Source organism: Kitasatospora sp. NPDC049285 (genome assembly GCF_040678815.1).
In the GTDB taxonomy this organism is placed as follows: domain Bacteria; phylum Actinomycetota; class Actinomycetes; order Streptomycetales; family Streptomycetaceae; genus Kitasatospora.
Genome location: NZ_JBFAQR010000017.1, coordinates 1 through 57,671, shown reverse-complemented (window position 1 = coordinate 57,671; position 57,671 = coordinate 1). Strand labels below are relative to the sequence as shown.

Here is a 57,671-nt window from a genome sequence, read left to right as displayed (position 1 = left end):
GGTAGGCGCTCAGGTGTTGACGGCGGGTCAGCGCGCCGTCAGGCGGTGCGGTGGATCTCCTGGGCCAGCACGGGGTGCGCGAAGGGCAGTCCGGCGGCGAACCGGGCGAGCTCGTCGACGGCGGCGGCCGCCATCCGGTGCAGTTCGGTGCCCATGGAGCCGGCGACGTGCGGGGTGAGCAGCACGTTCGGCAGGTCGTAGAGCGGCGAGTCCTCGGGCAGCACCTCGGGTGAGGTGACGTCCAGGACGGCGTGCAGACGCCCGGTGACCAGTTCGTCGACTAGTGCCTCCTGGTCGATCAGCGAGCCGCGCGAGGTGTTGATCACCGTGCCGCCGTCGGGCAGCAGGGCGAGCCGGCGGCGGTCGATCATGTGCCGGGTGGCGGGCAGCTCGGGCGCGTGGACGCTCACCACGTCGCTGAGCGTGCACAGTTCGTCGAGCTCCACCAGACGGGCGCCGAGCGCGGCGGCCTCGTCGGGCGCGAGGAAGGGGTCGTGCAGCAGCAGGTCCAGGTCGAACGGCCGGAGCAGTTCGAGCACCCGGCGGCCGATCTGGGAGGCGCCGACGACGCCGACGGTGCGGCGGTAGTTGCCGATCCGCGGGTAGGCGGCCTGCCAGTCGTGCCGGGCCCGCAGCTCGCGGTAGTCGGCGGCCAGCCGCAGCAGCTGCTTGTTGGCGAACAGGACGGCGGCGACGGTGTACTCGGCGACCGGCAGGGCGTTGGCCCAGGCGGCGGAGGTGACCTGGAGGCCGCGCTGCCAGCAGGCGTCGGTGACGTGGTGCTTGACCGAGCCCGCGGCGTGGATGACGGCGCGCAGCCGGGGTGCGGCCGCCAGGACCGCCTCGTCGAGGGGCGGGCAGCCCCAGCTGGTGACGAGGACGTCGGCGTCGGCCAGCGCGGCGGCGGCCGCGGGGGTGGTGAAGTCGTCGACCACCAGCGACGGGTCGAGGTCGGCGAGGCCGGTGAGCCGGGCCATCGCCGGAGCGTCGATCAGCTGCGGGGCGAGCTGCGGGTGCATGGCCAGCACGGCCCGCGGGCGGCGCCGCTCGGGGTCCGCCGGGGCGGCGGACCGGGCGGCTGCGGTGGACTGCTGGGGCACGCGATTCTCCGAGGGGTCTGCGAAGCCGGGGGCGGGCGAGGTCACTTGACGCTTCCCGCGGTGAGGCCGGCCTTCCAGTGCCGCTGCAGGGCGACGAAGGCGATGACGAGCGGGAGCACGGCGAGCAGTGACCCGGTGACGACCAGGGGGTAGAACTGCGGCTCGGCGTGGGTCTGGCTGTTCCAGGAGTAGAGGCCCAGGCTGACCGGGAAGAGCTTGGTGTCGGAGAGCATCACCAGCGGCAGGAAGAAGTTGTTCCAGATGGCGGTGAACTGGAACAGGAAGACGGTCACGAAGCCGGGCATGACCATCTTCAGACCGATCGACCAGAAGGTGCGCAGCTCCCCGGCGCCGTCCATCCGGGCGGCCTCCAGGACCTCGCCGGGCACGTAGCCGGCGACGAAGATCCGGGACAGGTACACGCCGAACGGGAACACCAGACTGGGCAGGAAGACGGCCCAGAAGGTGTTGACGATCCCCACCTCGGAGGCGAGCAGGTACATCGGCAGGGCCAGCGCGGTGGTGGGCACCAGGACGCCGACCAGGACCAGGCCGAAGAGCTTCTCCTTGCCGCGGAAGCGGTAGACCTCGAAGGCGTAGCCCGCGCAGACGCAGATGAACGCGCAGAGCAGGGCGCCGCCCCCGGCGTACAGCAGGGAGTTGAGGTACCAGCGCCAGTAGATGCCGCCGTCCGCGGTGGCCAGGTCGTGCAGGTTCTGGCCGAGGTGGAAGTTGCCCGGCGTGAGGGTGTTGCCGCCGAGCAGGTCGGGGGTGTTCTTGGCGGAGGCGGTGAGCAGCCAGCCGAGCGGGAGCAGGGTGTAGAGGGTGACCAGGACCAGGGCGCCGTTGACGGCGGCCTTGGAGAGCGCCCAGGGGCGGTGCTGCTTGGCGTGCGTGCTCATCGGGTGGCCTCCGTCCGGCGCGCGGAGCGGCCCCGGGTGGCCCGGGTGACGACGTAGGAGAGCAGCGCCGCGGCCAGGGCGAGCAGCACGGAGGCGGCTGCGGCCAGACCGTAGTCGTTGCGCTCGAAGGCGGCGGTGTAGGCGTACATGTTCGGGGTCCAGGTACTGGTGACGCCCGGGGAGGCGCCGCGGAGGATCACCGGTTCGGTGAAGAGCTGGAGCGAGCCGATGACGGTGAACAGGCCGACCATCGCGATCGACGCCTTGATCAGCGGGACCTTGATGCTGAACGCGGTGCGCAGGGCGCCGGCGCCGTCGACCACGGCCGCCTCCAGGACCTCGCGGGGGACGGCCTGCAGGGCGGCGAAGAAGATGATCATGTTGTAGCCGGTCCACTCCCAGACCGCCATGTTGACCACGGCGGGCAGCGGGTGGCCGAGCACGTCGAGCTGGGCTCCGGCGCCGCTCAGGGCGTCCAGCACCGGGCTGATGCCGGGCGTGTACAGGTACGTCCACACCAGGGCCGCGATGATGCCGGGGACGGCGTGCGGCAGGAACAGCGCGAGCTGGAAGAAGCGCTTGGCGCGGGCCAGCACCGAGTCCAGCAGCAGGGCCACCGCCAGCGACAGGCAGACCATCACCGGGATGTACAGCAGGCAGTACTGGGCGATGGTCAGGTAGCCGTCGCGGTACGCCGGGTCGCCCAGCGCGCGGCCGTAGTTGGCGAGTCCGGTGAAGACCGTCTCGGGCGCGCCGAAGCCGAGGCCCGAGCGGCGCTCGGTGAACAGGCTCAGGTACACCGCGTAGCCGATCGGGACCAGCGTCGCCGCGGTGAACAGGACGAAGAACGGGGCCAGCAGGAGGGCGGGGGCCCCGCCCCTCCCGCGCCGCCTGACGGTGGCGGCGCGGGAGGGGCCGGTGGTGCCGGTGGTGCGGTCGGTCACTGGGCGACCTTGAGTCCGCGGTTCTTGAGCTCGGCGATGGTGCCCTGCTGGGCGGCGTCGACCGCGGACTGGATGGTGCCGCCCTGGCCGAGCTTGCCGAACACGTCCTTCATGGCGTTGTTGGTCAGGCCCATGGTGGGGCCCCAGGTCCAGCCCGGCCGGATCGACTTGGAGGAGTCGACGAAGACCGAGTAGATGTCCTGCCCGCCGTAGAAGTCGGTGTTGAAGGCGGCCTTGGCGGACGGGATCAGCTCCGGGTCGGCCGGGAAGAGCGAGGAGGTGCCGGAGGCGATGCGCGCCTTGATGCCCTCGGGCGTGGTGGTGGCCCAGGTCGCGAACTCGACGGCGGCCTTGGCCTTCTTGCTGTTCTTCGAGACCGCGAAGACCGAGCCGCCGAGCATGCCGCTGGCCGGCTTGCCGTCCCAGCTCGGGATCGGGGCGACCGCCCACTTGCCGGAGGCGTCCGGGGTGGAGGCCAGGGTGGACTTCAGCACGCCGCCGCCCCAGGCCGCGCCGAGGTACGCGGCGGTCTCGCCCTTCTGCAGCGAGGCGGTCCACTGCTGGCTGAACGACGGCTGCACGCGGACCAGGTCGTCGGCGACCATCTGCTGCCAGTAGTCGGTGACCGACTTGGTCTGGCTGCTGTTGATGTCCACGCTCCAGGTGTCCTGCTGGCCGGTGAACCAGTGCGCGCCGGCCTGCCAGGACAGCGCCTCGAAGGTGCTCGGGTCGTCCGGGAAGAAGGTGCCGATCCGGGTGTTCGGGTTGGCGGCCTTCAGCTTCTGGGCGTCCGCGCGGTACTCGTCCCAGGTCTGCGGCGCGGTGGTGATGCCGGCCTTCTCGAACAGGTCCTTGCGGTAGAAGAGCGCCTGCGGGGCGGCGTCCAGCGGCAGCGCCCACTGCGCCTTGGCCAGCGTGGTCAGCTCGACGGCCTGCGGCAGGTACTTCGCCTTGAGGTCGGTGGAGACCAGCTTGGTGATGTCCTGGACGGCGCCCTGGCTGACGAAGTCCGGCAGCGCCGCGTACTCGACGTTGAACACGTCGGGGGCGTTGCCGGCCTTGGAGGCGTCGGAGATCTTCGCGTAACCGCCGGCCACACCGGACGGGATCTGCTCGAAGTTGACCTGGACGTCCTTGTGCGAGGCGTTGAACGCGTCGACGACCTCCTTGGTGCCCTTGGCCCAGCCCCAGAAGGTGATGGTGACCGGCTGGCCGTCGCTCGCCGGGGCGGCGTCCGAGCTGCCGCCGCTGCCGCAGGCCGCGAGCAGCGTGATCGAGAGCGCGGAGGCGGTGAGCGTGGCGGTCAGGCGGAGGGCTCTGCGGCCGGAGGTGCGAGAAGCAGACATGGCACGGCTCCTGTGGAGGGGGTCGGGGATGCCCGAGAGGGGGGCCGGATCGCTGAGCGAGGAAGGGGGATCAGCCCGGCGGTGTGGCCATCTTGCGACCGCATGGGATCGGAGTCAAGAGCCGAGGATCAAGTGATCTCAATCGATACGACTTCTGCGGGCCACTTTCTGGTAACGATCCTGGCATGAGGGGCGATGGGGCGGGTTGTGCCCATCATCATCAGATCATTCGCTCAAAAAATCTGGATGGTTGATCCGATTGGTCATGCGTTCAGCACCCCTGCCCGCGCTCCCGCCCGAGGACCGCGCCCTCAGCCCCCGCACCGGCTGGACCAGGTCGCACTGGGAGGCCGCCGCCGACGCGCTGCTGGCCGCCGTCCGACCGTTCGCCGGACCGGAGCACGCGCTCATCAATCTCCCCGGCCCCCGCCCCAGCATCTCCGGCACCCGCTCCGACGGACTGGAGGGCTACGCCAGGACCTTCCTGCTGGCCGCCTTCCGGATCGCCGGCGCCGGCGGCGACGACCCGCACGGCCTGCTCGCCCGCTACGCACAGGGACTCGACGCCGGCACCCGCACCCCCACCACCGACCGCGAGCTGACCGACCACGACCAGGTCTCCTGGCTCGCCATCGGCGATCGCAACCAGCCCATGGTCGAGGCCGCCTCCATCGCCCTCGCGCTGCGCCTGACCCGGCCCTGGCTCTGGGACCGGCTCGACGCCGAGGTGCGCGAGCGGGTCCGGGCCTGGCTGGCCGACGCCCTCCACCACACGCCGGTCGACAACAACTGGTGGCTGTTCCCCTTCACCGTCGGCGGCTTGCTGGCCGAGGCCGGCCTCGACGAGGACGGCGCCGCCGAGGCCGCCGTGCAGCGCGGACTCGCCAAGATCGAACAGTGGTACCGCGGCGACGGCTGGTACACCGACGGCCGCCCCCGCGCCTTCGACCACTACAACGGCTGGGCGTTCCACCTCTACCCCGTGCTGCACGCCCACCTGAGCGGCGACCGCGCCCTGCTCGACACCTACGGCCGCCGCCTCGCCGCCCACCTCGACGGCTACGCCCGCACCTTCGGCGCCGACGGCGCCCCGATGCACCAGGGCCGCTCGCTCACCTACCGCTTCGCCGCCGCCGCCCCGCTGTGGGCCGCGGCGCTGACCGGCCACAGCCCGCTCACCCCCGGCGCCACCCGCCGCCTCGCCTCCGGCGCCCTGCGCCACTTCCTCGACCGCGGCGCGACCGACCCGGACGGCCTGCTCTCGCTCGGCTGGTACGGCCCCTACCCGCCACTGGTCCAGCCCTACTCCGGGCCGGCCTCGCCGTACTGGGCCAGCAAGGGGTTCGTCGGACTCCTCCTGCCCCCGGACCACCCGGTGTGGACCGCGCCCGAGGAGGCCGCGCCGGTCGAGCGCGCCGACGCCGTCCACCCGCTGCCGCAGCCGGGCTGGCTGATCCAGTCCACCGCCGCCGACGGCCTGGTCCGCCTGCACAACCACGGCAGCGACGACCAGCCCGCCGACCAGGTGCTGGACGACGACCCGCTGTACGCCCGGCTCGGCTACTCCACCGCCACCGGGCCGCTGCCCGCCGGACGGCCCGACAACCACTTCGGCGTGGTCGTCGACGGGGAGCTCAGCGAGCGCGGCCGGATCCGGCCGCTCGGCGCCGGGCCGGGCTGGGCCGCCTCGGCCCACCACCCGCGGATCGCCGGCGCGGAGCTGCCCGGCGTGAGCGTCACCTCGCTGGTCCTCGCCCACGGCGCCGACGAGGTCCACGCCCACCTGGTCACCGGTGCCGCACCCGGCACCGAGGTCCGGCACAGCGGCTGGGCCGTGGCGGGCACCGCGGCCGAGACCTGGACCGACGGCCCGCTCGCCGGGGCGATGACGTGGACGGACGGCCCGCTCTCCGGGGCCGAGGCCGGCCGGCTCACCTCCGTCCTGCACCAGGTCGAGGGGTACACCGCCGCGGCGACCGTCCGCGTGCCGGCCGGCACCGCGTTCGGCCCGATCGGCGCACTGCCCGTGCTCACGGGCCGCACCGGCGTCGGACCGTCGCTGTTCCTCTCCGTCGCCCGCCTCTCCCGCTCGGCCGCCCACCCCTTCGACGGCCCCTCCGTGTCCACCGAGGGAACGCTGATCCGGGTGGTCTGGCCCGACGGCAGCACGCACGAGGCCTCGCTCGACCCGGACGGTCCCACCGTCCGCCGGAAGGACTGATCGTGCGACTCGCCTTTTCCACGCTCGGACTGCCCGGCCGCCCGCTCGCCGAGGTGATCCGGCTCGCCGACGAGCACGGCTGGACCGGACTCGAACTGCGCTGCGCCCCCGGCGAACCGGTCCACCCGGAGCTCAGCACCGCCGCCCGCGAACGGGCCCGCCGGACCCTCGACCGGGCAGGCCTCACCCCGCTCGCCGTGGCCGGCTACGTCGGGGTCGCCGCCCCCGGCGAGGACGGCCCGGTGGTCGCCGCCCTGCTCGACCAGCTCCAGCTGGCCGCCGACCTCGGCGCCGGCCACGTCCGGGTGTTCCCGAAGGGCGGCGAGGGGCTGCCCGCCGACGCCGACCAGCGCGCGGCCCGCCGCCTCGCCGCCGTCGCCGACCGCGCCGCGGCGCTGGGCGTGCGCGTCCTGGTGGAGACCCACGACTCCCACCGCGGCGGGCGCGACGTCGCCCGGCTGCTCGACCTCGTCGCCCACCCGGCGGTCGGCGCGCTGTGGGACCTGCTGCACACCCGGCTGGCCGGCGAGACCCCGTCCGCGACATGGGGCGCGCTGCGGCCCCACCTCGGCTACGTCCAGGTCAAGGACGTCCTCGGCCGCTCCGACCTCACGCCGGTGCCGCTCGGCGCGGGCAGCCTCCCGATCGGCGACTGCGTCCGGCTGCTGCCGTCCGACTGCTGGGTGTCCTGGGAGTACGAGGCGCCGTGGTACCCGGACGCCGCGCCGCTCGGCGGCCTGCTCGGCCCCGGGGCCGGGTACCTGCGGGCCCTGCGGAGCTGACCGCCGCGCCTCAGCGGGCGGCGCCGCTCCCGGCGGCGCCGCCGCAGGAGGTGCGGACCTTCAGCTCCGGCAGCAGGTCGACGTGGTGGACCGGCAGCTCGGGGCCGCTGTCCAGCCGGTGCAGCAGCAGGTCCAACGCCGCCGAGCCCACCGTCCGCTTCGGCGGGGCCACCGCCGTCAGCGGCGGTGCGGCGAGCGCCGCGAACACGTCGTCGTAGGAGACCACCGCCAGGTCGTCGGGCACCCGCAGGCCGCGCCCGCGCAGCAGCGGCACCAGCTGGATGGCGTCCTGGTCGTTGTGGACCAGCACCGCCCGCGCGCCGTCGGCCACGCCCTCGGCGATCCGGGCGGCGACCTGCTCCATGTCGCCGCCGGGCTGGCGGATGTCGACCACCGGGCGCGGCTCCAGGCCCAGCAGTTCCACCGCCTCCCGGTACCCGCTCCGGACGTGGTGGGCGGTCCAGGTGTCCGCCCGCGCGGCCAGCTGCACCGCGCGGTGGCCGAGCGAGGACAGGTGCCGCAGCGCCAGCAGCACGCCGTGGTGGTGGTCGGAGCCGACCGAGTCCAGCTCGGCGAAGGGGCTGTCGGGTGCCGCCCGGCGCTCCACCAGCACGGCGGGCACCCGCAGCTCCGACAGCCACGCGCTGTTCTCCGGCCGGCCCGCGGACGTCCAGTTCGGGGTGAGCAGCAGACCGTCGACGCCCGCGTCGAGCAGTTGCTCCACCTGGGCGGGGTCGTCCGAGGACTCGTAGGCGGAGATGCCGAGCACCAGCCGGGCGCCCGCCGCCGCCGCGGCGGAGCGGGCGCCGTCGATGATCTCGTCGAAGTACGAGCCGACGGTGGGCACCAGCATGCCCACCACCCGGCCGTGTCCGGCCGCCCGGCCCGGCGCGGCCTCCGTACGCGGGAGCGACACCGCACCGTGCGTGCGGCGCAGCAGCCCGGCGTCGGCCAGGGCCGCCACGTCCCGGCGGACGGTGACGGCGGCCAGGCCGATGCGGTCGGCCAGCTCCGCGACCCGCACCGTGCCGAGCTCGCGGACCACGTCCAGGATGCGCGCCCGGCGCTGCTCGGCCGTGATGGTCATGGCGTCACTCCCGTGGCTGGACCTGCGCTCTCGATTCGGATCAATTTGTATCATTCGATCCGCCGGAAGCCCAGGGCTCCGCATCGACCCGGCGGTCCTCAGCCGGTGACCACCTCCAGCCGGGGCGGGTTCGCGGAGTTCAGGCGGGTGTTGAGGACGGCCGCCAGACCCACCGCGCCGAGCGGCTGGAAGACCGCGAGCGAGGCGGTGCCGGTGCCGCCCGCGGAGGTCTGGGCGGCCGCGACCGCGGCGGTGACGTCGAGGGCGATCCAGTCGTAGCCGGTGGAGACCGGACCGCTGCCCTGCGCCGCGCCCAGCGCGGGTGCGGTGTTCCAGGTGACGCCGGTCTCGGTCCAGCCGTCCGAGGCGGTGGCGAAGGCCTGCAGGGTGGACAGGGCCCCGCCCGAGTCCTGCACGTTGCCGTACACCCACAGCACCGCCCGGGACACCGTGCCGCTGACGCCGGAGACGTCGAACTTGAGCAGCGACCGGCGGTTGTAGCCGTTGTTCGCGGCGTTGGTGTTCTTGACCACCATGGTGGTGGCGTTGCCGAAGTTGGTGTTGCCGTACGAGCCGTCCCGGACGTAGCTGCTCGCGGTGGCGCTCAGCTGGGCGGCGGTGGTGGAGGCCGGCGCGGTGCCCGAGGAGGAGACGGTGGCGGTGCGGCTCGCGCCCTGGGTGCCGCCGGTCTCGGCGAGCAACACGACCTGCCCGGCGGTGGTGAGCACCTGGACACCCGAGGCGGCGGTGACCGACTTGTAGGTGGAACGCGCGACGGTGACCTGGACGGTGGTGGCGGCCCGGGTCGGGTCGGAGATCGCGACGGTCATCGCACCCCCCTGCTCGCGGACCAGCACCGAGCACGGGCCCGAGGCGGTGAGCGGCCCGGCGCTGCCCGCGGCGAAGAAGTTGGCCATGGTCAGGCCGAGCGAGGGCACGCTGATCGCCTGCACCGTGGCGGTGTTGGCGAGGACGGTGACGTTCGGGTTCGCGGCGCGGGCGGCCGCGGTGGCCGCGGTGGCGCCGGGCATCAGCTGGTAGCTGTAGCTCGCGCCGGTCGGGTTGGTGCCGTGGTCGAACCACATCGAGAGGTAGTTGCGGGTGATCGCGGTCGTGGCGCTGCCGGTGTTGACGTCGGACCACGCGCCGGTGCGGGCCTCGCGCTTGACGTTGACGGTCCCGCCGCCCGGGAAGACCCAGGCGCCCATGCCGCCGATCGCCATGTACCCGGGATTGGTGAAGGTCTGGCTCCAGCCGAGGGTGGCCGGCTGGACCGTGCCGTCGACGGTGAACACCTGGTTGTTGTTCGGGCCGAGGTTGCGGCTGTCGACGGTGGTGCGGACGGCGGCCGCGTCGGTGCAGGTGATGCCGGCGCCCAGGCAGTGCACGGAGTCGTCCAGCAGGAACCAGGACTTCCTCCCGGTCAGGGTGGACTGCAGCCCCCGGACGTCCTGGCCGACCACGGAGTAGGTGCCGTCGGTGGCGCCGCCCGCCCAGGCGCTGTTCGGGTGGGAGGCGCCCCAGGCGCCGCCCGCGGCATCGGCGAGCGCGAGGGTGGAGACCGTGGTGCCGGGCAGCATGTACGGGTCGACGGTGGGCCAGAAGGCGTCCGAGTACTGGCCGTTGCCGTAGGTGTCGCCGTACCAGTAGAGCATCCCGCTGTTCTGGTGCCAGCCCTTGAGGTTCTCGCCGTTGCCGGTCTCGTAGAAGGTGGTGCGCGCGGAGCAGATGCTCAACTGGGCCGCCCAGGCGGGGCGGCGGTGGACCGCGCGGTCCATGCCGAACACCCGGCTGTTCACCGGCTCCGCGGCGGCGGTGACCGAGGAGTCGTTCAACAGGGCCTGGGCGCGGGCGAGTTCGGGGATCTCCACACCGGGGTTGTTCAGCAGCGGCTCGTAGTAGTCGCGCTGCAGCCAGCCCTTGACCGTCGACTTCCAGGCGGCGGACTGCGCGGGCGAGGCGAGCCCCGAGGTGGCCAGCCGCAGGATGTCGGAGACCACGCCGTGGCCGCGGGTGTGGTCGTCCTGCTGGAGCTGCAGCGGGTCGCTCTTCGAGATGCCGCGGCTGATCGCCCGGCCGCAGACGCCGTCCATCACCAGGCTGTTGAAGACGAAGGGCGCGAAGGCGGTGGTCACCGCCGTGTAGACGTTCTGCACACCGGGGTCGGTGATCGCCCAGGAGGTCCCCGCGAACAGGGTGAACAGCTTGCTCAGGCCGTTCAGCAGCACGTCGCCGTAGGTCCCGGCGTAGGGGATGTACGTGTGCTGGAGGAAGCTGCCGTCGGCGTAGAAGCCGTCGCCGGACAGCACGTACGGGAAGACCGGGGAGAGTGCCTGCTGGGCGGTGGTGAGCGAGGCCGAGCTCCTGCCGAGCACGCCGCGCAGCGCGATCGTCCGGCACAGGTCGACGCGGTTGGCGCCGGTGCTGGTGCCGGTGTAGGCGGCGACGGCGGAGGCGGGGACGAAGTGGTCGACCGCCGAGCAGTAGTTGGTGATCTGCGCGGCGGTGAGCTGCGGGTACATCAGCAGGCAGGTGTCCAGCAGGCGCTGCGGCGCGCCGATCTGCCAGTCCCACCAGTTGTTGTAGGTGGTCGTGGTGGGCGTGTACGCGTTGGCGTGCAACCAGTCCAGGCCGGTGGTGATCGCGGTGGCGAGTGCGGCGTTGCCGGTCAGCCCGGTGTTCGGCTGGGTGTGGGCCAACGCCATGGTGCGCAGCCGGACGTAACAGCTCGTCACATTGGCGGAGACGGTGCCGATCGGGAGGTCGGGCCAGAGCGAGCCGGTGGTGGGCGCCATCGAGCTCTGGAACGAGCCCGCCTGCGAGCCGAGCGTGGTCAGCGCGGCGGCGTACGGTGCGGCCGCCGGGTCGAAGCCGGTCCCGGTGAGCAGCTGGACCCAGGTGGCGCGCATCGCGTCGAAGGCGTCGGCGGCCCGGGCGAGGGAAGGGCGGAGCAGTTGGGAGCCCGCGGCCAGCGCGGCGGCCGCGACTCCGAGCTGGAGCACACGGCGCCTGCTCGGTGCGACAGGGGTGCTCCCGAGGCCAGAGGTGGGGTGGCCGATGTCCATAGGGCGTCCTCCTTGACGAGCCCCCCCGGGCGGAATAGCCAGGAGGGTAAGCGCTTTCCAGAGAGGGCGTCAACGCTTTCGACCGGGCTTGGTAAGCGCTTGCCGTCCGGTACGGTACGCAGATGGCGAGCAGTGGAGGATCGAGGAACGTCCCGCACCGCCCCGGCCGGGCCGTCACCCTGCAGCGGGTCGCCGACCACGCGGGCGTCTCGATCGCCACGGCGTCCCGGGTGCTCCACGGCGGAGGCGGACGCGCGGTGGGGGAGGAACTGCGCGCGCGGGTGCTGGCGGCCGCCGCCGAGCTGAACTACACCCCCAACGCGCCCGCCCAGGCGCTGGCCCGGGCGCGGACCTCGGTGGTCGGCCTGATCGTGCACGACATCGGCGACCCGTACTTCGCCGCGATCGCCACCGGTGTGATGAAGGCGGCGCGGGAGCACGACCTGATGGTGATGGTGGCGGCCACCTTCCGCGATCCGCGGCTGGAGCTGGAGTACCTGCGCCGGCTGCACGACCAGCGCGCCCGGGCGGTCCTGCTCTGCGGCAGCGGCTTCGCCGACCGGGAGTTCACCGGACGACTCGCCGAGAGCCTGGCCCGGTTCACCGGCGACGGCGGGCGGGTCGCCTGCATCGGCGACCACGGCGTCGAGGCGGACACCGTCGCGCCGGACAACCGCGGCGGCGCCGAGCGGGCGATCGCGCACCTGTGGGAGCTGGGGCACCGGCGGATCGGCGTGGTGGCGGGCCCGTCCGAACTGATCACCGTGCGACAGAGGTTGGCGGGAGTGCGGCGGGCGCTGGAGCAGCGGGGCCAGGTGCCGGACGCCGACTGCACCGTCGAGGCCGACTTCACCCGGGCGGGCGGCGGGGCGGCCGCGCGCGAACTGTTCGGCCGCCGACCGGACCTGACCGCCGTCCTCGCGCTCAACGACGGCATGGCGGTCGGTGCGCTGGCCGCGCTCCGGGACGATCTCGGCCGGTCCGTACCCGAGGAGGTGTCGGTGATCGGCTTCGACGACCTGCCGTGCGCGCTCGACGTCCGTCCGGCGCTCACCACGGTGCGGGTGCCGCTGGAACGGACGGGGGCGCGCGCCATGGACCTGATCCTGGCGGACGTCGCCGACGGCACGCCGCCGCGCACCGTCGACGTCGAGGTGGACCTGGTGGTGCGGGAGAGCACGGGCCCGGTACGGGGCTGACGGCGGACCGGGGATATCGCATGTGTTCATTTCGACCAAGTGATGAGCAAATGACCAGGATGCGTTGACTCGATCGTTCGGTCGACCTAGCGTGGGGACATGTCATAGCGCCGAGGAGTCCCCATGACCAGCATTGAGCAGGCATTCTCCCCCGCCCTTCCGCCCCGGGGATGCGGGTGCCGGGCCCGGGTCCGAGTGATCGGTTGCGTCATGGCGGCGGAGGCCTCCTCGGTCCCCGTCCTTCGGCGCTTCGCCGGCCGGGTGGTCCGGCAGTGGGGTCTGGCCGAGGCGGTCGAGGAGGCGGTCCGGCTCATCGTGACCGAGCTGGCCTCGAACGCGGTGCGGCACAGCGGCAGCGCCGACCTGGTCCTGCGGATCTCCGCGGGGAGCGGCCGACTCGTGCTGAACGTCCAGGACTTCGGCTGCTGGCGCCCCCCGCGGCCCGCCGGGCCCGAGGCCGCGGCGGAGCGCTGCTCGGGCCGGGGACTGGACCTGGTGAACGCCTTCGCGGCGCACTGCGAGGTCACGGCGACCGCCGCGGGGACCCTGGTCGCCGCCGAGCTCCCGCTCCCCGACCCGGACGGGCCGTGGTGCGGCGTCTGCCGCTGGGTGGTCGGCGGAGTGGCTGCTTAATTGATCGATACTGGATCGAATGGTAGACATTGATCCGGTCTCCGTTCGTACCAGTAGGGGAGGACTCGATGGCCATACCGTCGTCGGAGCGGCACACCCTGATCCTCGGGGTGGTCCGCGAGCTCGGGACGGTACGGGTCGTCGACCTGGCCGACCGGCTCCGCATACCCGCGGTCACGGTCCGCCGGGACGTCGCCGCGCTGGCGGCGGCCGGCCGGCTGCACCGTTCGCACGGCGCGGTCACCGCCGCGGCCGCGGCCGACCCGGCCGAGACCGCCCGGCTCCCGGTGGTGGGGATGCTCGTCCCCACCGTCGGCTCGTACTTCGACGAGGTCATCGCGGGCGCCAGGGCCGCGGCCCGCGGCGCCCGACTGGTCCTCGGCATCGCCTCCTACGACGCCAGGGACGACCGTGCCCAGACCGACCACCTGCTCGCCTCCCGGGTCGACGGGCTGCTGCTCAGCCCCAACTGGCGGCCGGGAGAGCGCGAGGGCTACGAGTGGCTCGACGAGCTGCCCGTCCCCGCCGTCCTGATCGAGCGCCGTCCGGCCCCCGGCAGTCCCGGCGCGGCGCTCGACGCGGTCGGCTCCGACCACGGCCACGGCGTCCTGCTCGCGCTGCGCCACCTCGCCTCCCTCGGGCACCGCTCGGTGCTGCTCGCCGCCCGCGACGACACCTGCACCGCGCACCGGATCCGGGCCGGCTACCAGGACGCCGTCCGGTGCCTCGGCCTCGACCCGCGGCCGGTCCTCGACGTCCGGGACCCCGCCGTCCCCGAGGCCCGCACGGCCGCCCTCGAACGGCTGGCCGACCGGATCGCCGAGGCGGTCGCCGGAGGCGTCACGGCCGCCCTCGTCCACAACGACCGCGAGGCCATCCAGCTGCCGATGCTGCTGCGGGCCCGCGGTCTGCTGGTGCCCGACGACCTCGCACTGATCTCGTACGACGACGTGTTCGCCGCCCTCGCCGCCCCGCCGCTGACCGCGGTGGCCCCGCCGCGCCAGGCGGTCGGCACCACCGCGATGGACCTCCTGCTGCGCCGGATCAACGGCGCGCCCTCGCTGCCCGCGCACCGCATCGACCTCCTCCCGCGCCTCACCGTCCGCGGCTCCTGCCGCAAGCCCTGACCGCACCGCACACCGGCCGGCGCCGGACCGGGAAACGCCCGGGGCCCGTACGCGGTGGCGTGCGGGCCCCGGGTTCTCGGTCGGGGCCCGTACGCGGTGGCGTGCGGGCCCCGGGTCTCGGGCGGGTCAGCCGATCGTCAGGCTGAGGTCGTCGCAGGTGGAGGTGGCCGACGAGTACGGCAGGTAGCAGAAGACCGTGGCCGAGGTGCTGCTCGGGCCGGTGGTGAAGGTCTCGGACTGCGCGGTCCAGCCGGTGGCGGCGGTGTGGGCGGTGAGCTGGGCGCCGCCGTAGTTCTTCACCCCGAAGCTGGTGGTGTTGCCGGAGTCGGCGCGGACCCAGCCGGCGTAGGTGTAGGTGGTGTTGGGCGCCAGCCCGGTGACGGTGTACTCCATCGTCGCGTAGTCGCCCGCCCCGGACTGCAGGCGCAGGTCGTGGCCGGGGCTGTGGGCCGCGGCGTCGGTGACGACGGCGGCGTTGTGGACGCTCCACCCGGCCAGGTCGCCGGACTCGAGGTTGCCGGCCGGCAGGAGGTCGAGCACCGGGAAGGCGAGCGTCTGGGCGGCGACCGCGTGGGTGTCGCCGGAGGTTCCGGGGTTGGCCCAGTCGCGCTGCGGGGCGGTGGTGGCGCCGCCGGTGCCCGCGGTCAGGCTGAGCGCCTGGCCGCTGTAGCGGTTGACCAGGCGGTAGCTGCCGGCCGGCAGCCCGGCGTCCTTGATGCTCTGCACGAACCACTGCGCGCCGGTGCCACTGCCGGTGCCCAGGGTGAGCGGGGCGCCCCAGGCCCGCCCGGAGTCGGCGGTGTCGTTGACGCCGAGGTTCTGCCCGGAGGCGGCGTTGGCGATGGTGAAGAAGCCGTCACCGGTGGCCGTGAACTTCCAGCCCTGCGACGGGGCGGCGCCGCCGACCGTCGTGGTGAGGCCGGACCCGGACTGGGCGAGGTACTGGCCGTTGCCCGCGGCGATCCGGTACGCGGTACCCGGGCGCACCGGCGGCGTGGGCAGGTTGGTCGGGTCGGTGTCGATCGTGGTGCTGACCCACTGGGCGCCGCTGCTGGTCGGGGTGCAGCTGTACATGCAGTAGTTGCGGAAGGTCTTGCCGATCAGGTAGTTGGACGTCTTGCCGGTCGCGTCCAGCACCGAGCGGTACCAGGCGCCGCCGCTGGGGCTGGTGACCGTGCCGATGTCGGTCCACTTCTGGGTGGCGAGGTCGGTGGTCGCGTAGATGTGCAGCGGGGTCGAGGTGGTGGGGTTCTCCGGCCGCGGCATGCCGAGGTACTGGCCGAGGTACGCGTCGTAGGTGACGTTCATCCGGGCCAGCGGCGGGGCGCCGGGCAGCTGACCGGTGCTCAACTGCTGCGCGGTGGTGCCGGTGTTGAACGGGTTGTAGGCGTCGTCGAGGTAGCCGGCGCTGGTCCCGTCCGAGGGGACCAGGTCGGTCTCCTTGCCGCCGACGCCGGGCTGGGTCCAGCTGCCGCCGTACCACTTCTTCCACGAGGACGGCGCGAACTTGGCGGAGATCGGGGCGCGGGCGACGTGTCCGAGGTCGACCCGGCCGCCGCCGGCGGTGTTCAGGATCTGGGTGTCGTAGTAGAGGTAGAAGTACCCGGAGGCGGTGTCGACGAACAGCTTCGGGTCGCCGTCGCCGTAGTAGTAGGTCTGGTTCGGGAACTGGTCCCGGCCGTCCTTGGTCGGGTCGTTGCAGACGGCCAGCTTGACCGTGGCGGTGGAGTCGACGCAGCTCGCGGGCGTCCCGGCCAGGCTGAGCTGTCCCTTGGCCCCGGCGGCGGGCGTGGTGAAGCGCTGCGTCGCCGCGCCGGAGCAGGCCTGGATCGTGAAGGCGGCGCCCGGGCCGGTGCCGGCGGCGGTCAGGCACAGGGCGGAGGCGGGGTTGACCAGGGTGCCGCCGGTGACGGTCCACTTCTGGTTGGCGTTGCCGGTGCAGCCGTACCGGCCGACCGCGGTGCCGGCGGTGGTGCCGCCGCCGCTGATGTCCAGGCACTGTCCGCCGCCGGTGCGGACGCTGCCGTCGGAGGCCAGGGTGAACAGCTGGTCGTTGGCCCGCCAGGTGGTGAACGGCGAGGTGATGATGTGGTCCTTGATCGTCCAGGTGGCGCCGTGGTCGGTGGACTGCGCGTAGTCGATCGAGTCGTAGTGCAGGCCGTCGCCGAACGGGGACGGGGTGAACTCGTTGTGCACGGCCCCGTACCAGTCGCCGGTGTCCGGGTCGATCCAGGTGCCGACCAGATCGCAGTAGTTCCGCTCGGCGTACCCGGCGGTCTGGGAGCCGCGCGGGTCGTAGCTCGACATCAGGCCGGTCGGGCTGGTGTTGCAGCGCACGGTGGTGTCGGCGTTGTCCGGGGTGGAGGAGACCGGGGCCTTGGTGACGCCCGTGTCGATGTCCGTCCCGGTCCAGAACTGCCAGGCGCGGCTGTCCTTGCCCGCGTACAGGGAGTGCGAGGACTGGAAGTAGAACTTCCCGTCGCTGTCGACGAACGGCCACGCCGCGGTGTCGTCGGCGTATGCGTAGGTACCGGTCGCACCGGTGGTGACCGTGTACGTCGGCGTCGCCGCGAGAGCGGACGACGCCGCCTCGGGGCCGAGGGTGGCGACCGCGAGAGCGAGCGGCACCAGGGCCGCGAGGACGGTACGGGACCGCCGTGTGGTTCGAGATGGCATGTGCGTCCTCTTCGTGGGGGCGAGGGAGCCCGATCGGCGGGAGGCATGGGGGGCCGCTGCGCAGGGCGGCCGACGAGGGGTCCCGGTGGGTGCGTCCCTCGACGGACTGCGGGTCGGACCGACTCCAGCCGACCCGCCCGACGTGCAGAAACCTAGGATCGGCGGCGCGCCCGGACAACCAGCAGGCAGCACATGAATTGCAGATGATTGCCCGCTCCAGCCGGGAGTGGCCGATCCGGAGCTGGAGCACGGCGACGAGCCGACCCGCCCAGCCGGGTCCGGCGCCCGCCGGGTTGCCCCCGCCCCGGCCCGGCGTCCTCGCCCCACCCCGTCGTCCCGAATGGGTATCCGCATACCGGCGAACCGCCATGGTTTCGGCGGCGCCGGGCGCGCACCGTTGAGTCAGGAGCCGTCCAGCAGCCCAGGAGCCCCGGATGTTCACCGCCGACCACCACCAGACCGCCACCCTCGAACGCCCCGCGCCGAGCGCGATCCGCGGCGGGACGGCCGTCCGCGTCCTGCCCGCGGTGTCGGACTCGGTGCCCGCGCTCCGGCGGTTCGCCCGCGACGTCGTCCGGCAGTGGGCGCTTCCGGGCAGCGTCGACGAGGCGGTGGCGCTGATCGTGACCGAGCTGGCGGCCAACGCCGTCCGGCACAGCGGTAGTTCGGACGTGACCGTGCGACTCGGTGTCGACCGCCGCGGGCTGACCGTCGAGGTGCGGGACCGGGGGCAGTGGCGTTCGGCCTGCGCGGCGGCTGCGGCCGACCGGCCGGGCGGGTGGGCCGAGAGCTGCGGAGGGCGCGGCCTGAGCCTGGTGCGCGCGTACGCGTCCGCCTGCATCGTGTGGTTCGAGCGCACCGGGACGCGGGTGGTCGCGACGATCCCGCTGGCGAGCGCCGCCGCCGGTCACTGAGAGCGACGCCGCGGATTCCCCACGGGACGCGGGCCCGCTGGATCCGCCGGGCCCGCACCGGATTCATCGGCCATTCATGCGCCCCGGGCGAACGGGGTTACCGCAGCCATCCGGCACAATCCTGGCAGGAGCGGCGACCGCGGTCGGAACACGCTCCGTCAGGCGATGGACCAGGGAGTGCCCATGACCGGCTCGGCTCGCCGACCGTCGGAGGCCGCGGCCCCCGAGGTCCGAGGGCTGAAGTTCCGCACCCTGGCGGACCGCCTGCGCCGCGAGATCGGCGAGGGCCGCTGGCCGGCGGGAAGCCGGCTGCCGACCGAGCCGGAGCTCGCCCGGGCCCACCGGGCCTCGGTGAGCACCGTCCGCCGCGCCGTCGCCGAACTGGTCGCCGAGGAGCTGGTGGTCCGCCGCCAGGGCTCGGGCACCTACGTCCTCGCGCCGAGACCGGCCGGTGGCCGCGCCGCGCTGATCGGCGTCGTCGTGCCCAACACCGCCTTCTACTACCCCCGCGTCCTGCAGGGCATCGAGGAGGAGCTCGCGGCGGCGGGGGCGCGCACCGTGCTCGCCTGTTCCGGCTACGACCAGGCCCGGGAGATCGCGGCCGTCACCGAGATGGTCGCCGCGGGCGCGGACGGGCTGCTGCTCGCGCCCACCCTGACCGGTCCGCAGACCCCCGAGGCGTACCTGGCCCGGCTCGCCGCGTTCCCGGCGCCGGCCGTCCTGGTCGAGCGCCGGGGAGCGGGCCTCGGCGACCCCACCGAGAGCGTCTGCACCCACCACGAGGCCGGCGGCTACGACGCCGTCCGGCACCTGGCGGGGCTCGGCCACCGGATCATCGGGCTGGTGCTGCGCATCCCGAGCCCGACCGCGCAGCCGGTGGCCAGCGGCTTCCACCAGGCCATCCGCGAACTCGGGCTTCCCACCACCGAGTTCCAGGCCGCGCTGGAGGAGTGGAGCCCGGCCGCGGCCGACCGCTGCCTGGCCGGGCTGCGCCGCGTCGGTGCCACCGCCGCGGTCTGCTTCGGCGACCGGCAGGCGGCCCTGGTGGCCGCCGCCGCCCGGCGGGTCGGGCTGCGCGTCCCGGACGACCTCGCGCTGGTCGCCTACGACGACGAGATCGCCGACACCGCCGAGATCCCGCTGACCGCCGTGGCCCCGCCCAAGCACCTGCTCGGCCGTACCGCGGCCGCGCTGCTCCTGAACCGCCTGGCCCACCCGGGCGACTCCCCGCGGCAGGTCCTGCTGCGCCCGGCGATCACCGTCCGGGACTCCTGCGGCGCCGGCCGCCCGCAGACCGCGCCGACGCCGGACTGACGGAGCCCTCGGGACGGCCTTGCCGGGTGCCGGCGTCCGCCGGTTCGTGCGCGACATCATGTTTGCGCAACCATCGGCGAGGTGCGCCCAGTGTCACCACCGGGCGGCCGGAGGTCAAGCCCCGGCCTTGCGTCGCTGCGCGGAAGTGCCGGGTCCGAGGCGGCGCCGCAGCCGGTCGGGTGGTCGACTCCGCTGCCCAACTTCGTCCATGAGCTGCGGTGTTGTCCGCATCGGCAGCTCGCCGCGGCCGTGCCGGGCACCTTGTGCGGGCCGGGAGGCCGGCGGAAACATCCTCGTCATCTGCTCTTGACGTGGCCGGGTCCGCCCTCCAACAATCTGCCTCCTGAGGTCGTGATTGCGCCAACATGCGGAGGAGTCTCACGGCCGGCGGGGGCCCCACCCTGTTCCACTCACGCAAGGTGAACGACCATGCCCGGTAAGAAGAAGACTCTCCTGCTCACGTCCCTGCTGGCCGTCGCGACCGTCGCACTCGGAGTCGGCGACCCCGCCGTCGCGGCAGGTGTCGACGTGACGGTGGCGAACGCGAGCCAGTTCACGGACGCCTCCGGAAAGGCCGTCCAGGCCCACGGCGGCGGTGTCATCAAGGTCGGCGGGTACTACTACCTGTTCGGTGAGGACCGGAACGCCGACAACACCTTCCACTACGTCTCGGTCTACCGGTCGAAGGACCTCAAGACCTGGCAGTTCCGCCGGCACGTGCTGACCCAGGCCACCAACCCGGAGCTGGCCTCGGCCAACATCGAGCGCCCCAAGGTGATCTTCAACAGCACCACCGGCGAGTTCGTGATGTGGATGCACAAGGAGAACAGCACCGACTACGGCGAGGCCCGGGCCGCCGTCGCCACCTCCAAGACCGTCGACGGCGACTACGCGTGGCAGGGCAGCTTCCGTCCGCTCGGCGACCAGATGTCCCGCGACATCACGCTCTTCAAGGACGACGACGGCACGGCGTACATGATCTCGGCCTCCAACGAGAACCGCGACCTGCACGTCTACCGCCTGAGCGCCGACTACAAGAGCATCGACGCCCAGGTGCAGAACCTGTGGGTGGGTCAGTCCCGCGAGGCGCCCGCGATGTTCAAGCGGAACGGCGTGTACTTCCTGCTCACTTCCGGGGCCACCGGCTGGTCGCCGAACCAGCAGAAGTACGGCACCGCCACCAGCGTCACCGGCCACTGGAGCGACCTGAAGGACGTCGGCGACTCCACCACCTTCGGCTCCCAGACGGCCTACGTGCTGCCGGTGCAGGGCACCGCCTCCACCGACTACCTCTACCTGGGCGACCGTTGGGGCAACTCCTTCGGCGGCATGGTCAACGACTCCCGGTACGTGTGGCTGCCGCTGGCCTTCCCCACCGCGACCACGCTGAGCATGGAGTACTTCCCGGAGGTCGCGATCAACGCGGCCAGGGGCACCGTCTCCGGCGTGGGCGGCCCCTGGGAGACGCTGTCGGCGGGACACAGCGGCAAGTGCGTGGACCTCGCGGACTGGTCCACCGCCGACGGCGCGAAGGTGGACCAGTGGGGCTGCAACTGGGGCCTCAACCAGCAGTACTGGTTCAAGGACACGGGCGGCGGGGCGGTGCAGCTGGTCAACCGCTACAGCGGCAAGTGCGCCTCGGTGGACGGGGCGTCCACCGAGGACGGCGCGAAGGTCGTCCAGAACACCTGCGACGCCGCCTCGCTCGGACAGCTCTGGAAGCCGCAGAGCACCGGCACCGCCTTCACCCTCGTCGCGTCGGTCAGCGGCAAGTGCCTGGACGTCGCCGACAAGTCGACCGGCGACGGCGCGGCGCTGATCCAGTGGGCGTGCAACGGCGGCGCCAACCAGACCTGGACCCGCACCACCGCCTGAGAACGAACGGACCGGAGCGGGTGCCCCGCGGGGCACCCGCTCCGGCTCAAGGGGCTTGTCAGTTACCGAGGTTGAGCGCGGTGTCGTCGATCAGGAAGGTGGTCCGGGCGGCGAGGTCCTCCTTGCCGACGAACTGCAGGTTGACGTACTGCCCGGCGTACGCGGACAGGTCGACGGTCTTCTGGACGTAGCCGTTGGTCGCGTTCAGGTTGGACCAGGTGGCCAGCACGTTGCCCTGGGCCTGGACGGTGAGCTTGTCGTACGCGACGGTCGTGGTGCCCTCCTGGGTGGTGATGTTCACCCAGAAGCTGAGCGTCGCCTTGCAGCCCCAGGGGATGTAGACGGTCTGGGACAGCGTGTCGGTGTGGGTGTCGCCCCAGCCGTCGAGGAAGGCCTTCCACGAGCCGGTGCGCGGAGCGGTGTACGGGTTGGTGGAGTCGATCACCCGGGAGGTGGACCCGAACGTCCAGGCCACCTGGCCGGATTCGAAGCCGGGGTTGGCGAGCACCTGCGCCGGCGTGCACTGGCCGATGGTGTAGGTGGTCCACAGGAACGAGACCGTGTCCAGGGCGCCGGTGGTGTCCTTGGCGGTGAAGGTGACGGTGCTCAGGGCCTGGACGGTGGGGGTGCCGGTGATCTTCCCGGTGGCGGAGTTGAGCGTCAGGCCGGCGGGCAGGCCGGTGGCGGTGTAGGTCAGCGCCCCGGGGTTGCTGCTGACGGCCTTCAGCTGCAGGCTCACCGCGGTGCCGGTCCTGGTGACCTGGTCGCCGGGGTTGGTCACGGTCACGCCCTGGGTGATCCGGGCTCCGACGTTGACCGCCGCCCAGGCGTTGGCGGTGTTCTTGTAGGTCGGGCTCGACGCGCCGTACAGGTCGGCGGCGGCCTGGAGGGTCGCGGTGCGGGCGCCCGCGTAGTCGGTGGTCGAGGTCATGTAGGTGCTGAGCGCCCGGAACCAGATCCGGGAGGCGGCGTCCCGCCCGATCGGGTTGACCGGAAGGCCGTCGTAGGTGGGGGAGTTGTAGTCGACGCCGTTGACCCGCTTGGCGCCGCTGCCTTCTGACGCCAGGTAGAACCAGTGGTTGGCCACGCCCGAGGAGAAGTGGACGTCGTTGGAGCCCACGCCGGAGGACCAGTAGTCCTGGGACCAGCCGTCCTTGGAGGGCTTGTCCATGTAGCGCAGCGGCGTGCCGTCGCCGTTGATGTTGATCTTCTCGCCGATCAGGTAGTCGCCCGGATCGGTGGCGTTGTCGGCCCAGAACTCCACGGCGGTGGCCATGATGTCGGAGGTCGCCTCGTTCAGCCCGCCGGACTCGCCGCTGTAGTTCAGGTTGGCCGTGGCGGAGGTGACGCCGTGCGTCATCTCGTGGGCGGCGACGTCGATGGAGGTGAGCGGGTTGGTGTTGCCGTCCCCGTCGCCGTAGGTCATGCAGAAGCAGCCGTCCCACCAGTACGCGTTCACGTACGAGTCGCCGTAGTGCACCCGGCTGTGGGCGCCGACGCCGTCGTTCCGGATGCCGTTGCGGCCCATCACGTTCTTGTAGAAGTCCCAGGTGAGCTGGGCGCCGTACTGGGCGTCCACGCCGGCGGTCTGGGCGTTGCTCGTCTGGCTGTTGCCCCAGACGTCGTCCGCGTCGGTGAACAGCGTGCCCGGTACGTCGTCGGTCTCGACGTGCTGCAGGTCGTAGGTCTTGTGCCCGCCGCGGGAGTTGTCCGTCATGGTGTACGACCCGGCGGACCCGGCGGTGCCGATGGTGACCTGGCCCGAGTACTGGCTGTTGCCGACGCCGGTCTCGACGCCCTGGTACTCGAACAGTTCGGCGCCGGTCTTCGCGTCGGTGATCACGTGCAGCTCGGACGGGGTGCCGTCGTCCTGCAGGCCGCCGACGGTGTTCTCCCAGGCCAGCACCGGAGTGCCGGACCCGGCCCAGACGACCTTGCGGGTCGAGGGTGTCTTCGCGTCCTTCCCGCCCTTCGCCTTGGCCCGGCCCAGGGCGAAGGCCCGGGCGGAGTCGGCGGAGGTGACGGCGACGGTCGAGGGCACCGCGACGGTGGCGGAGCTCGCCCGGTCGACGCCCTTGGTGGAGCCGTCCGGCGCGGTGTGGACGACCAGGTCGCCGCCGAGCACGGGCAGTCCGGCGAAGGTGCGCTCGTAGCGGGTGTGCAGCGTTCCGTCGGCGTCCTGGGTGACGGACTTCGCGACCAACTCCTCCTGCGCGCCCAGGCCCAGGGCCCGGGCGGTGGTCGCGCGGCGGGTGTGCGCGTCGGCCAGCAGTTCCTGCTGCCGGCTCGGGCTCAGCGCGACCTGCGCCGCGCCCGCTCGGGGGGTGGGGTCGGCGGCGCGGTTCTGTGCGGGCAGCCGCAGGCTGCCGAGCTGGTCGGCGCCGGCGGCCGCGCCGGCGGGCAGGACGACGGCGACCATGGCCGCGGTGGCGGTGAGCGCGGCTGCGCTGACCGCCCTTCTGGGGACGTGACTCAACGGGACTCCTCGTGGGGACGGCCGGCGTCGGAGCCGGCCGGCGGAGTGGGGCGACAGGCTGACTGGGCCTCAACTCCGGTTGGAGCCAGGTGAGTCGGGCCAGCCGAGCCAGCCCGAAGCGTTCCATGTTTGCGCGGCCATGTCAGCTGACGGAAGGTGAGTTGTCCGAAAGGCGGCCCCGGGGGTGCCCGGCCCGAAGTCCCGCGCCCCACCGGGGCCGCGGGTGCGCCGGCCCCGACCGGTACCCGCCCGGGCCGCCCGCGCCCTGCCGGGCCGGCGGCGGCACTACCGGAGCAAGACCTGGTGGCAGGGGTTCGGTGGGTCGGTCGCGAGGGCGCCGACCGGCGGGCGGCGCCCGGCGTGGCGGCGGCGGCCTACCGGATCGTCACGTCGTTTCGAGCCGCCGCCGGGCCGGTCCGCGGGAAGGGGCGGCCCGGCGGCCGGGCGTCGCGCCCAAGTGGCCGGAATTCAGCGCATGTTCACGCGGACATCAGCCGTGCGACAGCGGAACGGACGGCCGCCCCGGTCACTTCGGCACGGCGGCGGGCCAGTTGGCCTTCACCACCGCCAGCGCGGAGGTCAGCTGCTTCTGGGTGGGGAAGGTGGTCGTGCCCTCGACCGTCGGCAGCTTCGAGGACAGCGAGGTGTCCAGCGTGCCCTCGGCGGCCATGACGTCCATCAGGACGGGACGCGCGAAGTCCACCAGCCGCAGGTTCTGGCCCTCCGGGGAGATCAGGTACTCCTCCCACAACCGGGCCGCGGCCGGGTGCGGGGCGTCCTTGTTGACGGCCTGCGCGTAGTACTGCGCGAAGCTGCCGTCGAACGGGATGGACACCTTCCAGTCCACGCCCGCCGCCCGGAGCCCGTCGACGTGCTGGAGGTTGAGGTAGTCCCACTCCACGCTGATCGGCGTCTGGCCGCTGGCGATCGCGTCCACGCTGGAGTTGGCGTGGTTGAAGTTGCCGATCCGGTTCAGCTGGGCGAAGTAGTCGATGCCGGGCTGGATGTTGTCGTACGAACCGCCGTTGGCGAGGGCGACCGCGTACACCGCCGCGAAGGCCGACCCGGCGGTGGTGGGCTCGCCGGTGAGCGCGACCATGCCCTTGTACTGCGGGTCGAGCAGCTCGGCGAACGACTCCGGGCAGGTCCTGACCCGCGCGGCGTCGCAGCCGATCGCGACGAAGCCGCCGTAGTTGTTGGACCAGCGGGCCAGGTGGTCCTTCTGGTTGGTCGGGATCCGGTCGTACCTGGCGGTGCGGTACGGGGCCAGCAGGCCCTGGTCCGCCGCGGACTGGGCGAAGGAGTCGCCGAGGTCGAGGACGTCCGGCGCCTGCGGCTGGCCGTGGAAGCGCTTCATGTCGTCGATCTCCTGCTGGCTGGAGCCCTCCGGGTTGTCGTTGACGACCTTGATCCCGTACTTCTTCGCGAACCCGTCCATCAGGCCGCCGTAGTTCGCCCAACGGGGCAGCAGGGTGGTGGTGTTGAGCTGGCCCTCCGCCTGCGCCTGCCTGATCAGCGCGTCCATCCCGCCCACCGCCTGGGCCGAGGCGGCCTGCGCCGCGGGGACGGGGCCGGTGTCCCCCTGCCCGCAGGCGCCCAGCCCGGCGGCCACGAAGCACAGACAGGCGGCCAGCACGGCTGCTCGGCCTCGGCGGGGAGTGACCATGACGCCTCCACGGCGCGATCGGCGGACCTTCGGCCGCCGCACGGTCTCCCGATCGTCACGGTGCGTAGCGGAATCCCGTGCGCGGTGACACTGCGTTCAGTGTACTCAGCGGCCTCAGAGCTCGAGGTCGTCCCAGTCGCCGAGCAGGTCCGCCCCCAGCGCCTCGTCGCCCGGGGCTCCGCTGCCGTCGAGCGCCTGCGAGGACCAGATGGTCTTGCCCCTGGCGGAGTAGCGGGTCCCCCAGTGCTGGGCGTAGCGGGCGACCAGGAAGAGGCCGCGGCCGCCCTCGTCGGTGTCCTTGGCCCGGCGGATGTGCGGAGCGGTGCTGCTCCCGTCGGAGACCTCGCAGATCAGGGTGCGGGTGTGGAGCAGCCGCACGCGGATCGGCTCCTTGCCGTAGCGGACGGCGTTGGTGATCAGCTCGCTGAGGATGAGCTCGCTGCCGAAGGAGATGTCGTCCAGGCCCCAGTCCGCCAGCTTGCGCGCACAGGCGTTGCGGACCGGGCCCACCGCCACCGGGTCGCTCGGCACCTCCCACTCGGCCACCCGTTCCTGGTCGAGCAGCCGGGTCTGCGCGACCAGCAGGGCGATGTCGTCCTCGGGCCGGTCCGGTGGCAGGCCGTCCATCACGGCGGCGCAGACGGCCTCCGGCGAGCGGCCCGGCCCGCCCACGGTCCGGCCCAGGGACTCCAGGGCGGCGTCCAGGTCGCGGTGGCGGTTGCCCAGCAGCCCGTCCGTGTAGAGCACCAGCCGGGAGCCCGCGGGCAGCGTCGTCACGGCCGTTTCCACGGGCAGGCCGGCGCCGAGGCCCAGCGGCGGGGAGACCGGCGGACGCAGGAAGGCCACCGTCCCGTCGGGGTGCACCACCGCCGGCGGGGGGTGGCCCGCGGTCGCCGCGGTGACCTGCCCGGAGACCGCGTCGTAGACCAGGTAGAGGCAGGTGGCCCCGGTGATCGCCGGGACGTCGGCGTCGGCGCCGACCGCGGAGCCGGACGGGTCCGCCGCGCCGCCGACCGGGCGGCCGGTCCGGTCCTCGGTGTCGTCGGCCGAGGGCCCGGCCTCGTCCTGGACGTCGATGCGGGCGACCAACTCGTCCAGGTGGCTGAGCAGTTCGTCCGGCGGCAGGTCCAGGGCGGAGAAGTTGTGGACGGCGACGCGCAGGCGGCCCATGGTGGACGCGGCGTGAATGCCGTGTCCCACCACGTCGCCGACCACCAGTGCGACCCGCGCCCCGGGCAGCGGGATCACGTCGAACCAGTCACCGCCGACGCCCGCCCGTGCGGGCAGGTAGCGGTGGGCCACCTCCAGCTCCTCCTGCTCGGGAAGACCCCGGGGCATCAGGCTGCGCTGCAGGCCCACCGCCATGGCGTGCTCGCGGGTGTAGCGCCGCGCGTTGTCGATGCACGACGCGGCCCGGCCGGCGACCTCCTCGGCGAAGGACACGTCGTCCCCGTCGAAGGCGGGGGAGTCTCCGGCCCGCCAGAAGTTCACCAGGCCCAGGACCGTGCCGCGGGCCTGGAGGGGCACCACCAGCAGGGAGTGCAGGCCGTACTCGAGGATCTGCGCGGCCCGCTCGGGGTCCCGGGCCCGCCAGCCGTCGGCAGCGGCGAGGTCCGGCTCCAGCACGGACTGTCCCTCGGCGATGCCGGCCGCCATCGGCGTGGTGCCCACGAAGTCGATCAGCCGGCCGACCGGGTAGAGCGGGTGGTCCTCGGTGAGCCCGGCGATGGCGGTGCGGCGCAGCCCGGCACTCCGCCCGTCGGGCTCCTCGCCGCGCAGCACCGGGTCGCGCAGTTCGACGGTGACGACGTCGGCGAAGCCCGGGACGGCCACCTGGGCGAGCTCCTCCGCGGTGCGCGCCACGTCCAGCGTCGAACCGATCCGCATCCCGGCCTCGTAGAGCAGCCGCAGCCGCTCCCGGGCCACCTCCACCCGCCCGGTCAGGGCCCGCAGTTCGGTGGTGTCGCGCAGGGTCACCACGTTGGCGCGGTGCACGCCGAAGGGGGTGGTGGACCGCTTGTTCAGGGCCAGCAGCCGGTCGGCCGCCTGATGCACCTCGTCGTTGGCGATCCGGTCCGAGTGCAGGAGTTCGGCGGTTCGGGGGTCGAGGCCCAGGTCGTCGACGTGGCGTCCCTCCGCGTCCGCCGGCAGGTCCAGCAGCCGCCGGGCCTCGTCGTTGGCGAGCAGCAACCGGCCGTCGCCGCCGGTGATCAGCACGCCCTCGCGGACCGCGTGCAGCACCGCGTCGTGGTGCTCGTACAGGCGGGTCATCTCGGTCGGGCCCAGGCCGTGGGTCTGGCGGCGCAGCCGACGGCTCATCAGAGCCGTGCCGCCCGCGGCCAGTGCGACGGCCAGACCGGCGGTGGCCAGGAAGAGCGGCAGCTGGCGGTTGACCGCGTGCTGGACCGACTCCACGGTCACCGGTGCCGACACGATGCCGACGACCTTGCCGGTGGCGTCCTTGACCGGCACCGCCGAGACCACCGAGGGGCCCAGTGCTCCCCGGAAGGTCCTGGTGAAGGCGTTGCCCTGGGCGGCCTGGGCGTACGGGCCGATGACGTGTTTGCCGATCTGCGCCGGGTCGCTGTGGGTGAGGGTGATGCCGTTCAGCTTGTACACGATGATCGCGTCGACGCCGGCGGCCTTCCGGGCGTCCTCGGCGAGCGGCTGCAGGGTCGCGGTGGGATCCGCACTGTCCAGGACCGCGGGCAGTCCCGGGGCGTGCGCGAAGGCCTCGGCGGCGGCGATCGAGCGGTGCCGGGCGTCGGCGGTGGTCTCCCGACGGGTCTGCACCACGACCGCCGCCAGCGCCCCGGCGATCAGCACCAGCACCAGCAGCAGTTGGAGGAGGAACACCTCCCGGGCGAAGCTCCGCGAGGCCCTGGGCCGGCCACCACCCGGCCCGGAGGCCCCGGCCGGGTGGTCCGTCGAACCGGCCGGGGCCGGATCGACGGGCTCGGCTGCACCGGATCGGCGGGACAGCCGATCCCACGGCTTGACCGAATTCGGCCTCATGTACCCATTAATCACGCTCCGTCTCGGCCTGGCAAGGAACGTCACCCACCGTGGCCGACCATGCCGCCGGGGCACGCGCCTCGACGGCAGCTCGTCAGTCGCCGACGGGCCCCCGCCCTTCCCGTGAGCCGGGGGAGACGCCCGCCGATCCGACGTGATCCGAAGCCAACCCCTAGCCGACGGTCCAGTGCTGGAGCGCCGAGCCGGTGTCGGTCTGCTGGGTCACCTGGGCGCCGTTGGCGGTGGAGGCGGTGGTGAGCAGCAGGCCGCTCTTGACCGAGGCGACGGTGTATCCGCCGCCGGTGAGCGCGGTGACGCGCCAGCGCTGGTTGGTGTTGCCGGTGCAGGTCCACTGGATGATCGCGGCACCCGGCGAGGTCGAGCCCGCGTCGACGTCGGCGCAGAGCCCCGAGGTGCCGTTGACGAGGGTGTACGAGCCGTCGGACTGCTGGGTGAAGGTCCACTTCTGGTTGCCGTTGCCGAGCGGGGTCCAGGTGTCGAGGTGGGTGCCGGGGGTGGTCGAGCTGCCGGGGACCTCCAGGGCCTGGCCGCCGGTGGTGAGGGTGTGCACGCCGTTCAGGCCGCCGGAGGGCGCGGGCCAGGGGACGTCCGGGGCGGCGTAGTAGCCGATGCCGGCGGCGTCCCAGCGCGGGCCCTGCGCGGCGAGGCGCTGCTGGAAGCCGGTCCAGTCGTGGGTGGCCTGCGGCGACCAGCCGATCTCGGCGACGGCGGGCAGGCGCGGGTAGCTCATGTAGTCCGCGTACACCGAGGGCTGCGGGAACTGGCTGGTGGAGGTCGGCAGGCTGGTGCTGCCGGCGTAGGCGCGGTCGGCCCACAGCGCGGCTTCCACGCCCGCGATCTGGCCGGCCGGGACGACGGATCCGGTGCCGCTCGTCTTGGCGGTGCTGGTGGTCGGGTCCCAGTCGTACGCCTTCTGGACCGGGACGTAGCCCTCCCAGCTCAGCCCGTACGGCGTGGCGGAGTCGTACTTCATGTCGAGGTACGCGTGGTCGGACGGCGACATCACGAACCTGGCGCCCTGGGCGACGGCGTTGCGGACCGCGCTGATGCTCTTGGTCTCGCTCTTGGTGCCGACCGAGGCCCGGTCGGCGGCGTCGCCCCAGAACTGCATCACGCTGTTCGCGGGGACGGCGGCCTGGCCCAACTGGTGCCAGCCCATCACCGTCTTGCCGTTCGCGCCGACCGCGGCGGTGGCCGCCGAGACGTACGAGGCGTACTGGGAGGTGGTGGCCTGCGGGGTCTCGTCACCGCCGACGTGGAGGTACGGGCCCGGGGTGAGCGCCGCCAACGCGCCGATCACCGTGGTGAGGAAGGTGCTGACGTTGGCGGTGTGCTGGGCGTCGCTCAGGCAGTACAGGCTGATGCCCACGTCGAAGCCCGAGTACGGCTGCGGCGCGGTGTCGTTGCAGTTGAGGTTCGGCACCGAGGCCAGCGCGGCCCAGCTGTGGCCGGGGCCGTCGATCTCGGGGACCACCGTCATGTACCGGGACTTGGCGTACGCCACGATGTCCTGGTAGTCGGCCGCCGTGTAGTACCAGGAGGTGCCGCCGGTGAAGCCGCTCTGGGTGCTCGCGCCGACGGTGGTCAGGCTCGGGATCGCGCCGACGGCGATCCGCCAGCCCTGGTCGTCGGTCAGGTGCAGGTGGAGCATGTTGACCTTGTACGCGGCGGCCTCGTCGATGTACCGCTTGACCTGCGCGACGGGGAAGAACCGGCGGGCCACGTCCAGCATCACGCCGCGGTAGCCGTACCGGGGCGAGTCCGAGATCTGCACCGGCGCGACCGTCCACGGGCCCGGCTTGACGGTGGGCGACTCCGCGGCGGCGGGCAGGAGTTGACGCAGGGTCTGGACGCCGCGGAACAGGCCCTCCGCGCCGTGCGCGGTCACGGTGACGCCCCCGCTGCCGGAGGTCAGCGTGTAGCCCTCGGACCCCAGGCCGACCGGGCCGGTGGGGTCCAGCACGATCGCCTGGGCCTGCGGCTGCGCCGAGTTGACGACCGGAAGGGTGAAACCGGTGGCGGGTGCGAGCAGCCCGGCCAGGTAGCCGCCGACGGCGGTGGCGTCGGCGTCGGTGCCCACCACGTCGACGGGGGTCTGCGCGGTGAGGGTGAAGCCGCTGCCGGTGACGGCGGTTTCGGAGACCGGCTGCGGGACGACCGCGGGTGCCGTGGTGACCGCCGCGGCGGTCGGTGCGTACAACAGGGGCAGGGCGAGGGCGAGGCTGCCGAGGAAGGCGAGACAGCGCCCCGATCGGAGGGATCTCATCGGGAAGGGAACTCCTTGAGCGTCGGGACAGCCGCCCGGGCGGGCGGAAGCGGGAGGGGAGCGCGGCGCCGGATCACGGGGAGACGGTGACCTGGTCGACCGTCCAGAAGGAGCTGTTGGTGCCGGTGTAGCGGAACCGGAGCCGGGCGGTGGAGGCACCGGCGGGCACGGCGACGGGCAGCGACTCGACGCCGTTCAGGTCCGCGCCGTAGGACTTCAGCAGCTGCGGGGCGCCGCCGTCGAAGGAGACCGACACCTCGCCGGTCTGCGGGCCGTCCACCCGGTAGTCGGTCACGTACGAGACCGTCGCGGGCGCCCCGCCGGTCACCGGGAACGCCGGGCTGATCAGCGTGGAGTCGAACGGCCCGGCGCCGTGCGCCTTGTCGTCCCACTCGTCGGAGTCCGCGACGGCGAAGACGTCACGGGCGCGCACGTTGCCCTCCCGCCCCTGGCCGAGGTCGGTGTTGCTCCAGAACTCGTCGGTCGCGAACGCCCAGCCCCGCCACTCGCTCACCCCGCCGGACGGCATCGCCGAGTTGTCGATGCTCCAGCCGGTCGGCGCCGTGTGCGTCCACCCCTTCAGCGTGGACGGCAGCGCGGTCTCGTCGACGGCGCTCTGCAGCGAGCCGCGCAGCGGGCCGGACAGCGTGGGCGCCATCGGAGCCGCGTACAGGTTGCTGGTCGCGGTCATGCCGTCCGCCATCAGGCCCTTGACGACGGGCATCCGCGCCTTGTCGAACTTCGCGAAGGTGGCACCGTCGATGCCGATCACCAGCGTCTTGTGGCGCTTCACGGAGACGGCGGCGGAACCGGCGGCGGGCGCGGCCTCGGCCTGCGCCGCCACCACGAGGGGCAGCGCGGAGGCCGCGGCCACCGCGACCGCCAGCGGGGTGCGAAGGGAACGGGGAAGGTGCACAGGAGTCTCCCTGGGGAAGGCGATTCGAGGTGCGGCTCAGATGTTTGCGCAAACCTACGGGCGCCTGAGGCGTGCGAGGCCGTTCGGTCCAGGTTGTTGCGAGGTCGTGATCTTCCCGTCGACAGTCGAGCCCAAAGTCCCATCGTGGCACGGGTTTTGGATGCGCCCGCAGCGCTTTCGGTCGTCGACACCATGAAGTGCGACATAGCACCGGGCGCGAATTCCGTGTTCGCGCAATCAACAATCGAGTGCGTCCGGCCCGGTGTCGACGGCTCGGTGGACAGGTGCCATCCTCCGCCATGCCGATGTTTGACTATGTTTGTTCATGTGGATTTACGTGCAGTTAAGATGCGCGACCACTTGTCCATACAACTTGCCGATTGACTACCGGACAGTCCGAGCCGCCCGGCCCGGCCCCACTCCGGAGGACCCCCCTTGCGCCAGAACGTCTCCCCGCCGCGCCACCGCGCGCTGCGGTCACTCGCCTGCGCCGCGCTCGCCGCGACGGCGGTGATCGTCGGACTCCCGGCGACCGCCCACGCCACCACCAGCGCCAACCTGCTGCTCAACGGCGACGCCGAGACCTCCCAGTGCAGCCCCGGCGGCTGGGAGGAGACCACCGTCCCCGCGTGGCAGATCACCCTCGCCGACCCGGTGATCAACTGCTACGGCGTCCCCATCGGCGCCGCGACCGGCACCCCCGGCTCGCCGACCAAGGGCGGCGCCTACTTCCAGGGCGGTGCGCGCGGCACCTCCCGGATGACCCAGAGCACCGACGTCTCCTCGGCAGCGGCCGCCATCGACGCCGGCGGCGTGCACTCCACCCTCTCCGGCTGGCTCGGCGGCCTCACCACCTCCGCCGACGCGGCCACCGTCACCCTCACCTACCGGAACGCCTCCGGCGCGACCCTCGGCACCTCCGCCATCGGACCGGTCACCGCCGCCGACCGCGCCAACACCACCAAGTTCCTCCAGCGCACCGCCACCGCCTCGCTCCCGGCGGGCACCAGGTCCGTCCTCACCACGGTCGACCTCACCCTGACCAGCGGTCAGAACAGCGGCGCGATGGCCGACGACCTCTCCCTCACCCTCGACACGGCGGTCACCGCACCCACCCTCGCCGTCCCGGCGAGCACCGTGCCCGCCTACGACCACGTCTTCGTCGTGATGATGGAGAACAACAACTACTCCGCCACCTCGAACACCCTCGACGGCGGCGCCGGCATCATCGGCAACAGCGCGGCCCCGTACGTCAACGGCACCCTGCTGCCCAAGGGCGCGCTGATGACCAACTACTACGCCGGCACCCACAACTCGGACCCGAACTACGAGCAGATCGCCTTCGGCAACTCCTACGGCCGCAGCTTCAAGACCGGCAACGCCAACTGCATCACCGACCCGGCGTGCACCGCGACCAACAACGGGCTGGGCGACAACCTCGACGCCGCCGGCAAGAGCTGGAAGCAGTACACCCAGACCCAGACCGCCAACTGCCAGACCACCAGCAGCGGCGAGTACGCCCCCGACGACGTGCCGTTCTACTACGCGGCCAGGATGAAGAACGACACCACCTACTGCCAGGCCCACTGGCAGCCGCTGCCGCAACTGCTCACCACCGACCTCGCCGCCACCGCCACCACCCCCGCCTTCGTCTGGTTCGACCCCGACTCCTGCTACGACATGGAGGACTGCGGCATCGGCGCGGGTGACACCTGGCTCAGCCAGACCCTGCCCACCCTGTTCAACTCGCCGGCCTGGACCCAGCAGAAGTCCCTGCTGCTGCTCACCTTCGACGAGGACGGCGCGGGCGGCTACGGCACCTTCGGCCCCGGCCAGACCAACCAGGTGCTGACCCTGGCCATCGGCTCCCAAGGCACCGTCAAAGCCGGCTACCAGGACGGCAACCGTTACGACCACTACAGCACCGCGCGGACCGTCGAGGGCGCCCTCGGCCTGACCGCCACCATGACCAACAACGACAAGTGGGCCACCCCGTACAACGAGATCTTCACCAGCGGCCAGGCACCCGCCAACGACTTCTCGCTCACCGACAGCCCGTTCGCCGGGACGGTCAACCGGAGCGCCACCACCACCGCGACCGTCTCCACCACGCTGCTCACCGGCAGCGCCGAGACCGTGACCCTGTCCGCGACCGGCCTGCCGGCCGGGGTCACCGCCTCCTTCAGCCCGGCGACCGTCACCGCGGGCGGCAGCTCGACGATGACCCTGCAGGCGGCGTCCACCGCGACGCTCGGCACCGCCACCGCGACGGTCACCGGGACGAGCGCGTCCGCCGCCCACAGCGTGCCGTTCACCCTCACCGTGAACCCCGCGGGCAGCGGCGGAGGCGTCGTCTCCGGCGGCGTCTACCAGATCCTCCAGGGCGGCGTGGCGGTGGACGACCCCGGGTCCTCCACCACCCCCGGCACCCAGTTGATCGTCTGGGGCACCCACACCGGCACCAACCAGCGCTGGACCTTCACGCAGTCCGGCGACGGCTCCTTCGAGATCAGGAACCTGCTCTCCGGCCTGTGCGCCGACGACTCCGGCGGCTCCACCGCTCCCGGCTCGAAGATCGTCCAGTGGACCTGCACCGGAAACGCCAACCAGCACTGGTCGATCGTCCCGAGCGGCTCGTCCTACGCCCTGGTCAACAAGGCGAGCGGACTCGTCCTCACCTCCTCCGGCACCGCCAACGGGTCGACCCTGACCCAGCAGACCAACACCGGAACCTCCCTCCAGACCTGGTCCTTCACCAGGGTCGGCTGACCTCTCCCAGCCCGGCGTCCCCCCGTGGTTCAGCAGGCGATCGGCGAGGAACCCAGGGCCACGTCGTCGTACCAGAGCGTGTCGGCGCCGTTGCCGTAGGCCTCCCAGCCGAGGTCCAGGGTGACCGGCCGCGGAGCGGTGGTGCGGCTGAGCCACTGCTGGTCGATGTCCGCGGTGGGGACGCCGTCGTCGTGCAGTCCGGGCACCTGCTGGTCGTTCAACCAGGTGTCCATGGACTGCTTGGTGGTGTCCACGGCGAAGCGGACGCAGACCCACTGGTTCACCGGCAGCGGCACGCTCTGCGCGACGCCGACCGGACTCTGCGCGGGCAGCGTGGCGTCGTCGGACTCGCGGTTCCACTGCAGGGCGCCGTTCTGCCCGCCCAGCCGCAGGTGCTTGTGGCCGTCGTTCGCGTCCTCCATCGTGACCATGGCGACGTGGTCGGGCGGCAGCGCGGTGGTGTGGCGGACCCAGTACCGGACGTGGACCACGGGGCCGACGGCGGAGATGCTCCTGGTCGTCGCCGCGAACACGTGATTGCAGTAGCCGGCCTGGCCGTTGACCCGCAGCGAGCGGCCGCCGCCGTGGGCGACCGAGGTGTCGACGGTCACCGCCCCGGCGCCCGAGCAGTCGGGCGCGGCGACGGCCCAGTCACCGGTCAGGCTGCTGCCGCTCTGGTCCTCGAAGCCCGAGCACACCACGGCCCCGGCGCAGCCGGTGCCCCCAGTGCCGGTGGGGGTGGGCGTGGGCGTGGGTGAGGGCGTGGGTGTCGGTGTCGGTGTCGGTGTCGGTGTCGGTGTCGGGGTGGGCGTCGGGGACGTGGTGCCCGAACCGCCCTGGCAGGACGCGCCGTTGAAGGCGAAGTCGGTGGGGACGGGGTCGCTGCCCGACCAGGTGCCCTGCAGCCCGAAGGCCACCGAACCTCCGCCGGCCACGGTCCCGTTGTAGCTCAGGCTGCTCGCCGTCACGCTCGTGCCGCTCTGGCTCACCTGCGCGTTCCAGGCCGAGGTCACCTGCTGGCCCGCGGCGAACGTCCAGGTCAGCTTCCAACTACTCACGGCAGGGCCTGAGTTGGTGACCGATGCCTGCGCTGTGAACCCGCCGCTCCATTCGTTGGTCGTCCACGCCACCTGGCAGGCCGCAGCCGCGCTGCCCGTGCCCCAGGCCGGACGCTGACCGAACCCGGCCAGCAAGCCGAGGACCACCGCGAGCACGGCGAGCACGGCGAACACCATCCGTCGGCCGCCGTGCGCTCCCGCGTCACTTCGCACCATGCCGAACCTCCTTACGTCATCGGGTGCGTGTCTGTGGGTGGTACGGGCCCCGGGCCGGGGGTGCCGCCGCGTGCGGCGCTCCCGGCCCGCGGCGCGAGGGTCACGAGGCGGTGCAGGAGAGGGAGCCGGTCGGGAAGTTGTTGCCGGTGGAGTTGGCGGTGAAGCCGAGGGTGGTGCTGGAGTTCGCGGCGATGGTGCCGTTGTAGGCCGCGTTCTTCACTGTCACGTCGCTGCCGGCGGCGGTCAGCGTGCCGTTCCAGAGGTTGGTGATCGTGGTGCCGGGTCCCGTCTGCCACTTCAGCGTCCAGGAGCTGATCGGCGAGGAGTTGTGGTTCATCACCTCGACCGAGGCCTGGAAGCCCCCGCTCCAGGTGCCGACGACGCTGTACGTCGCCATGCAGCCGCTGCTCGGCATCGTGCTGGTCGGCGTCGGCGTTGCCGTCGGGGTGGCGGTGGGCCTTGTCGTCGGGGTGGCGGTGGGCGTCGCCGTCGGAGTGGCGGTCGGGGAGGACGAGGAGGTCGGCAGGTGGATGCCGGTCACCTCGCCCTTGCCACCGTCGAAGACGAGGTCGGAGCAGGAGAAGAAGTTCTCCTGGCTGTCCGAGCGCACCCACTGGATGAGCATCTCGGCGGCGCCGCTCCGGCCCGACGGGAGGCTCAGGTTCCAGTAGTAGTGACCGCCGTCGACCCCGGGGGTGCCCACCTGCGGCGGGTTGGCGACGGTGGTGAGCAGGCTCAGGTCGGCCCAGGCCAGCGGAGTCGTGGGGGACCAGCCCTGCTTGGTCAGGTAGACCCGGAACTCACCGGGGTGCGCAGCCCAGTTGGAGTAGTCGACCTCGATCGCGGCACCGGAGGTGAGGTGCGTCTTGGGCCAGTCGTCCCGCGCCGCGTTGTACGCGGAGAAGTCGTACGGCGACTTGTTGCCGGCGCTGCACAGGGTGCCGTCCGGGACGTAGCCCTGGCCCCGCCCGTTCGCGTTGGAGTCCAGCACGGCGAACCAGTTGTAGAGCGGGGTCGTCCCGCTCTGCGCAACGGCAGCCTGGCAGGCCGGGTTGGTCGGCGTCAGCGCACCGGTCCCGGTGAGCGCGTCCTGGTAGCACAGGTACGTCCGCGAACCCGGCACCATCGCCACACCGTGCGCGTGCGCCGGGGACAGTCCGAGCAGCAGCGCGAAGATCGTCGCGGCCGCGGTCGCGAGGGCCGCGACGACCGAGGAGAACTTGCGTCGTGACACGAAACTTTCACCACCTTGGTGGAGGGGGCCCGCCCGTCCCGTCCCGGCCGGGCAGGCCGTCTGACTGGGGAAAAGCCATGCTCATGCCATGTGTGAGCACCAATTTGGGAGCGCTCCCACGCCTCAAAGTAACGGGCCGTCAAGTGCGTGTAAACGGGGAGGTCTCCGGGGGCTGAATGGATCAATCCGATTGACCGGAAGGCGAGTTGAGCGGACGCCGCGCTGCTGCTCCTGCCTGGTGCCGGTTCGAGTGCGGTGATCTCGGGTCGGGCCGCCGTGAAGGCAGGTGGCCGTGAGGTGGGCGTGCGGCGTCATGGGCCTCTGGGGCGAGCGAGAGTTCCGCGATGCGCCTGGGCTTGGCTGCCGTTCCGGGACCGGGAGTGCCGGCACCTCGGCGCAGCTGCCGTCCGCACTCGCCTGCGCGGCGTGCGATGCCCGCGTTGCGCACGACCGGGCCCTCTCCTGCCCGGCTCTGATCGGGCGTCAGTGCTGTTCGCCCGTCACACCGCTGCCGCGCGCGGGCCGAGCTAGGGGCCTGCGCGGCCGGAGACACCTCCCCGCGGGACAGAACCACGAAAACCCGGCCCGCTCCGGCCTGACGAAGCGCAGAGGTCCCCCGAGTTCCCCCGGTGATGCAGCAGTTGACGGTGCTCGGCACCGCCATCCCCGCAAAGCCGGGGGGTGACCACTCCGGTCGTTTCGAAGTATTCGGCCCCTTCCACAGTTTTGACAGGCGAACCGCCGCACGCCTGTGAAACAGCCTTCTCATCAGGGCGTTGAGCCTCGACGCTGCCCTTACCCCCACGGCGGCGCCCGCGAAGCGCCCCGCGATGAAGCCAGCGAACAGGAGTTCTTAGTGCGACGCATCCTCCCCATCGGCGCGGTGGTCATCGTCCTGACCGCGGCCGGAGCGGCGGCCCAAACCGGGTCGGCCGCGGCCGCGCCCGCGCCCCGACTGGTCCCGGCCTCCTGTGCGACGGTGCAGGCCGGGCACGCCCACTGCAACGCGTTACAGCTGGTCGGCGCTGCGGCGTCCGGTACCGCCCAGCCCGCCGTGCCCAACGGCTACGGCCCCGCCGACATACAGTCCGCGTACGGCCTCGGCACCAACCCCGGCAGCGGCCAGACCGTCGCCATCGTCGACGCCTACGACGATCCGAACGCCGAGTCGGACCTGGCCACTTACCGGTCCCAGTACGGGCTGTCGGCGTGTACCACCGCCAACGGCTGCTTCAAGAAGGTCGACCAGCGGGGCGGGACCGCCTACCCCAAGGGCGACACCGGGTGGGGCACCGAGATCACCCTCGACCTCGACGCGGTCAGCGCGGCCTGCCCCGGCTGCCACATCCTGCTGGTCGAGGCCGACAGCAACCTCGACACCAACCTCGGCGCGGCCGTCGACGAGGCCGTGCAACTCGGTGCCAAGTTCGTCTCCAACAGCTACTCCGACTCCGAGTCTGACCTCCCGTCGGGCATCGACGCCCACTACAACCACCCCGGCGTGGTGATCGCCGCGGCGACCGGCGACTACGGCAGCAAGTCGGGCGCCAACACCCAGTACCCGGCGAGCTCGCCCACCGTCGTCGCCATCGGCGACACCTCGCTGCGGAAGGCGAACAGCACCCGCGGCTGGACCGAGACGGTGTGGGGCAGCAGTACGGCCGGCGCGCTCGGCACCGGCAGCGGCTGCTCGGGCAGCTTCGCCAAGCCCGCCTACCAGCAGGGCGTGAACACCTCCTGCGCCAAGCGCGCGACCTCGGACGTGTCGGCGGTCGCCGACCCGAACACGGGTCTGGCGATCTACGACAGCTACGGCCAGTCCGGCTGGCTCCAGTACGGCGGCACCAGCCTCGCGACGCCGGTGATCTCGTCGATCTGGGCCCTCGCCGGCGTCCCGGGCGCGAGCGACAACCCGGTCGCCTACCCCTACTCGCACACCGACAAGTTCAACGACGTCACCTCCGGCACCAACGGGCCCTGTGGCGCACCGATATGCACCGCAGGCACCGGCTGGGACGGCCCGACCGGGCTCGGCACCCCGACCGGCACCGACGCCTTCAAGGCCGGGAGCCCCCCCGCCGCCGCCGGCCGACGACTTCTCGGTGTCGCTCACTCCGGCCTCCGGCAGCGCCGCCCAGGGCAAGTCGGTCACGTCCGCGGTCTCCACCGCGGTCACCTCGGGCTCCGCGGTCAGCGTCCAACTGTCCGTCAGCGGTCTGCCCTCCGGCGCGAACGCGACCTTCAACCCGGCCTCGGTCACCGCCGGCAGCAGTTCCACCCTGACCATCGGCACCGGCGCGACGACGCCGGCCGGCAGCTACTCGGTGACGGTCACCGGCACCGCCGGGAGCACCGCCCACTCGACGACCTACACCCTGACCGTCACCGGGACCGGCGGGGGCGGCACCGTCACCGTGAACAACCCCGGTACCCAGTACGCCTCCAGGTACTACGGCCCCGTCATCCAGATCAGCGCCGGCGACAGCGCCGGGCTGCCGCTGACGTTCACCGCCACCGGCCTGCCGCCCGGCGTCTCGATCACCCCGGGCGGCCGCATCTCCGGCACCCCGACCGCGGGCGGCGCCTTCCAGGTGGCTGTCACCGCGACCGACAGCGGGGGTGGCACGGGCACGACGACCTTCACCTACCAGGTGTTCTGACCGGTCCGGGCTCAGCGCGCCGGTCGGGCTGAACGCGTCACGGACACCGGAACGTGCCGCCGGGCCCCGGATCCGTCCCGGGCCCGGCGGCCTCCGCGCTCCATCCCGGTCCGGTCCGGTCCGGTCGGCTCAGTCCCACTCCCAACGCATTCCCAGCACGCTCGGCGACACGTCCAGGGCGACCACATGGGCCAACTGGGTCCCGCCGACCCACACCTCCCGTACCCGCTGGTCCGGCGCGCGGACCACGCTGCGCTCATAGCGCCAGCAGCGGGCCGGAACCGCCGCGGGGTCGAACTGTACCTGCAGCACGTACTCGCCCACCGGCGCCGGGAACACGCGGTAGTAGTAGTCCACCTCGCCGAAGGCCATGTCCGAGGCCTCGTATTCGACGACCGCCGTGTCGCCGCGGTCCAGCACCCGGTCCAGCACCAGTTCGGCGACCAGGAAGCCGGCCGTGGCGTCGGCCCGGACCCGCCCGACCCTGCAGCCGCGAACAGCGCGCAGCCGAGGCGCCCGAGCGGCGGGATCCTCCTGCCGGTAGGTGACCGTGAACCGGGAGATCCGGTTCGCATGCGCGCGCAGCACCGCGCGCGTCGTCAGACCGACCTCTTCGCGGGTCGGCCCGACGGAGTAGAGGTCGTGGACACTCAGGCGGGTCAGGCCGTTGTGGACGGGGGTCTCGACGTCGTTCAGCAGCGCGTCGAACTCGGGACCGCCGCCGTAGGCCGCCGACAGGTCCAGTCCGCCGGCGGGATGGGTCAGCCAGCGGCCGCGAGGGCGCTGCGGTCCGAGCTGAGCCGTCAGGGCGTACTCGGGCAAGTCGAGTATCTTCTCCAGCAGATGGACGGCGCGCAGCGATTCGGGCCGCTCCGGACGGCTCCGCCCCCTGCGCCAGTAACTGAGGGTCGAGACCGATACGCGGGCTCCGTGGGCCGTCAGCCGGTACTGCAACTCATCCAGAGTCAGGGCGCTGGCCTCGATCGCGAGGTGCAGCAGCGCCGAGAACGGCCCGGTCCGCATCGCGTGCGCCAGTTCCCGGTCGAGCGTCTGCCGCCTCACCGAGTCCACGAGTGTCGAGTATGGTCGCTACCCACAACCGGGGGAAGGACGCCACGGGGACCGGGGCCCGCAGGTGGCTCGGACACGGTCGACGATCCGTCATGATGACGGCATACTGCGGGATCGCCACGCTGCTCAGGGCTCGCGGCAGCCGAGGACGCACTCGACGAACTCGCCAACGCGCTGGTCGAGCGCTCCCACAACCACCACTGCGGCTGGGGTCACATCGTCCGCTTCGCCGGCTGCGCCGCCGCCCGCATCGGCGATGTCTCCGGCGTCCGCGTCAAGGACATCAATCGCTGCCCGTACGGGCGGTGACCAGGCCGGACTCGTAGGCCGCGATGACCGCCTGGGCGCGGTCCCGGACGTCGAGCTTGCCGAAGATGCTGGTGATGTGGTTCTTCACCGTGGAGCTGCTGATGTCCATCGCCCGGGCGATCCCGGAGTTGTCCAGGCCGGTCGCCATCAGCCGCCACACTTCCACCTCGCGCGGCGTGAGATCCCCCGTCGCGACGGCGGGCGGCGGGGGGCTGTCGAGGGGCGCCCGGACGTAGGTGGAGATCAGTCGGGTGAGCAGGCGCGGGGCGACCGCCGCCTCCCCGGCGTGCACGGTGCGGATCGCCGTGGCGAGGTCCTCCGGTGAGACGTCCTTGGGCAGGAACCCGTGGGCACCGGCCCGCAGCGCGGCCACCACGTACTCGTCCATGTCGAAGGTGCTGAGCGCGAGGACCTTGCATGAGGGCACGGTGCGGGCCAGCACCTCGGTCGCGTCGACACCGTCCAGGACCGGCATCCGGATGTCCATCACCACGACGTCGGGTCGTAGCCGGTGGGCGAGCGCGACGGCCTGCTCGCCGTCCTCGGCCTCGCCCACCACCTCGAAGGACGGGTCCGGCGAGAGGATCAGGAACAGCCCGCGCCGGACCAGCGGCTGGTCGTCCACCAGCAGGACCCGGATCGTCGTCGGCGTCTCGGTGGTCGTTGCGGTCATCGGGCCACCCTCCCGTGCTGGACGGCCGCCTCGGCGGTCTCGTCCGCGGCCAGTGGCAGGTCGGCCAGCACGGCGAAGCCGCCGTCCGGCCGGGGCCCGGTGGCCAGCGTGCCGCCGTGCAGGGCGACGCGTTCGCGCATGCCGATCAGGCCGTACCCGCCGCGGTCCCCGGCCGACGGCCCGGCGTCCTGGGGCGTGACGCCCAGGCCGTCGTCCCGCACCTCGACGGTGATCCCGTCCGCCCGGTACGTCAGCCGGACCGTCGCGCTGGCCGGCCCCGCGTACTTGCGGGCGTTGGTGAGGGCCTCCTGGACGATGCGGAACACGGTCAGGCCGACGGTCGGCGGCAGCGGCACCCGGGGGCCGCGGATGTCGAGGTCGGTGGGCAGCCCGGCCCGGCGGGAATCCTCCACCAGCCGTTCGAGGTCCTCCGTCCCGGGCTGCGGCGACGGCGGGACGGTGTCCGGTTCGTCGCCGGCCCGCAGGACGTTCAGCAGCTGGCGCATCTCGCGCAGTGCAAGCCGTCCGGAGGACTCCAGGGTGACCAGGGCGTCCCGGACCACCTCCTGGTTGCCGAGGTTGGCCCGGGCGCCACCGGCCATCAGCTGCATGGTGGTGATGTGGTGGGCCACGATGTCGTGCAACTCCCGGGCGATGCGGCGGCGTTCCTCGGCGACCGCGCGGTCGGCCAGCAGTTGGCGATTGGCGGCCACCTGCCGTTGCCAGCGGGAGACCGCGGCGCCGGCGCCGGCCACGAGCGCGGTGGAGAGGACGGGGGCGAGGACCTCCTCCCAGGACAGCGCGCCGAACCGGCTCTGGCTCAGCATCGTGGTCACCGCCGTCACCACGCCGGCGGCCGCCGTGACGGGCGCGGAGCAGCGCCGGGCGGCCGAGTAGACGGCCACCGTCAGGACGGCCCCGTAGTGGATGCCCATCGGAGCCACCACGTTGATCAGCGCTTCGAGGACCAGGACGGCGTAGAGCACCAGCGCCGGACGATGCCGCCGGGCGAGCAGGGGCAGGCTCGACAGGACGATGAGGACGAAGCCCGACGCGGTGACGCCGCGGCTGCCGTCCACCTGGTTGACGAGCAGGTAGGCGACCAGGTCGAGCACGCCGGCGGTGACGGCCACCAAGGCGTCGGGTTGACTCCACGGGCTGCCGTCCGTCCGTCCCGGCGCGCCGCCGTCCGTCCGGCTCGGCGTGCCGTCGTCCGTCCGGCTCGGCGGCGCTGCCGCGTCCGCTCCGGGGCGCTGACGCCCGTTCATCTCGGTCCTCCCGGGCTGATCAGCCATGATGCCCCCATTCTGGCATCGCCCCGCCGGGCCGGGCGTGGTCCCCGCGGCCGAGAGCGACCGGCCCGGAACCAGGACCACGGTCCTGGTTCCGGGCCGGCCGGGGGAGCGGGGCCCCGACCCCGGATCGTCCGCTGCCCGGACGCCCGGCACCCCTCTCACCTGATGGTCTGGAAACCGGCCGGGAACCCCCGGTACCGAAGCCGACGTTCGCGTCCATCAGCCGGAGGACACCGTGATCCGCGCACTGACCCGATTTTCCACCAGACACGCCTGGAAGGTGATCGCCCTCTGGGTGGTGCTGGGCATCGGGCTGGGCGTGCTGAGCCCGATGCTGATCTCCCGCGTCACCCAGTCGCAGAGTGGCGACTTCCTGCCCAGCAGCTACGACTCGGCCGCGGCGCTGCGGATCGCCGAGGAGCAGTTCGGGGTGAAGCCCGACGCCAGCACGGTGACGGTGCTGGTCGCCCGCACCGACGGCAAGGCCCTCACCCCCGCCGACCAGCAGCGGATCGAGGCGGAGGCGGCGAAGCTCGGGCAGCGCCGGGTGGTCATGCCCCGGAAGGAGGACGAGCCGGAGTTCCTGGTGCCCGACCACTCCCAGACCCCCCGGGTCGCGCCGGCGATGGTCGCCCCCGACCGGAGCTTCGAACTGCTCTCCGCCGAGCTGACCGGGAACGCCACGGACCAAGGCGTCCAGAGCGTCTACCGCGCCTTCCGGGACGGTGCCCGCGCGCAGTTCGGCGAGGCCGGGATGCGCACCGGCTTCACCGGCGGCCTGGCCGAGGCCGCCGACACCGCCGACGCCAACCGGACCGCCACGACGATCGGCGGCGCCCTGGTGATGGGCCTGATCGTGCTGCTCAACGTCCTGGTGTTCCGCAGCGTGCTCGCCGCGCTGCTGCCGTTGCTCGCCGTCGCCATGATCAGCGGCGCGGCCAACGGGGCCGTGGCCGGCGCCGCGGCGCTCACCCGACTCAAGCTGGACGCCTCCACCCCGGGTCTGATCGCCGTGGTGCTGCTCGGCATCGGGATCGACTACCTGCTGTTCCTGCTCTTCCGGTTCCGCGAGCAGCTGCGGGCCCGGCCCGACCAGCCCGCCCGCGAGGCCGCCGCCGAGGTGTCCGGCCGGGTCGGCACGGCGATCACCTCGGCGGCGCTGACCATCGTGGCCGCCTTCGCGACGCTGGGCGTCGCGAGCTTCGGCCAGTTCCGGTCGCTCGGCCCGGCCATCGCCGTCGCCGTCCTGGTCATGCTGCTGGGCAGCCTCACCCTGATGCCGGCCCTGCTCGCCGCCTGCGGCCGCCGGATGTTCTGGCCCTCCCGCAGCCTGCGCCGGGAACCGCGCGAAGGCGTCGCCGCCCGCTACGGCGCCCTGGTCGCCCGCCGTCCGCTGGCGATGCTCGGCGCCTCCGTCGTGCTGCTCGGCGCCCTGGCCGCGGGGATGGCCGGGATCCGGATGGACTACGGGCAGGGCGGCGGCTCCGGGACGCCGGCGGCCGTGACCGCCACGGAGATCTCCCGCGCGCTGCCGGCCGGCGTGTCCGACCCGACCAGCGTCTACGTCACCGCCACCGACGGCGCCACCCTGGACGCCCGCCGGCTCGAGGGCCTCTCCCGTGCGCTCGGCCAGGTCGAGGGCGTCGGCCAGGTGGGCGGCACCGTCCTGAACGCGGACCACCGGGCCGCCCGGATCGACCTCTTCCTGACCGCCGAGCCGCAGAGCCAGCGGGCCCGCGACCTGGCCTCCGGCCCGGTCCGCGCCGCGGTGACCGCGCACACCCCGGCCGGGACGAGCGCCCACGTGGGCGGCACGGCGGCGATCTTCGCCGACATCTCCCGCGCCGTCGACCACGACCTGACCATCGTCTTCCCGGTCGCGGCCGCCCTGATCGCCCTGATCCTGCTGCTGCTCCTGCGCAGCCTGCTCGCCCCGGTGGTGCTGATGCTCTCCGTCGGGCTCGGCTTCGCCGCCACCCTCGGCGCCTCGACCCTGGTGTTCCAGCACCTGCTGGACAAGCCCGGTGTCAGCTTCACCCTCCCGCTGGTGCTGTTCCTGTTCGTCGTGGCCCTGGGCACCGACTACAACATCCTCATCACCGACCGGATCCGCGAGGAGACGCAGCACCCCGGGCCGGTCCGCGGCGCGGTGGCCCGAGCCGTCCGCCACACCGCCCCGGCGATCGCCACGGCGGGCCTGGTGCTGGCCGGCTCCTTCGCCACCCTCGCGACCACCCCGGGCAGCGAGCAGGTCGCCTTCGCGCTGACGCTCGGCATCCTGCTCTCCGCCGTCGTCCTCTCGCTGGTCCTGGTCCCCGCCGTGGCCGCCCTCCTGGGCCGCACCCTCTGGTGGCCGCTGCGGCCCACCCCGCGCCACGGCCCCACCACCTCGGTCCAGGCCCCGGCCCCGGACCGGATCCCCGTTCCCTGACCAGCCCCCGACCGCCACGGTGCTAGACGTCCTGGTCAAGGAGCACGGCGCCTGGCGCGTCGGCGCCGCGCAGGACACCGTCGCGGTCGACTGACCACCCCGCCGGCGATCGGCGCTCCGACCTGACGCCGCCTCGCCGACCGGGGTGTTGACCGACCGTCAGCCCTGCAGCCGGTCAGCCCTGCCGCCCGACCCGCGCGGAGGTGTCGGAGCGGTTGACGACGATCTTTCCGAACGGACCGCCCGTCATGTAGTAGCGGTAGGCGTCCACGGCCGCGTCGAACGGGAAGACACGGTCGATCACCGGCCGCAGCCCGTGCGTTGCGATGAAGGCATTCATCGCGGTGAACTGCGCACGGCTTCCGACGGCGACGGTCCGGACGGTCGCGTTGGAGGCGAACAGGGCGCTGGGATCGAGGGGCACGGCGGCTCCGCCGACGAAACCGACGCACGCGATCGTGCCCGTCATGGCGATGGCCCGGACCGACTCGCGGAGCAGGCCCGCGGCGTCGACGATGTGGTCGGCGCCCCGCCCGCTGGTGAGCGTGCGGACCTCGGCGGCCCAGTCGGGCGTGGCTGAGTAGTCGACGACCTCGTCCGCGCCGAGGTCGCGCAGCCGCGCGGCCTTGGCGGGACTGCTGGTCGTCGCGATCACGCGCGCGCCCAGCGCCTTGGCGAACTGGAGCGCGAAGAGGGAGACACCGCCGGAGCCCTGTACGACGACGGTGTGGCCGGGCCCAAGGCCCGCTCCGCCGCCGGTGAGCGCGTTCCACGCCGTGACCGCCGCACACGGCAGGGTCGCCGCCTCCTCGTACGACAGGTGCGCCGGGACGGCCACCAGGGAGTCCGCGTCGAGCAGCGCGAACTCCGTGAGCAGGCCGTCCAGGGAGCCGCCGCGCTGTGCGAGGTGCTCGACCGCGAAGGGGCCGTCCTGCCAGGACGGGAAGAGCGTGGAGGCGACACGGTCGCCGACGCGTACCCGGTCGGCGCCCGGGCCGACCGCGACGACCTCCGGCCCTCGGTCGGACGTCCCCTCGAACACCAGGAGACCCCGGCCCCGCCGGGGTCTCCTGGTGGTGTGTCAGGAGGCGGTGCCGGTGACCGTGGTGCCGGACTTGGTGAGGTGGTAGGTGACGGTGGCACCGGTCCAGAAGCGGAAGGTGAGCGTCACGGGGGCGTCGTCCTTGAGCGACTTGAGGAAGTCGGCCTTGACGGTGGTGGTGTCGGCGACGTAGTCGGCGCGGTAGTTGTCGAAGGACTGGTAGGTGGTCCAGGAGGCCGGGCCGGCGGCGGTGCCGTCGGCGTACGTGGACTCGACGTTGGCCATCAGGGAACCGTTGAACCGGGTCGGGATGGTGAGCCCGTCGATGGTGCCGGTGGCATCGGACAGCACTGCCTGGCCGTAGGAGCGCACGAAGAGCTTCCACGGGACGCCGTTGGAGTAGCGGACCTCGAGGGTGGCGTTGACGCCGGTGGCGCGGTCGCCCGCCAACCGGGTGAGGGCGTCGGCGGTCAGGGTGAGCCGGTCGCCGCTGAGGGTGTAGTCGAGGGACGGGGTCAGCGGGGTGTCGCCCTGCCACAACCCCGCGAACGAGAGCCCGTTGGGGTTCAGGGTGATGGTCTGCGCCGGGATGGCACCGGAGGCCGGCACGAAGACGTTGTCGGAGGAGGCGGTGCCCGAGCGGGTCCGCCAGGAGGTCTGGATCAGGGCCTTCATCTCGGGGACCATCCACTGCATGGTGGAGCGGTTCAGGAAGTCGTTGGCGGCATCCCAGACGGCGGTGGTCATGCCGTTGGCCCGCGCCTCGTAGCTGACGTGCTCGAAGTACTTCAGCATCTCCCCGCGCTCGACCACGCCGGAGTAGGGCGAGGTGAGCAGGCCGAACTCGCCGAGGTAGACGGGGACGCCCTTGGCGACGAAGGTGTTGTGCACCCGGGCGAAGCCGTCGTGCAAATCGGCCTGGGCCGTGGCGTCGTAGGTCGGGCCGTTGGCGATGTTCACGCTGAACGGGTACCAGCTGTAGTAGTGCACGGTGGCGACCAGGTTGCGGTCGTGCAGCGTGTTCATCGTGGTCGACAGGTCGTCGAGCCAGTGCTGGGCGTTGTTGGTCTCCTCCGAGGGCAGGACGAGCAGGCGGTCCTTGTTCTGGCCGCCGCTGCCCCGGACGATGCGGTGGAACGAGGTGTTGAGCTCCCGCAGGTACTGGGTCTTCTGGGCGTCGGTCGCGTTGGAGAACTGCGGCTCGTTGATGCTTTCCATCAGCAGCGCACGCGGCTCGTCCTTGAAGGCGGCGGCGATCTGCTGCCAGGTCGCGTCGAACCGCGCCAGCACGTTGTCGTGGTCGGCGGACATGTTCGCGATCCACTGCCAGGAGTCGTGGTGGACGTTGATCTCGACGTAGAGGCCGTCCGCCAGGGCCCAGTCGACGACCTGCTTGACCCGCGCCATCCACGCCGCGTCGATGGTGTAGGGGGCGGTGGCGGACTGGTGCGGGTACCAGGAGACGGGGATGCGGACGCTGCGGAAGCCCTGCGCCTTGAGGCCGTCGAAGGTGGCCTTGGTGGTGAGCGGGTTGCCCCAGGAGGTCTCGTCGGGGAGGGCGTCGAAGGTGTTGCCGAGGTTCCAGCTGGGCTGCATCTGGGCCACGGCGGCCATCGGGTCGGTCGGGACCCGGACCGGCCGGGGCCGGTCCTTGGCGTGGTCGGCCGGTGCGGCGACCGCGGTGCCGCCGGCGAGGCTGCCCGCGGTGACCAGGGCCACCACGAGGCCGGCCGTCCACCGGAGTCGGCGGCTGCGCGGGTGTGCGGTCTGCTGTGCGTCGTTCACGAGTAGTCCCTTTCGCGCGGAGTGATGAAGAGCTGACGGGTGGTCAGGGAAGCGGAATGGCTTCGTAGTCGAACCGGTCGAAGTGGACCGTCCCGGCCGCGGCGTACATGCCGATGACCCGGCCGGTGAAGCCGCCGGCGACCTCGGTGGACAGGTAGCGGCCGCCGAGCGAGGCGAGCACGGTGAAGGTGCCGTCCGGCTCCTCGATGCCGAAGGAGAGGGTGTCCGGTCCGGTCCGTGCGCCGCGCGGGGGCTCCGGGGCGATCTCCAGGCCGAGCACCACCGCTCCGGTGGGCACCGGCACGGAGGCGACCTCGCTCCGCAGCGAGCCGACCCGGGCGAGGACCTTCACCTCGCCGCCGCCTGCTTCGATCTCGTAGTGGTGCTCCTCGTCCAGCCGGACGGCCAGGCCGCCGCGGCCGTCGGTGGGGTCGATCAGGGTGCGGGCGCGGCAGGCGAGGTGCTGCTGGCGGCGGCCGACGAACACCGCGTCGGGCTCGTCGAGGGAGGCGCCGGCGGCGCGGAGGGTCAGCCAGCCGGAACGTTCCTTCGTGGTGCACAGCTGCTCCGGGCGCTCGCGCACCGAGATCCACTGCCGGTCCAGCTCGGCCTGGTCGAAGTCGTCCCGGGCCGGCACCTCCGGCACTGGGTGCAACGGCCAAGAGGGGGTGGGCAGTTCGAGGGTGACCTCGCCGACCACCGGCCAGCCGTCCACCCACTCGACCGGGGTGAGGAAGGTCTCCCGGCCGAGCACGTGCCAGCCAGGGGTGCCGCCGCGCGGCCGCACGGCGAGCAGCACCATCCACCAGGAGCCGTCGGGCGCCTGGACGAGGTCGGCGTGGCCGGTGTTCTGGACGGGGCGGGCGGTGCTGCGGTGGGTCAGGACCGGGTTGTGCGGGCAGGGCTCGAACGGCCCGGACGGGGTTCGGCCGCGGGCGACGGAGACGCCGTGGCCGCGTTCGGTGCCGCCCTCGGCGATCATCAGGTACCAGTACTCGCCGATCCGGTACAGGTGCGGGGCCTCGGGGGCGAGGGTGCCGGGAGTGCCGGACCAGATCCGCTGCGGCTCGCCGAGGACCTCGCCGGTCGTCGGGTCGAGCCGGACCTGCGAGACGCCGGCCACGGTGACCCAGCAGGTGCCGTCCTCGTCCCAGGCGAGGTCCGGGTCGATCCCGGGGACTCCGGGCATGTGGACCGGGTCGGACCACGGACCGGCCGGGTCGGTGGCGGTGAGGAGCATGTTGCCGCGGTCGCTGACGTTGGTGACGATCAGGTGGAACCGGCCGTCGTGGTGGCGCAGCGTGGGGGCGTAGATCCCGCCGGAGGAGGGCTTGTCGAGCGGGAGCCGCAGCTGGCTCGGGCGGTCCAGGGCGTTGCCGATCTGCCGCCAGTGGACCAGGTCGCGGCTGTGGAAGACGGGGATGCCGGGGAAGTACTCGAAGCTGGAGCAGGCGAGGTAGTAGTCGTCGCCCACGCGGCAGACGCTGGGGTCGGGGTGGAAGCCGGGGATCACCGGGTTGGGGACGGTGCCGGTCGGCTGGGGCTGGTCTGACACGCGGTCGGTTCCTTTCGGGGCTTCGGTGCAGGGTTGGGCGTGATCTGGGCATGACAGATGAGCACCCGGTCCGGTCGGTCGGACGCCGGCGGTCCGGACGCGCGATCCCCTGATGGATCGTCAACTCCTGCCGGACGGGTCCTCGGTGAGGCGCAGCAGGACGGCGGACGGGGCGGCCGGCAGGGTCAGGGTGAGGTCACCGGTCTCGGCGCGCCAGGCGGTGGAGGCCTTGCCGCCCGCCGGGTAGAGCACCTCGACCCGGACATCGGCGCCGGCCAGGTGCGGCAGGGGGAGATCCCTGGCGGCCTCCTCGCCGGAGCGCCGCCAGGCGGTGACGTAGGTGGTGGCGGGGGTGTGGAGCGCCAGGGCGATCCACGCGTCCTCCCAGCCCGGGAGCCCGAGCGGCCAGGCGGGCAGCGCCGTCGGCAGGTCGGCCCGGATCGACTTGTGGACGGCGACCGCCTCATGTACCAAGTCCCGTGCTTCCGGGGCGAGTTCGGTGAGCCGACCGGACAGGTGGATGCGGCCGAGCAGCGCGTTCGCCATGGTCAACGCCACCTCGTCGAGCGAGTCCTCGGGCAGCGGGTACGCCCAGCAAGCGCTCTGCTCGGGAGTGACCGCGGTCGGGGCGGCAGCAGCGATCGGGGCGTAGCGCAGCAGGTCCTGCTGGTCGCTGGTGGACTGCACCTGCATCCGGGACAGCAGCGCGTGGTCGAGCCGCATGCCGCCGGACGCGCAGTTCTCCAGCACCAGCTCGGGGTGCCGGTCCAACAGGCCGTCCAGCCAGTCGAGTTGGGCCCGGTTGTGGCCGAGCAGACCGGCCGCCGGGGCCTCCCCGGGGTGGGCGCTGGTGCCGGAGCCGGGGTCGGTGTTGTGGTCCAGTTTCAGGTAGCCGACGCCCCAGTCGCCGACCAGGCGGTCCACCACCGCGTCCAGGTGCGCCCGGGCCGCGGGGTGACGCAGGTCGAGGTGGTGGCGGCCGCCGCCCTCCTCGATCCGCTGCCCGTCGCGCCGGAAGAACGCCTCCTCGGGCAGTGACTTCGCCAGCGGGCTGGACACCCCGACCGCCTCCGGCTCCAGCCACAGGCCGGGCACCATGCCGCGCTCGCGGATGCGGTCCAGCACCTGGTGGATCCCGCCCGGCCCGGGGAAGCGGGAGACCGAGGGTTGCCACGCCCCGACGCTCTCCCACCAGTTGTCGTCCTGCTCGGCGTACCAGCCGGCGTCGATGACGAAGTACTCCGCGCCGGCGTCGGCGGCGGCGTCCACCAGCGGCAGCAGCTTGTCCGACGTGGGGTCGCCCATCAGGCAGTTCATGTAGTCGTTGAAGATCACCGGCAGCTCGGTGTGGTCCCGGTGCGGGCGGCGGGTGGCGCGGCGGTAGCGGGTCAGGGCGGCGAAGGCGCCGTCCGGACCACCGTCCGAGGAGAGCGCGAGAGCCACCGGCACGGTGCGGAACTCCGCGCCGGGCTCCAGCGGGTGGCGCCAGCCGTGGTCGGCGTCGTTCGGGCCGTACAGTGCGGCGTACGCGGTGTCGTCGCGCACCCCGCACTCCCAGCGCCAGCCACCGCCGTTGTGCTCGATCTGCCACAGCCAGGTCCGCCCGGACCGACGGTCCGTCAGTCCGCCCATCGGCAGCCGGCCGCAGCTGGACCACACGCCCTGCCCGGCCACGACACGGGTGCTGCGGCCGGCGGTCGTGTGGAAGCGGCCGCTGCGCTCCGGCGAGGACGCCCGTAGCGGCTCGCGCTGCCAGCGGAATTCGGCGAACCACTCGTTCTCCGCCCACAGCAGCTCGGCATCGTCCAGGGCAGTCGGAGCGCCTCCGGTCAGACCACCCGTCACGAGCGAGCCGACCGACTCCAGGTGCAGCGTCCGCGACCCTTCGTTGCGCAGCAGGACTTCGCTGCGCAGCACCGGCAGGCCGTCCGTCGACCGGTAGACCGCCACGGCGGTCAAGCCGGTCTCCGGCTCGTGGAGTTCGACGGTGAGCACGTGCTGGTCGCCGTCCCGGGCAGCGTGGTGCGAGCGGTGGCGCAGGCGCGCGCCGAGGACGGTGTTGACGAGGTGTCGGCCCGACCAGTAGCGGCCGAGGCCGGCGGTCGTCACCTCCACCAGCGGCAGCGGTGCGCCGGGGCGCGGGGCGGTGCTCCCCTCTCCCGGTGCGCCGAGCCGGACCAGGCGAGCGGCCCCCTGGTCGTCCAGGGCGATCTCCAGCTCCAGGGCGTCGTGGCCCCAGCGGATCGTCTCGTGCGGGTCGGTCATGATGCCCTCCTTCGGCGGAGAGACACGTCGGGGGCGGCTCGCGCGTTGCCGGCCGCGGCCGGTGTGTCAGGTGCGGCGCGGGGCCGGGGCGGTGCTTTCGCGGACCACCAGTTCCGGTGGCATCAGGAGGAGTCGGTCCTCCGGGTCGCGGGCCTCGGCGTGCGCGTCGATCCTGGCCATGACCTGGTCGACGGCGAGTTGGCCGAGTTCCTTCTTCGGGCTGGAGACGGAGGTGAGGCGGGGGGAGTGCTGTTCGGCCAGGACGTCGGGGCAGATCGCGATCACCGAGGCGTCCTCCGGGACAGTCCGCCCGCCGGCCCGGAGCAGGGAGAGCAGCGGGCCGATGGCGCGTTCGTTCTGGACCACGAAGGCGGTGGTGTCGGGGCGGTCGGCGAGGATCCTGGCCAGGGTGCCGGCGGTGGACTCGTAGGTGCCCTCGCAGGGGCGGTGCAAGGACCGCAGGCCGCGGGCCTCGGCGCGTTCCCGGAAGCCGGTCAGGGTGCGTTCGGCGTAGCCGGCGTGGCGCTGGTAGACGGCGCTGCCGTAGCCGATGAAGGCGACGTCGCGGTGGCCGAGGTCGGCGAGGTGGTCGGCGCACAGGGCGCCCGCGGTGGCGAAGTCGTGGTCGACGCAGGACAGTCCGGCCGGGTCGGCGGGCAGGCCGATCAGCGCGGCGGGCACGCCCCGTGCGTGCAGCACGGGGACGCGCTCGTCGTCCAGGCGGACGTCCATCAGGATGACGCCGTCGGCCAGGCCGCTGGCGGCGACCCGCTGGACGCCGTCGGGGCCCTCGTCGTTGGTGAGCAGCAGCACGTCGTAGCCGTGCTCGCGGGCCGCCACGGTGACCGCGATGGCGATCTCCATCATGGTCGGCACGTGCACCTCGGTGTGCAGCGGCACCATCAGGGCGATGATGTGCGACCGCTTCCCGGCCAGCGCCCGCGCACCCGCGTTGGGGTGGTAGTCGAGCGTGGCGATCGCCTGCTCGATGCGGTCGCGGGTCTTCCGCGAGATCGATCGCTTCCCGCTCAGCGCATAGCTCACGGTACTGGCGGACACGCCCGCATACCTGGCCACATCGACGAGGGTCACCATCGGTCCACTTCCTTCGGTGTGTGTCGGCTCAGCCCTTGATCGCGCCGGTGAGCACACCGGCCCGGAAGTGCTTCTGCATGAACGGGTAGACCAGCAGCAGCGGGACCAGGGTCAGGACCACGACGGCCATCTGCAGGGACAGCGGCGCGGTCTGCGCATGGGTGCTGCCGAAGCCGGAGTTCACGGATCCGGGCAGGCCGTTGCCACGGTTGACGTAGGTCAGCAGTACGTACTGCAGCGGCCACTTCTGGGCGTCGGTGGGCATGTAGAGCATCACGTTGAAGAAGGAGTTCCAGTAGCCGACGCCGTAGAACAGGGCGATCACCGCGGTGACGGCCCGGGAGGTGGGCAGCACGACGGACCACAGGATCCGCCAGTCGCCCGCGCCGTCGATCCGGGCGGCGTCGATCAGGTCGCTGGAGGTGGTGGAGTAGAAGGCGCGCAGCACCAGGATGTTGAACACCGACACCGCGCTGGGCAGGATCAGCGACCACCACTGGCCGTAGCCGCCGAGGCCGGTGACCACCAGGAAGCTGGGGATCAGGCCGCCGCTGACGAACATCGTGACGATCAGCAGGCTGAGGATCGTGCGGTGCCCGAGCGAGCGCGAGCGCGACAGCCCGTACGCGCAGAGCACCGAGACCACCATCGACACGGCGGTGCCGACCAGGGTGATGCCCAGGCTGACCATCAGCGCGGTGCGCACCGTGCCGTCGCCGAGCATCTGCCGGTAGGCCTCCGTGCTGAGGCCGTCGGGCCAGATCACCAGCCCGCCGGCCCGGTTGACGGCGCCGGGGGTGGAGAAGCTGGTCAGCACGATGATCCAGAGCGGCACGACGACCACCGCGAGGACGCCGGTCAGGGTGATGCCCTTGGCGGTCTGGCCGATGACCGTGGGCGGTTCCTCCCAAGGGGCCCGCCCGGCCCGGGCCCGGGCGCGGCGGCCGGTCCGCACCGGCCGGGAGGCGGCGTGGGCGGCGCCGGAGCGGAGTGTGGGGTGAGCGTTCGTCATTTCCGGTACAACCCGTCCTCGCCGAAGGCGTGCGCCAGTTTGTTGGCGCCCCAGATCAGCAGTAGCGAGATGACGCTCTTGAAGAGGCCGGCCGCCGCGCCGAAGCTGTAGTTGCCGTTGGTGATGCCGTAGTAGAAGGAGAAGGTGTCCAGCACGTCGGCGGTCTCGTGGCCGACCGCCTCGCGCTGGATCAGGAACTGCTCGAAGCCGACCGACAGCGCGTTGCCCAGGCGCAGCACCAGCATCAGCACGATCACGCCGCGCAGGCCGGGCAGCGTGATGTGCCACATCCGGCGCCAGCGTCCGGCGCCGTCCGCCGCGGCGGCCTCGTACAGTTCGCTGTTGATCGCGGCGAGGGCGGCGAGGAAGACGATGATCCCCCAGCCGGCTTCCTTCCACACCGCCTGGGAGGTGACCAGCAGCGCGAAGGTGTGCGGGTTGGTCGTGATGTCCCAGGGCTGCATGTCGTGCTGGCGCAGGAAGTGGTTGAGGATCCCGGCGCCGCCGAGCATCTGCTGGAAGATGGTGATGGCCAGCACCCAGGAGAAGAAGTGCGGCAGGTAGACCACGGACTGGATGAAGTTCCGCAGTCGTTCGCTGAGCACCGTGTTGAGCAGCAGGGCCAGCGCGACCGGGACGGGGAAGAACAGCACCAGTTGGACGAAGCTGAGCCACAGGGTGTTCCTCAACGCCCCCCAGAACAGGGGGTCGTTGAACAGCTGCTGGAACTGCGCGAGGCCGGCCCATTCGCTGTCGCGCACGCCTACCAGCGGGTCGTAGTACTGGAACGCGGTGACCAGGCCGAACAGCGGCGCGTAGTTGAAGACCAGCAGGAGGACCACGGCGGGCACGGTCATCAGCAGCAGCGACTTGTCGCGCCGCAGTCTCGTCCGCCAGTTCAGCAGCTTGCCGGTTCCGCCCCGCTCCGACCGCGCGGCGCTCACTGCCCGGTTCCGTACTTGTTCAGGACGTTGTCGGTCATCCACTCCTTCAGCCGGTCACCGCCGTTGGACTTCCAGGTGGAGATGGCGGCCTGCACGTCCGAGACCTTCTTCTTGCCGTGGTAGCAGTCCTTGATGGTGTCCTCGACGGCCTGTCCGCTGTCGGCGGTGGCCATCGTCTGCGGCATGCTGAGGTTCATGTTCCAGAACAGCGGCTTGTAGAGGGTCTTGACGTTGGCGGCCTGCCAGGCGGTGAAGTCCTTGGTGACCTGGTCGCCGCCGGGGTTGGAGATCACCGAGGGCGGGGCGGCCAGGAACGGGAAGGTCGTCGCCTGGACGTCCTTCTTGCCCTCCTCGGTAGCGGTGGGCACACCGTTCACCCGGTTGTAGTGGACCCCCTCGACGCCGAAGTTGACCAGCGTGTACTCGGCCGAACCGTACGGCGCGGCCAGGTAGTTGGCGACGGCGAGCAGCTCCTCGATCTGCTCCGGCCTCAGCTTCGCGTTGAGGTAGCTCAGCATGCTGGACGAGGAGCCCATGAAGATCTGCGGGGTGCCGGTGCCGGAGGCGGTCATGATGTTGAACGCGCCGCGCCGGTAGGCCGGGTTGGCGGCGATGCCGGACTGGTGGTCGGCGAGGTTCCAGGCGCCGAGGCCGCCGCCGCCGATCAGGGTCTTGCCGGCGTAGAAGCGGGTGCCGCCGTCGGCGTTGTTGCCGGCGATCGCGTCGGGGTGCAGGTAGCCGGAGGTGGCCAGCTTGTAGTGCCAGTCCAGCGCCTCCAGAAACTCCGGCATCTCGTACTTGTGGACCAGCTTGCCGTCCTTGAGGATCCACTTGGCGGGGATGCCCCAGGCGATCGACAGGTAGGTCCAGACGTCGTCGAAGGCCCACACGCCGCCCTTGGCGTCGGTGAGCTCCTTGCCGAGGTTCATCAGGTCGTCGGCGGACTTGACCTGGTCGGCGGTGATGCCCTTGGCCTCCAGCAGGTCGCGGCGGTAGAAGACCGCGCCCGGGAGCGGCATGGCGGTGGAGAAGCAGGGGATGCCGTAGAGCTTGTCGCCCCACACGCCCGTCTGCCAGGCGCCGGTGGGCAGGGCGGCGAGGTTCGGGTACTTCTTGATCTTGTCGCCGGCCAGGTAGGGCGTCAGGTCGGCGAGTTGGGAGTCGGCGAGGCCGCCGGTGTTGAAGTTGGAGTTCCACCAGGCCGGTAGGTTGATCCAGTCGGGCAGCTTCTTGGCGGCCGTCATGGTCGGGATGATGGTGTTGTAGTTGTTGCCGTCGGCCGGCTTCATCTCGAAGGAGACGCCCAGCGCCTTGTTCATCGCCGCGTAGAAGGAGTTGCCGGCCGGCGGGACGGTGCCCCACAACGGTGTGACGGCGGTGTAGCTGCCGCCCTTGCCGGGGACGCCCGAGACGGTGGCGACCGGGTTCGCCGGGTAGGTGAGGAACCCGGGGTCGGTCACGGCGCCGTTGCTGCCGCCCGACACTCCGGGGATGTCCGCGGGCACCGCGGTGTTGGGCACGAACGCGGGCAGTGCGGCCTTCAGGCCCTGCTCGGTGTTGGCACCGGCCTTGTGCTTGCCGCCTCCGCCCCCGCAGGCGGACAGCAGGGGCGCCATCGCGGCGGCCCCCGCGACCGTGGCGGCGGAGCTGAGGAAACTTCGGCGGTTCAACCCTTGTCTCATGGCGCGGCCCTTCTCCAGCAAACTGTCGAATCGCTTGGATGTTTCGGTGACACTAACGATGGGTTACCGGTTCGACAAGGGCCTGAACAAATATAAATTCCAGGCACAGCAAGGCTGTTGACACGTACGAGCGCGCCATGTCAGCGTCGATGGGCTTCGACGAACGAGCCTCGACCATCTGCCCGAGGGGTCTACCCACGTGAGTGCCACGCCCACGCCCGCCACCGGCCTGTTCCCGTTCCGGGATCCCGCGCTACCGTTGGACAAGCGCGTCGACGACCTGCTCGACCGGCTCGCTCCGGACGAGCGGCTGGCGATGCTGCACCAGTACGCACCGGCCGTCCCCCGCCTGGGAGTTGCCGCGTTCCGCACCGGCGCCGAGGCCCTGCACGGGGTGTCCTGGCTGGGCGTGGCCACCTCCTTCCCGCAGGCGGTCGGCCTCGGCGCGAGCTGGGACGAGGACCTGGTCCGCCGGGTCGCCGAGGCGGTCTCGACCGAGCTGCGGGCGTTCCACCACCAGCGCCCCCCGGCGGTCGCCCCCGACCGCGGGCCCAACAGCCTGCAGGCCTGGGCGCCGGTGCTGAACCTGCTGCGCGACCCGCGCTGGGGCCGCAACGAGGAGGGCTACTCCGAGGACCCGGTGCACACCGCCCGGGTCGGCGAGGCGTTCTGCCGCGGCCTGGCCGGCGACCACCCCGACTACCTGCGCGCGGCGCCCGTGCTCAAGCACTTCCTCGCCTACAACAACGAGGACGACCGCTGCACCACCTCCTCCGGCCTGCGCCCCCGGGTCCTGCACGAGTACGACCTCGCCGCGTTCCGGCCGGTCGTCGCCTCCGGCGCCGCGACCGGCGTGATGGCCGCCTACAACCTGGTCAACGGCCGCCCCTGCCACGTCTCCCCGCTGCTGGAGACCGAACTGCGCCGCTGGGCCGAGCCGACCGGGCACGAGCTGTTCGTGGTCTCCGACGCGGAGGCCCCGTCCAACCTGGTCGACCCCGAGCACTACTTCGACGACCACGCCGAGTCG

38 protein-coding genes are annotated in these 57,671 nt (G+C 72.4%); 12 read left to right on the top strand and 26 right to left on the bottom strand.

Annotated elements, in window-relative coordinates; translation table 11 throughout:
* Window positions 1–38 precede the first annotated feature (38 nt).
* From AB0K51_RS14160 to AB0K51_RS14145, 4 genes are all read right to left on the bottom strand, one after another.
* Entirely contained in the window at window positions 39–1,019 is a 981-nt protein-coding gene (locus tag AB0K51_RS14160) for a hydroxyacid dehydrogenase (protein ID WP_363454224.1), read from the bottom strand.
* 122 nt (window positions 1,020–1,141) lie between these two features.
* Window positions 1,142–2,002 (bottom strand): carbohydrate ABC transporter permease, encoded by an 861-nt coding sequence (locus AB0K51_RS14155; protein WP_363454132.1) that lies wholly within the window; start codon window positions 2,000–2,002, stop codon window positions 1,142–1,144.
* Window positions 1,999–2,862 carry a sugar ABC transporter permease gene (locus AB0K51_RS14150; protein WP_363454222.1) on the bottom strand — a complete coding sequence of 288 codons (864 nt, stop codon included), beginning with the start codon at window positions 2,860–2,862 and terminating at the stop codon, window positions 1,999–2,001. The genes AB0K51_RS14155 and AB0K51_RS14150 overlap by 4 nt, the downstream gene beginning before the upstream one ends.
* An 80-nt stretch (window positions 2,863–2,942) precedes the next feature.
* Complete coding sequence (locus AB0K51_RS14145) at window positions 2,943–4,292, bottom strand: sugar ABC transporter substrate-binding protein (RefSeq protein ID WP_363454130.1); 1,350 nt, start codon at window positions 4,290–4,292, stop codon at window positions 2,943–2,945.
* Between the two features lie 265 nt (window positions 4,293–4,557).
* Between AB0K51_RS14145 and AB0K51_RS14140 the strand changes: the two genes are divergently transcribed.
* Window positions 4,558–6,513 carry a DUF2264 domain-containing protein gene (locus tag AB0K51_RS14140; RefSeq protein WP_363454128.1) on the top strand — a complete coding sequence of 652 codons (1,956 nt, stop codon included), beginning with the start codon at window positions 4,558–4,560 and terminating at the stop codon, window positions 6,511–6,513.
* Window positions 6,514–6,515: 2 nt separating this feature from the next.
* The gene (locus AB0K51_RS14135; RefSeq protein ID WP_363454126.1) at window positions 6,516–7,295 is read left to right on the top strand and encodes a TIM barrel protein; all 780 of its coding nucleotides are present in this window, start codon (window positions 6,516–6,518) and stop codon (window positions 7,293–7,295) included.
* Between the two features lie 10 nt (window positions 7,296–7,305).
* Here the strand turns inward: AB0K51_RS14135 and AB0K51_RS14130 are convergent, their stop codons facing one another.
* Together AB0K51_RS14130 and AB0K51_RS14125 are read right to left on the bottom strand one after the other, a co-directional pair.
* Window positions 7,306–8,382, bottom strand: a complete 1,077-nt coding sequence (locus AB0K51_RS14130; RefSeq protein ID WP_363454124.1) for a LacI family DNA-binding transcriptional regulator — start codon at window positions 8,380–8,382, stop codon at window positions 7,306–7,308.
* Window positions 8,383–8,480: 98 nt separating this feature from the next.
* Complete coding sequence (locus tag AB0K51_RS14125; RefSeq protein WP_363454122.1) at window positions 8,481–11,384, bottom strand: polysaccharide lyase family 8 super-sandwich domain-containing protein; 2,904 nt, start codon at window positions 11,382–11,384, stop codon at window positions 8,481–8,483.
* Between the two features lie 185 nt (window positions 11,385–11,569).
* Between AB0K51_RS14125 and AB0K51_RS14120 the strand changes: the two genes are divergently transcribed.
* The 3 genes from AB0K51_RS14120 to AB0K51_RS14110 all read left to right on the top strand — a co-directional run bounded on the left by AB0K51_RS14120 (window position 11,570) and on the right by AB0K51_RS14110 (window position 14,406).
* Window positions 11,570–12,646: a LacI family DNA-binding transcriptional regulator gene (locus tag AB0K51_RS14120; protein WP_363454120.1), complete on the top strand. Its 1,077-nt coding sequence runs from the start codon at window positions 11,570–11,572 to the stop codon at window positions 12,644–12,646.
* A 210-nt stretch (window positions 12,647–12,856) separates the two neighbouring features.
* On the top strand, window positions 12,857–13,279 hold the full coding sequence (locus AB0K51_RS14115; protein ID WP_363454118.1) for an ATP-binding protein: 423 nt from the start codon (window positions 12,857–12,859) through the stop codon (window positions 13,277–13,279).
* A gap of 68 nt (window positions 13,280–13,347) precedes the next feature.
* Window positions 13,348–14,406, top strand: coding sequence for a substrate-binding domain-containing protein (locus AB0K51_RS14110; protein ID WP_363454116.1), 1,059 nt, complete (start codon window positions 13,348–13,350; stop codon window positions 14,404–14,406).
* Between the two features lie 126 nt (window positions 14,407–14,532).
* On the opposite strand, the gene AB0K51_RS14105 is transcribed toward AB0K51_RS14110, so the two are convergent.
* Window positions 14,533–17,034, bottom strand: a complete 2,502-nt coding sequence (locus tag AB0K51_RS14105; protein ID WP_363454114.1) for an RICIN domain-containing protein — start codon at window positions 17,032–17,034, stop codon at window positions 14,533–14,535.
* A gap of 482 nt (window positions 17,035–17,516) precedes the next feature.
* On the opposite strand from AB0K51_RS14105, the gene AB0K51_RS14100 reads away from it, so the two are divergent.
* From AB0K51_RS14100 to AB0K51_RS14090, 3 genes are all read left to right on the top strand, one after another.
* Complete coding sequence (locus tag AB0K51_RS14100) at window positions 17,517–17,996, top strand: ATP-binding protein (protein ID WP_363454112.1); 480 nt, start codon at window positions 17,517–17,519, stop codon at window positions 17,994–17,996.
* Window positions 17,997–18,179: 183 nt separating this feature from the next.
* Window positions 18,180–19,310 carry a substrate-binding domain-containing protein gene (locus tag AB0K51_RS14095; RefSeq protein ID WP_363454110.1) on the top strand — a complete coding sequence of 377 codons (1,131 nt, stop codon included), beginning with the start codon at window positions 18,180–18,182 and terminating at the stop codon, window positions 19,308–19,310.
* A 429-nt stretch (window positions 19,311–19,739) separates the two neighbouring features.
* On the top strand, window positions 19,740–21,185 hold the full coding sequence (locus AB0K51_RS14090; RefSeq protein WP_363454108.1) for an RICIN domain-containing protein: 1,446 nt from the start codon (window positions 19,740–19,742) through the stop codon (window positions 21,183–21,185).
* Window positions 21,186–21,243: 58 nt separating this feature from the next.
* Here the strand turns inward: AB0K51_RS14090 and AB0K51_RS14085 are convergent, their stop codons facing one another.
* The 5 genes from AB0K51_RS14085 to AB0K51_RS14065 form a co-directional block, all read right to left on the bottom strand.
* Entirely contained in the window at window positions 21,244–23,604 is a 2,361-nt protein-coding gene (locus AB0K51_RS14085; protein ID WP_363454220.1) for a M4 family metallopeptidase, read from the bottom strand.
* Between the two features lie 583 nt (window positions 23,605–24,187).
* Window positions 24,188–25,327 carry an extracellular solute-binding protein gene (locus tag AB0K51_RS14080; protein ID WP_363454106.1) on the bottom strand — a complete coding sequence of 380 codons (1,140 nt, stop codon included), beginning with the start codon at window positions 25,325–25,327 and terminating at the stop codon, window positions 24,188–24,190.
* Between the two features lie 114 nt (window positions 25,328–25,441).
* Window positions 25,442–28,183, bottom strand: coding sequence for a SpoIIE family protein phosphatase (locus AB0K51_RS14075; RefSeq protein ID WP_363454104.1), 2,742 nt, complete (start codon window positions 28,181–28,183; stop codon window positions 25,442–25,444).
* Window positions 28,184–28,514: 331 nt separating this feature from the next.
* A complete protein-coding gene (locus AB0K51_RS14070; protein ID WP_363454103.1) occupies window positions 28,515–30,629 on the bottom strand; it encodes a family 20 glycosylhydrolase in 2,115 nt (704 codons plus the stop codon).
* Between the two features lie 73 nt (window positions 30,630–30,702).
* Window positions 30,703–31,545, bottom strand: coding sequence for a hypothetical protein (locus tag AB0K51_RS14065; RefSeq protein ID WP_363454101.1), 843 nt, complete (start codon window positions 31,543–31,545; stop codon window positions 30,703–30,705).
* Between the two features lie 435 nt (window positions 31,546–31,980).
* Between AB0K51_RS14065 and AB0K51_RS14060 the strand changes: the two genes are divergently transcribed.
* A complete protein-coding gene (locus AB0K51_RS14060; protein ID WP_363454099.1) occupies window positions 31,981–34,314 on the top strand; it encodes an RICIN domain-containing protein in 2,334 nt (777 codons plus the stop codon).
* Window positions 34,315–34,343: 29 nt separating this feature from the next.
* On the opposite strand, the gene AB0K51_RS14055 is transcribed toward AB0K51_RS14060, so the two are convergent.
* The 3 genes from AB0K51_RS14055 to AB0K51_RS14045 form a co-directional block, all read right to left on the bottom strand.
* On the bottom strand, window positions 34,344–35,588 hold the full coding sequence (locus AB0K51_RS14055; protein ID WP_363454097.1) for a cellulose-binding domain-containing protein: 1,245 nt from the start codon (window positions 35,586–35,588) through the stop codon (window positions 34,344–34,346).
* A gap of 100 nt (window positions 35,589–35,688) precedes the next feature.
* A complete protein-coding gene (locus AB0K51_RS14050) occupies window positions 35,689–36,822 on the bottom strand; it encodes a lytic polysaccharide monooxygenase (RefSeq protein ID WP_363454094.1) in 1,134 nt (377 codons plus the stop codon).
* Window positions 36,823–38,349: 1,527 nt separating this feature from the next.
* Window positions 38,350–38,529, bottom strand: coding sequence for a hypothetical protein (locus AB0K51_RS14045; protein ID WP_363454092.1), 180 nt, complete (start codon window positions 38,527–38,529; stop codon window positions 38,350–38,352).
* Between the two features lie 272 nt (window positions 38,530–38,801).
* Here AB0K51_RS14045 and AB0K51_RS14040 point away from each other — a divergent pair, with 272 nt between their 5' ends.
* Window positions 38,802–39,482 (top strand): putative Ig domain-containing protein, encoded by a 681-nt coding sequence (locus tag AB0K51_RS14040; protein ID WP_363454090.1) that lies wholly within the window; start codon window positions 38,802–38,804, stop codon window positions 39,480–39,482.
* Between the two features lie 129 nt (window positions 39,483–39,611).
* On the opposite strand, the gene AB0K51_RS14035 is transcribed toward AB0K51_RS14040, so the two are convergent.
* The 3 genes from AB0K51_RS14035 to AB0K51_RS14025 form a co-directional block, all read right to left on the bottom strand.
* A complete protein-coding gene (locus tag AB0K51_RS14035) occupies window positions 39,612–40,553 on the bottom strand; it encodes a hypothetical protein (protein ID WP_363454088.1) in 942 nt (313 codons plus the stop codon).
* Between the two features lie 283 nt (window positions 40,554–40,836).
* Window positions 40,837–41,535, bottom strand: coding sequence for a response regulator transcription factor (locus AB0K51_RS14030; protein WP_363454086.1), 699 nt, complete (start codon window positions 41,533–41,535; stop codon window positions 40,837–40,839).
* Entirely contained in the window at window positions 41,532–42,803 is a 1,272-nt protein-coding gene (locus AB0K51_RS14025) for a sensor histidine kinase (protein ID WP_363454084.1), read from the bottom strand. Before AB0K51_RS14025 ends, AB0K51_RS14030 begins: the two co-directional genes overlap by 4 nt.
* A gap of 262 nt (window positions 42,804–43,065) precedes the next feature.
* Here AB0K51_RS14025 and AB0K51_RS14020 point away from each other — a divergent pair, with 262 nt between their 5' ends.
* Window positions 43,066–45,261 carry an MMPL family transporter gene (locus tag AB0K51_RS14020; protein ID WP_363454082.1) on the top strand — a complete coding sequence of 732 codons (2,196 nt, stop codon included), beginning with the start codon at window positions 43,066–43,068 and terminating at the stop codon, window positions 45,259–45,261.
* A 175-nt stretch (window positions 45,262–45,436) separates the two neighbouring features.
* On the opposite strand, the gene AB0K51_RS14015 is transcribed toward AB0K51_RS14020, so the two are convergent.
* The 8 genes from AB0K51_RS14015 to AB0K51_RS13980 all read right to left on the bottom strand — a co-directional run bounded on the left by AB0K51_RS14015 (window position 45,437) and on the right by AB0K51_RS13980 (window position 56,629).
* Window positions 45,437–46,303 carry an NAD(P)-dependent alcohol dehydrogenase gene (locus AB0K51_RS14015; RefSeq protein WP_363454080.1) on the bottom strand — a complete coding sequence of 289 codons (867 nt, stop codon included), beginning with the start codon at window positions 46,301–46,303 and terminating at the stop codon, window positions 45,437–45,439.
* Between the two features lie 39 nt (window positions 46,304–46,342).
* Complete coding sequence (locus AB0K51_RS14010) at window positions 46,343–48,088, bottom strand: cellulase family glycosylhydrolase (protein ID WP_363454078.1); 1,746 nt, start codon at window positions 48,086–48,088, stop codon at window positions 46,343–46,345.
* Between the two features lie 43 nt (window positions 48,089–48,131).
* Complete coding sequence (locus tag AB0K51_RS14005; RefSeq protein WP_363454076.1) at window positions 48,132–49,643, bottom strand: glycoside hydrolase family 43 protein; 1,512 nt, start codon at window positions 49,641–49,643, stop codon at window positions 48,132–48,134.
* A 120-nt stretch (window positions 49,644–49,763) separates the two neighbouring features.
* Window positions 49,764–51,908: a glycoside hydrolase family 36 protein gene (locus tag AB0K51_RS14000; protein ID WP_363454074.1), complete on the bottom strand. Its 2,145-nt coding sequence runs from the start codon at window positions 51,906–51,908 to the stop codon at window positions 49,764–49,766.
* Between the two features lie 66 nt (window positions 51,909–51,974).
* Window positions 51,975–53,003 (bottom strand): LacI family DNA-binding transcriptional regulator, encoded by a 1,029-nt coding sequence (locus AB0K51_RS13995; RefSeq protein ID WP_363454072.1) that lies wholly within the window; start codon window positions 53,001–53,003, stop codon window positions 51,975–51,977.
* A 28-nt stretch (window positions 53,004–53,031) separates the two neighbouring features.
* Complete coding sequence (locus AB0K51_RS13990) at window positions 53,032–54,015, bottom strand: carbohydrate ABC transporter permease (RefSeq protein ID WP_363454070.1); 984 nt, start codon at window positions 54,013–54,015, stop codon at window positions 53,032–53,034.
* Window positions 54,012–54,959 (bottom strand): ABC transporter permease subunit, encoded by a 948-nt coding sequence (locus tag AB0K51_RS13985; protein ID WP_363454068.1) that lies wholly within the window; start codon window positions 54,957–54,959, stop codon window positions 54,012–54,014. The genes AB0K51_RS13990 and AB0K51_RS13985 overlap by 4 nt, the downstream gene beginning before the upstream one ends.
* The gene (locus AB0K51_RS13980) at window positions 54,956–56,629 is read right to left on the bottom strand and encodes a Tat pathway signal sequence domain protein (RefSeq protein ID WP_363454066.1); all 1,674 of its coding nucleotides are present in this window, start codon (window positions 56,627–56,629) and stop codon (window positions 54,956–54,958) included. Before AB0K51_RS13980 ends, AB0K51_RS13985 begins: the two co-directional genes overlap by 4 nt.
* A 211-nt stretch (window positions 56,630–56,840) precedes the next feature.
* Between AB0K51_RS13980 and AB0K51_RS13975 the strand changes: the two genes are divergently transcribed.
* Window positions 56,841–57,671 (top strand): glycoside hydrolase family 3 N-terminal domain-containing protein (locus AB0K51_RS13975; protein ID WP_363454064.1); only part of this gene is annotated, 831 nt, incomplete at its 3' end.

Excerpts from the sequence above, each read along its gene's own strand:
- AB0K51_RS14155 (WP_363454132.1), bottom strand. The coding sequence starts at position 2,002 with ATGAGCACGCACGCCAAGCAGCACCGCCCCTGGGCGCTCTCCAAGGCC.
- AB0K51_RS14160 (WP_363454224.1), bottom strand. The coding sequence starts at position 1,019 with ATGCACCCGCAGCTCGCCCCGCAGCTGATCGACGCTCCGGCGATGGCC.
- AB0K51_RS14100 (WP_363454112.1), top strand. The coding sequence starts at position 17,517 with ATGTTCACCGCCGACCACCACCAGACCGCCACCCTCGAACGCCCCGCG.
- AB0K51_RS13995 (WP_363454072.1), bottom strand. The coding sequence starts at position 53,003 with ATGGTGACCCTCGTCGATGTGGCCAGGTATGCGGGCGTGTCCGCCAGT.
- AB0K51_RS14085 (WP_363454220.1), bottom strand. The coding sequence starts at position 23,604 with ATGGTCGCCGTCGTCCTGCCCGCCGGCGCGGCCGCCGGCGCCGACCAG.
- AB0K51_RS14145 (WP_363454130.1), bottom strand. The coding sequence starts at position 4,292 with ATGTCTGCTTCTCGCACCTCCGGCCGCAGAGCCCTCCGCCTGACCGCC.
- AB0K51_RS14030 (WP_363454086.1), bottom strand. The coding sequence starts at position 41,535 with ATGACCGCAACGACCACCGAGACGCCGACGACGATCCGGGTCCTGCTG.
- AB0K51_RS14115 (WP_363454118.1), top strand. The coding sequence starts at position 12,857 with ATGGCGGCGGAGGCCTCCTCGGTCCCCGTCCTTCGGCGCTTCGCCGGC.
- AB0K51_RS14000 (WP_363454074.1), bottom strand. The coding sequence starts at position 51,908 with ATGACCGACCCGCACGAGACGATCCGCTGGGGCCACGACGCCCTGGAG.
- AB0K51_RS14025 (WP_363454084.1), bottom strand. The coding sequence starts at position 42,803 with ATGAACGGGCGTCAGCGCCCCGGAGCGGACGCGGCAGCGCCGCCGAGC.
- AB0K51_RS14110 (WP_363454116.1), top strand. The coding sequence starts at position 13,348 with ATGGCCATACCGTCGTCGGAGCGGCACACCCTGATCCTCGGGGTGGTC.
- AB0K51_RS14140 (WP_363454128.1), top strand. The coding sequence starts at position 4,558 with ATGCGTTCAGCACCCCTGCCCGCGCTCCCGCCCGAGGACCGCGCCCTC.
- AB0K51_RS14095 (WP_363454110.1), top strand. The coding sequence starts at position 18,180 with ATGACCGGCTCGGCTCGCCGACCGTCGGAGGCCGCGGCCCCCGAGGTC.
- AB0K51_RS14090 (WP_363454108.1), top strand. The coding sequence starts at position 19,740 with ATGCCCGGTAAGAAGAAGACTCTCCTGCTCACGTCCCTGCTGGCCGTC.
- AB0K51_RS14120 (WP_363454120.1), top strand. The coding sequence starts at position 11,570 with ATGGCGAGCAGTGGAGGATCGAGGAACGTCCCGCACCGCCCCGGCCGG.
- AB0K51_RS14070 (WP_363454103.1), bottom strand. The coding sequence starts at position 30,629 with ATGAGATCCCTCCGATCGGGGCGCTGTCTCGCCTTCCTCGGCAGCCTC.
- AB0K51_RS14130 (WP_363454124.1), bottom strand. The coding sequence starts at position 8,382 with ATGACCATCACGGCCGAGCAGCGCCGGGCGCGCATCCTGGACGTGGTC.
- AB0K51_RS13990 (WP_363454070.1), bottom strand. The coding sequence starts at position 54,015 with ATGACGAACGCTCACCCCACACTCCGCTCCGGCGCCGCCCACGCCGCC.
- AB0K51_RS14080 (WP_363454106.1), bottom strand. The coding sequence starts at position 25,327 with ATGGTCACTCCCCGCCGAGGCCGAGCAGCCGTGCTGGCCGCCTGTCTG.
- AB0K51_RS14055 (WP_363454097.1), bottom strand. The coding sequence starts at position 35,588 with ATGGTGCGAAGTGACGCGGGAGCGCACGGCGGCCGACGGATGGTGTTC.